The sequence below is a fragment of the Zoogloea sp. LCSB751 genome (assembly GCF_002028455.1).
GTDB lineage: Bacteria > Pseudomonadota > Gammaproteobacteria > Burkholderiales > Rhodocyclaceae > Zoogloea.
The window spans coordinates 1-57,671 of the sequence record NZ_MWUM01000004.1; the positions used below are offsets into that span (position 1 = coordinate 1).

Annotated in this window: 51 protein-coding genes and 2 pseudogenes (1 of these 53 running past the window's edge); 30 read left to right on the forward strand and 23 right to left on the reverse strand. The window is 58.7% G+C overall.

What is annotated here, in order from left to right; all coding sequences use genetic code 11:
* Positions 1-147 precede the first annotated feature (147 nt).
* Genes B4920_RS05900 through B4920_RS05915 form a run of 4 tightly spaced genes read right to left on the reverse strand, consistent with a single transcriptional unit; the run spans position 148 to position 3,282 of the window.
* Positions 148-612: a nuclear transport factor 2 family protein gene (locus tag B4920_RS05900; RefSeq protein ID WP_254050845.1), complete on the reverse strand. Its 465-nt coding sequence runs from the start codon at positions 610-612 to the stop codon at positions 148-150.
* A complete protein-coding gene (locus B4920_RS05905; protein ID WP_079433706.1) occupies positions 576-935 on the reverse strand; it encodes a hypothetical protein in 360 nt (119 codons plus the stop codon). Before B4920_RS05905 ends, B4920_RS05900 begins: the two co-directional genes overlap by 37 nt.
* 20 nt (positions 936-955) lie before the next feature.
* A complete protein-coding gene (locus tag B4920_RS05910) occupies positions 956-1,987 on the reverse strand; it encodes a hypothetical protein (protein WP_079433707.1) in 1,032 nt (343 codons plus the stop codon).
* 14 nt (positions 1,988-2,001) lie between these two features.
* Positions 2,002-3,282: a cytochrome P450 gene (locus tag B4920_RS05915; RefSeq protein ID WP_079433708.1), complete on the reverse strand. Its 1,281-nt coding sequence runs from the start codon at positions 3,280-3,282 to the stop codon at positions 2,002-2,004.
* A 196-nt stretch (positions 3,283-3,478) separates the two neighbouring features.
* Between B4920_RS05915 and B4920_RS05920 the strand changes: the two genes are divergently transcribed.
* On the forward strand, positions 3,479-4,213 hold the full coding sequence (locus B4920_RS05920; RefSeq protein WP_079433709.1) for a TetR/AcrR family transcriptional regulator: 735 nt from the start codon (positions 3,479-3,481) through the stop codon (positions 4,211-4,213).
* Between the two features lie 158 nt (positions 4,214-4,371).
* Here the strand turns inward: B4920_RS05920 and B4920_RS05925 are convergent, their stop codons facing one another.
* Positions 4,372-6,006: an ATP-dependent acyl-CoA ligase gene (locus B4920_RS05925; RefSeq protein ID WP_079433710.1), complete on the reverse strand. Its 1,635-nt coding sequence runs from the start codon at positions 6,004-6,006 to the stop codon at positions 4,372-4,374.
* A 182-nt stretch (positions 6,007-6,188) separates the two neighbouring features.
* Between B4920_RS05925 and B4920_RS05930 the strand changes: the two genes are divergently transcribed.
* On the forward strand, positions 6,189-6,854 hold the full coding sequence (locus B4920_RS05930) for a TetR/AcrR family transcriptional regulator (protein ID WP_254050846.1): 666 nt from the start codon (positions 6,189-6,191) through the stop codon (positions 6,852-6,854).
* A 239-nt stretch (positions 6,855-7,093) separates the two neighbouring features.
* On the opposite strand, the gene B4920_RS05935 is transcribed toward B4920_RS05930, so the two are convergent.
* Positions 7,094-7,471, reverse strand: coding sequence for a VOC family protein (locus B4920_RS05935; RefSeq protein ID WP_079433712.1), 378 nt, complete (start codon positions 7,469-7,471; stop codon positions 7,094-7,096).
* 238 nt (positions 7,472-7,709) lie between these two features.
* Between B4920_RS05935 and B4920_RS05940 the strand changes: the two genes are divergently transcribed.
* The 12 genes and pseudogenes from B4920_RS05940 to B4920_RS28675 all read left to right on the forward strand — a co-directional run bounded on the left by B4920_RS05940 (position 7,710) and on the right by B4920_RS28675 (position 21,520).
* Positions 7,710-9,290: an NAD(P)/FAD-dependent oxidoreductase gene (locus tag B4920_RS05940; RefSeq protein WP_079433713.1), complete on the forward strand. Its 1,581-nt coding sequence runs from the start codon at positions 7,710-7,712 to the stop codon at positions 9,288-9,290.
* Between the two features lie 242 nt (positions 9,291-9,532).
* Positions 9,533-9,790: a hypothetical protein gene (locus B4920_RS05945; RefSeq protein WP_079433714.1), complete on the forward strand. Its 258-nt coding sequence runs from the start codon at positions 9,533-9,535 to the stop codon at positions 9,788-9,790.
* Positions 9,791-10,162: 372 nt separating this feature from the next.
* Positions 10,163-11,605, forward strand: coding sequence for an efflux transporter outer membrane subunit (locus B4920_RS05950; RefSeq protein ID WP_079433715.1), 1,443 nt, complete (start codon positions 10,163-10,165; stop codon positions 11,603-11,605).
* Positions 11,606-11,630: 25 nt separating this feature from the next.
* On the forward strand, positions 11,631-12,695 hold the full coding sequence (locus tag B4920_RS05955) for an HlyD family secretion protein (protein ID WP_079433930.1): 1,065 nt from the start codon (positions 11,631-11,633) through the stop codon (positions 12,693-12,695).
* A complete protein-coding gene (gene rbbA / locus B4920_RS05960; protein WP_079433716.1) occupies positions 12,692-15,436 on the forward strand; it encodes a ribosome-associated ATPase/putative transporter RbbA in 2,745 nt (914 codons plus the stop codon). The genes B4920_RS05955 and rbbA overlap by 4 nt, the downstream gene beginning before the upstream one ends.
* Positions 15,437-16,564 (forward strand): ABC transporter permease, encoded by a 1,128-nt coding sequence (locus B4920_RS05965; RefSeq protein ID WP_079433717.1) that lies wholly within the window; start codon positions 15,437-15,439, stop codon positions 16,562-16,564. It abuts the gene before it with no gap.
* 129 nt (positions 16,565-16,693) lie between these two features.
* Positions 16,694-17,789: pseudogene (locus B4920_RS05970) on the forward strand (IS5 family transposase).
* Positions 17,790-17,965: 176 nt separating this feature from the next.
* On the forward strand, positions 17,966-18,139 hold the full coding sequence (locus tag B4920_RS29450; RefSeq protein WP_161493243.1) for a hypothetical protein: 174 nt from the start codon (positions 17,966-17,968) through the stop codon (positions 18,137-18,139).
* Between the two features lie 70 nt (positions 18,140-18,209).
* Positions 18,210-18,728, forward strand: a pseudogene (locus tag B4920_RS05975) (IS5 family transposase); the annotation flags it as partial.
* A gap of 520 nt (positions 18,729-19,248) precedes the next feature.
* Positions 19,249-20,502, forward strand: coding sequence for a group II intron reverse transcriptase/maturase (gene ltrA, locus B4920_RS05985; protein WP_254050847.1), 1,254 nt, complete (start codon positions 19,249-19,251; stop codon positions 20,500-20,502).
* A gap of 10 nt (positions 20,503-20,512) precedes the next feature.
* The gene (locus tag B4920_RS05990; RefSeq protein WP_256376081.1) at positions 20,513-21,007 is read left to right on the forward strand and encodes an IS5 family transposase; all 495 of its coding nucleotides are present in this window, start codon (positions 20,513-20,515) and stop codon (positions 21,005-21,007) included.
* A 276-nt stretch (positions 21,008-21,283) separates the two neighbouring features.
* Positions 21,284-21,520 (forward strand): hypothetical protein, encoded by a 237-nt coding sequence (locus tag B4920_RS28675; protein ID WP_139379434.1) that lies wholly within the window; start codon positions 21,284-21,286, stop codon positions 21,518-21,520.
* Positions 21,521-21,588: 68 nt separating this feature from the next.
* On the opposite strand, the gene B4920_RS28680 is transcribed toward B4920_RS28675, so the two are convergent.
* The 4 genes from B4920_RS28680 to B4920_RS28690 are packed head-to-tail and all read right to left on the reverse strand — an operon-like array spanning position 21,589 to position 26,776.
* On the reverse strand, positions 21,589-23,103 hold the full coding sequence (locus tag B4920_RS28680) for a hypothetical protein (protein ID WP_139379435.1): 1,515 nt from the start codon (positions 23,101-23,103) through the stop codon (positions 21,589-21,591).
* Positions 23,087-24,088 (reverse strand): ATP-binding protein, encoded by a 1,002-nt coding sequence (locus B4920_RS05995; protein ID WP_079433718.1) that lies wholly within the window; start codon positions 24,086-24,088, stop codon positions 23,087-23,089. The genes B4920_RS28680 and B4920_RS05995 overlap by 17 nt, the downstream gene beginning before the upstream one ends.
* Complete coding sequence (locus tag B4920_RS28685) at positions 24,085-26,088, reverse strand: hypothetical protein (RefSeq protein ID WP_139379436.1); 2,004 nt, start codon at positions 26,086-26,088, stop codon at positions 24,085-24,087. Before B4920_RS28685 ends, B4920_RS05995 begins: the two co-directional genes overlap by 4 nt.
* Positions 26,081-26,776 (reverse strand): hypothetical protein, encoded by a 696-nt coding sequence (locus tag B4920_RS28690; protein ID WP_139379437.1) that lies wholly within the window; start codon positions 26,774-26,776, stop codon positions 26,081-26,083. The genes B4920_RS28685 and B4920_RS28690 overlap by 8 nt, the downstream gene beginning before the upstream one ends.
* Positions 26,777-27,833: 1,057 nt before the next feature.
* Here B4920_RS28690 and B4920_RS06000 point away from each other — a divergent pair.
* Positions 27,834-28,202 (forward strand): transposase, encoded by a 369-nt coding sequence (locus B4920_RS06000; protein WP_161493245.1) that lies wholly within the window; start codon positions 27,834-27,836, stop codon positions 28,200-28,202.
* 151 nt (positions 28,203-28,353) lie between these two features.
* Here the strand turns inward: B4920_RS06000 and B4920_RS06005 are convergent, their stop codons facing one another.
* The 3 genes from B4920_RS06005 to B4920_RS06015 all read right to left on the reverse strand — a co-directional run bounded on the left by B4920_RS06005 (position 28,354) and on the right by B4920_RS06015 (position 30,586).
* Positions 28,354-29,682, reverse strand: a complete 1,329-nt coding sequence (locus B4920_RS06005) for a site-specific integrase (protein WP_139379438.1) — start codon at positions 29,680-29,682, stop codon at positions 28,354-28,356.
* A gap of 278 nt (positions 29,683-29,960) precedes the next feature.
* Entirely contained in the window at positions 29,961-30,170 is a 210-nt protein-coding gene (locus B4920_RS28695; RefSeq protein WP_139379439.1) for a hypothetical protein, read from the reverse strand.
* 182 nt (positions 30,171-30,352) lie between these two features.
* A complete protein-coding gene (locus B4920_RS06015) occupies positions 30,353-30,586 on the reverse strand; it encodes a helix-turn-helix domain-containing protein (protein WP_079433722.1) in 234 nt (77 codons plus the stop codon).
* Positions 30,587-30,737: 151 nt separating this feature from the next.
* Between B4920_RS06015 and B4920_RS06020 the strand changes: the two genes are divergently transcribed.
* Positions 30,738-31,187 (forward strand): hypothetical protein, encoded by a 450-nt coding sequence (locus B4920_RS06020; protein ID WP_079433723.1) that lies wholly within the window; start codon positions 30,738-30,740, stop codon positions 31,185-31,187.
* A 47-nt stretch (positions 31,188-31,234) separates the two neighbouring features.
* On the opposite strand, the gene B4920_RS06025 is transcribed toward B4920_RS06020, so the two are convergent.
* Positions 31,235-32,368, reverse strand: a complete 1,134-nt coding sequence (locus B4920_RS06025) for a hypothetical protein (protein ID WP_079433724.1) — start codon at positions 32,366-32,368, stop codon at positions 31,235-31,237.
* 134 nt (positions 32,369-32,502) lie between these two features.
* A complete protein-coding gene (locus tag B4920_RS06030) occupies positions 32,503-32,946 on the reverse strand; it encodes an antitoxin Xre/MbcA/ParS toxin-binding domain-containing protein (RefSeq protein ID WP_161493246.1) in 444 nt (147 codons plus the stop codon).
* Positions 32,947-33,109: 163 nt separating this feature from the next.
* On the opposite strand from B4920_RS06030, the gene B4920_RS06035 reads away from it, so the two are divergent.
* The 7 genes from B4920_RS06035 to B4920_RS06065 are packed head-to-tail and all read left to right on the forward strand — an operon-like array spanning position 33,110 to position 38,095.
* Positions 33,110-33,472 carry a helix-turn-helix transcriptional regulator gene (locus B4920_RS06035; protein WP_079433726.1) on the forward strand — a complete coding sequence of 121 codons (363 nt, stop codon included), beginning with the start codon at positions 33,110-33,112 and terminating at the stop codon, positions 33,470-33,472.
* 11 nt (positions 33,473-33,483) lie between these two features.
* Entirely contained in the window at positions 33,484-33,993 is a 510-nt protein-coding gene (locus B4920_RS06040; protein ID WP_088179402.1) for an arsenate reductase ArsC, read from the forward strand.
* 24 nt (positions 33,994-34,017) lie between these two features.
* Positions 34,018-34,431, forward strand: coding sequence for an arsenate reductase ArsC (locus tag B4920_RS06045; RefSeq protein WP_079433727.1), 414 nt, complete (start codon positions 34,018-34,020; stop codon positions 34,429-34,431).
* Between the two features lie 2 nt (positions 34,432-34,433).
* Entirely contained in the window at positions 34,434-35,501 is a 1,068-nt protein-coding gene (arsB, locus tag B4920_RS06050; RefSeq protein WP_173862644.1) for an ACR3 family arsenite efflux transporter, read from the forward strand.
* An 18-nt stretch (positions 35,502-35,519) separates the two neighbouring features.
* Positions 35,520-35,897, forward strand: a complete 378-nt coding sequence (gene arsD / locus B4920_RS06055; RefSeq protein WP_079433728.1) for an arsenite efflux transporter metallochaperone ArsD — start codon at positions 35,520-35,522, stop codon at positions 35,895-35,897.
* 16 nt (positions 35,898-35,913) lie between these two features.
* Positions 35,914-37,662, forward strand: coding sequence for an arsenical pump-driving ATPase (gene arsA / locus B4920_RS06060; RefSeq protein ID WP_079433729.1), 1,749 nt, complete (start codon positions 35,914-35,916; stop codon positions 37,660-37,662).
* 34 nt (positions 37,663-37,696) lie between these two features.
* A complete protein-coding gene (locus B4920_RS06065; RefSeq protein WP_079433730.1) occupies positions 37,697-38,095 on the forward strand; it encodes a DUF2703 domain-containing protein in 399 nt (132 codons plus the stop codon).
* An 80-nt stretch (positions 38,096-38,175) separates the two neighbouring features.
* Here B4920_RS06065 and B4920_RS30345 read toward each other — a convergent pair whose 3' ends face one another.
* The 3 genes from B4920_RS30345 to B4920_RS06080 all read right to left on the reverse strand — a co-directional run bounded on the left by B4920_RS30345 (position 38,176) and on the right by B4920_RS06080 (position 40,642).
* On the reverse strand, positions 38,176-38,790 hold the full coding sequence (locus B4920_RS30345; RefSeq protein ID WP_079433731.1) for an NYN domain-containing protein: 615 nt from the start codon (positions 38,788-38,790) through the stop codon (positions 38,176-38,178).
* A 392-nt stretch (positions 38,791-39,182) separates the two neighbouring features.
* Positions 39,183-39,986 (reverse strand): sulfite exporter TauE/SafE family protein, encoded by an 804-nt coding sequence (locus B4920_RS06075; RefSeq protein WP_173862645.1) that lies wholly within the window; start codon positions 39,984-39,986, stop codon positions 39,183-39,185.
* Between the two features lie 299 nt (positions 39,987-40,285).
* The gene (locus tag B4920_RS06080; RefSeq protein WP_079433732.1) at positions 40,286-40,642 is read right to left on the reverse strand and encodes a winged helix-turn-helix domain-containing protein; all 357 of its coding nucleotides are present in this window, start codon (positions 40,640-40,642) and stop codon (positions 40,286-40,288) included.
* A 168-nt stretch (positions 40,643-40,810) separates the two neighbouring features.
* Here B4920_RS06080 and B4920_RS06085 point away from each other — a divergent pair.
* Positions 40,811-41,631 (forward strand): IS5 family transposase gene (locus tag B4920_RS06085; protein WP_216819766.1). Its coding sequence is split into 2 segments (ribosomal slippage): positions 40,811-41,153 and positions 41,153-41,631, totalling 822 coding nucleotides; the frame shifts between segments, so codons are not numbered across the junction.
* A 354-nt stretch (positions 41,632-41,985) separates the two neighbouring features.
* Here B4920_RS06085 and B4920_RS06090 read toward each other — a convergent pair.
* The 4 genes from B4920_RS06090 to mgtA all read right to left on the reverse strand — a co-directional run bounded on the left by B4920_RS06090 (position 41,986) and on the right by mgtA (position 50,476).
* Entirely contained in the window at positions 41,986-43,287 is a 1,302-nt protein-coding gene (locus B4920_RS06090) for a TolC family protein (RefSeq protein WP_079433733.1), read from the reverse strand.
* Entirely contained in the window at positions 43,284-46,391 is a 3,108-nt protein-coding gene (locus B4920_RS06095) for an efflux RND transporter permease subunit (protein WP_079433734.1), read from the reverse strand. The genes B4920_RS06090 and B4920_RS06095 overlap by 4 nt, the downstream gene beginning before the upstream one ends.
* Positions 46,384-47,463 carry an efflux RND transporter periplasmic adaptor subunit gene (locus B4920_RS06100; RefSeq protein ID WP_254050861.1) on the reverse strand — a complete coding sequence of 360 codons (1,080 nt, stop codon included), beginning with the start codon at positions 47,461-47,463 and terminating at the stop codon, positions 46,384-46,386. Before B4920_RS06100 ends, B4920_RS06095 begins: the two co-directional genes overlap by 8 nt.
* Positions 47,464-47,710: 247 nt before the next feature.
* The gene (gene mgtA, locus B4920_RS06105; RefSeq protein WP_079433736.1) at positions 47,711-50,476 is read right to left on the reverse strand and encodes a magnesium-translocating P-type ATPase; all 2,766 of its coding nucleotides are present in this window, start codon (positions 50,474-50,476) and stop codon (positions 47,711-47,713) included.
* A gap of 320 nt (positions 50,477-50,796) precedes the next feature.
* Between mgtA and B4920_RS06110 the strand changes: the two genes are divergently transcribed.
* The 3 genes from B4920_RS06110 to B4920_RS06120 are packed head-to-tail and all read left to right on the forward strand — an operon-like array spanning position 50,797 to position 53,139.
* Entirely contained in the window at positions 50,797-51,066 is a 270-nt protein-coding gene (locus tag B4920_RS06110; RefSeq protein WP_079433737.1) for a metal-sensing transcriptional repressor, read from the forward strand.
* A gap of 14 nt (positions 51,067-51,080) precedes the next feature.
* The gene (locus B4920_RS06115; RefSeq protein ID WP_079433738.1) at positions 51,081-52,199 is read left to right on the forward strand and encodes a nickel/cobalt efflux transporter; all 1,119 of its coding nucleotides are present in this window, start codon (positions 51,081-51,083) and stop codon (positions 52,197-52,199) included.
* A 22-nt stretch (positions 52,200-52,221) separates the two neighbouring features.
* Positions 52,222-53,139: a cation diffusion facilitator family transporter gene (locus B4920_RS06120; protein WP_079433739.1), complete on the forward strand. Its 918-nt coding sequence runs from the start codon at positions 52,222-52,224 to the stop codon at positions 53,137-53,139.
* 135 nt (positions 53,140-53,274) lie between these two features.
* On the opposite strand, the gene B4920_RS06125 is transcribed toward B4920_RS06120, so the two are convergent.
* Complete coding sequence (locus tag B4920_RS06125) at positions 53,275-53,988, reverse strand: hypothetical protein (RefSeq protein ID WP_139379440.1); 714 nt, start codon at positions 53,986-53,988, stop codon at positions 53,275-53,277.
* A gap of 800 nt (positions 53,989-54,788) precedes the next feature.
* Between B4920_RS06125 and istA the strand changes: the two genes are divergently transcribed.
* From istA to B4920_RS06145, 3 genes are all read left to right on the forward strand, one after another.
* Entirely contained in the window at positions 54,789-56,294 is a 1,506-nt protein-coding gene (istA, locus tag B4920_RS06135; protein WP_254050849.1) for an IS21 family transposase, read from the forward strand.
* Positions 56,291-57,046 (forward strand): IS21-like element helper ATPase IstB, encoded by a 756-nt coding sequence (istB, locus tag B4920_RS06140; RefSeq protein ID WP_079433742.1) that lies wholly within the window; start codon positions 56,291-56,293, stop codon positions 57,044-57,046. Before istA ends, istB begins: the two co-directional genes overlap by 4 nt.
* 132 nt (positions 57,047-57,178) lie before the next feature.
* Positions 57,179-57,671: the 5' portion of a DNA-binding protein gene (locus B4920_RS06145; RefSeq protein WP_079433743.1), read on the forward strand. Its footprint extends 530 nt past the window's final position; only the first 493 of its 1,023 coding nucleotides appear in the window; the start codon lies at positions 57,179-57,181; its stop codon lies off the right edge, out of view.

The following is a 57,671-nucleotide window of genomic DNA, read 5'->3' on the forward strand; positions in this document are numbered from 1 at the left end:
CTGCCGCCGGGCACTCGTCGTTGCCTCGATTTCTTGGAAACATCATGCACAATTTAAACAGAAAATACAACTCTGTTCATATTTAAATTTTGTTTTAAAAAAGGCGGCGCTAAAGCGCCGCCCATTTTTGCCTAGAGCCCTAATCCATCACAGCTCACCAGAAAATCCTCGAAACTGTCTCAGGTTCAACGTTACGGAGGGCGGTTTCAGGAAGTAACGGATGGCCAGACGGCCTGGAGCGAAGGTATAGGTTTCGATGCTCTCGATGATCTGATCAGTGCCGGCGATACAGTTGTGATGATGTACAGCGGCCACATTCCCGTTGATGATGGTCGTCACCACCTCGAGTTGGATCTGGCCGTTGTGCTTGTCCCACATCTCCTCGATGACAAACCAGCCGTCCCTCTGCTTGGACTGACCGACGTATTCGACGTCGAGGCCGTCCGATGCCACTTTCCGATAAAGCCCCATAAAGGTGGCTTTGTCCCTAGCGTTCCAGGCGGCCACCTGGCCATGCGTGAAATGCTCAATGTATGATCTGTCGATCTGCACCACCGTCGTCCTTTCCGCCATGATCAAGGCTGGCGAATGAAATAGCGAACGGTTACGCATCCATCATCATCAAAGCGGTAAAGCTCGATGGTGTCGATAGCCAGGGCGCTACCCTTGATCATGTTGCGGTTGTGGCATGCGACCTCATTGCCATTGATGATAACGGCCACTTCCTCGATCTCGATCTTCGCGTTTTGCTGCTCCCACATGGTTTCCAGCACTGGCCAGCCATTGCTTGGAAGATGGCCGACATATTCGATGGTGAGGCCACCTGGGGCGACGGCACGGTAATGGGCCAGAAAGCCATCCTTGTCACCGCCATTCCAGGCAGTCACCTGACCATGGAGGAAGACCTCGATGGCCTCACGGGTAATTGAGCTCATGATGCTTTGTCCTTTTCGAGCTAAAGATCGACGCCACGCACATTGCGGGCAGTGCCGTTACGGCGGTCGGATTCGCCCCAGCCGAACCAACGGTCCGGCTCGCGGGTATCGCCGATACGGCGCCAGCGTCCTTCCTGCTGGGCCGTAATAGGGAAGCCGCCGACAAAGTCACGCATTTCCCCCTTCGGATCAGGCAGAAACTCCCAGACCTCATCGCCTTCCAGCACAATTTGGGCGCTTTTCACGAAGTAGCTGCCAGGGTTATGCACGACCTCACCCTCAATGGCAGTGGTGCTGCGCACCTCGCCCTTCTCATTCTGGAAAATGGCGTAGCCTAGGTTGTCGTGGCCAACCATGAAAGAGCCAGCATCCCAGGTGCCGTCTTTGTAGATCGTCGCGAAGGACCACCAGATGACATGCATATTGTTTTCCACCACGAGATCCTTGTGGAAGTGGATGGCACCGCCTTCAGCCAGCCAGGCCTGATCAAGAGCGATGACGCCCTTTACCGCCCTGCCCTCGCAGGTGCCGGCAACGTCGTAGAGCTGTGACACATAGAAAGTGCCCCAATCAAGCCCTGGCAGGTACCACTGCATGCCGCAGCCAATCAGCGTGCCCTTTAGCTCGAACAGACCTTCCTCCTTCCATGTCAAGCCTTTTTCCGAAGCGGTGATCATCCATGGATTGCCCGGCTCGCCTTTCAGGCTGGACCAGACAGCAGTGCCATCTTTCAGTGCCCGGTCTGGAAACAGGGTCATGGCCTGAGCGGCCATGCGCGCCCGATCAATGCGAATGCTCTCGCCGTCGATACGTGACGATTGGTAGATGAACTTAGTCGGGTTGGGGCTGCTGCCCGGCGCATTCACCGCCCGCACGACCGCGTAGATGTGACCCTCGCCATCACGCACGCAACCGAACGGCATATGCTTTGTGAGTTTTAGACCGAAGTGATCCCGCAGGTCAGCCAGGCTCTCGCCGCTGACTCGCTGTGGGCCTACCAGGCACTGCCAGACAAAGTCACCCCGTTCAGGGATCGTATTGAAGGTTCTCATAGCGTATTAATCGCTCAGTCCCAGATTACCGGGATCGACGATGCACCACGCAACTGCCCCCCCTGGATCTCGGGGGCGGGCCGCTCTGGGTCTAGGCGGACATTGGGAAAAAGATCAAGGATGGCATTGACCGCGGCCACCAGTTCCAGCTTGGCAACAAACTGCCCAATGCACATATGCGGACCGTAACCGAAAGTGAAAGACGGTTTGAGCTTGCGATCGATATCAAACACATCCGCGTTCTCAAAAACGTCTTCGTCCCGATTGGCGGATGCGATGACACACTGTACCAGCGCTCCCTTGGGAATCATGACGCCGCCTACTTCAACATCACGGGCCGCCTGACGGACCTTGACGGTTGACGTGGGTTCATAACGGATAGCTTCGTCGATCAACTTGGGGACAAGACTACGATCTGCACGGACGCGCTCCACCAGTTCGGGGCGCTGTAGCAACAGGGTCATGATCGAGCTAAATGTGCGGGTCGTCGTTTCCCCACCAGCGGCAACCAACGAGCGCACGAAGGTGGTGATCTCATTGTCATCAAGGCGGCGACCCTCAAACTCGGCCCGAATCAGGCGACTGATGAGATCATCGCCGGCGGCACCTTCCGCGCGCCGATGAGCCACCAATTGAATTACGGCATCGTACAGCCCCTGGCTGGCAGCCACCGCACTCCTCCGGGCGGCCTCCTCCTCGTCCGGGTCGTTCTTGGGGCCGGCAAGGATGGTCAGGCCCATAGCTGCATATTCGTAAAAATCGCCAATGCTTTCCTGTGGAAAACCGATCAAGGCGTAGATAACCCGGATCGGAAAATACAGGGCAAAGTCCATCAAGTCAGCGCGCTTGTTAGGCACAAGCGGCGCAATGAATTCCTCTCGGATCGAACGCTCGATCTCCGCACGCCAGGGGTTGACGCTCTGAGGGGTAAAGACTGGCTGCAACAAGCCTCGGGCATGCCGGTGCTGATCACCATCCATGGCAATGATGATAAGGCCGTCACCGCCAAAGAAGGTACCCAAGCCCTTGGCAATGAAGCCACTCGTGAAGGTGGCCGCGTCCTGAAGGATCGCCTTGATATCGTTGTACTTGAAGACCGCATAGGTTGGATTTCCGTGACGCTGACCGGCATGGGTGGGTACCGACAAACTGGCCATGAAGTCACCCTCCATGACAGGTGCGATCTTGCGCTTCTGCCGGCACAAGGCGTAGATGTCCACGTCCAAGCCACGGTAATTCCTGGATAGGGCTGCAAACGCAGCCTCAAGCTTTTCGGAACGGTGCTGGGTTGCCATTTCTTGTCTCCTTATCGAGTGATGTCGATGCCACCGACTCTTCGGCCTTGCAGCAGGCCGATCGTGGCTTTTAAGTACACAAAAATATAAAGTGTGCACATAAGGAGATGGTAGCTCTTGCACAGAAATTGGATCTCGGCCTCGTTTGACCGTGAGTCAAGCGACGGGAATCCCTCACCTCACGGGAAGGAAGACGATGAAACAGGATCACGCCGTCGTTGTGCAGTCAGCAAGGACAGCCCCGGACAAGCGCGTGACTATCCGGCGTATTGTTAGTGCCGCACGGCAGGAGTTCGCCATCAAGGGGCTTGCCAATGCCCGCATCGAAGTGATCGCCCAAAACGCAGGCGTGACCAAGCAACTCGTCTATCACTACTTCAAGGGCAAGACGGAGTTGTTCGCGTGCGTGCTCGACGAATCGTCTGACGACACGATGTCGCGACTCGTAGCCCTAGACCTGGATCACTTGCCCCCAATTGAAGCCGTGCGCGCGTTTTTGGGCCACATGTTCGACCAGTTTCACGTAAATCCCAGCCTCGGCGCCCTTGCTCAGGAAGGCATCCGCTTTCATGCCAGCCACGCCACACCACACGCCAGGTTCCCCGACCTAGCCCCTTTGCTTGAACGAAAGCTGAAAGCAATCCTGGCGCGTGGAGCGAAGAACGGCGATTTCAAACCCGGCGTGGATGCAAGCCTGCTTTTCACGGCAGCGGGCTTGCTGACTACCGGCGTATTTACTAGCCCTTATCTCGTGTCAGTACTTTCCGGCCTAAACCCGGACGTAGCTGACGATGTGAGAACCTGGCGAAACTACGCTGTGGACTTCGTAATCTCGGCAATCAGCACCTGTGCCGCCAGCCACACAAGTCAATGTCAGTTGCCCACAAAACAGATGCATCTGACTGGTGGAGAGTCCCGCTTGCAGTACTAACTCGCCTGACCCTGAAAATTGGGTCGCCTACAGCGCGCACGACTAGTCCCTTATGAGCTTTACGTCGAACGCCATAGAATCCTCTTCCATATACATCTACTGATAAAGTGAAACCGCCGCCTTTCGGCGGCGGCAGACTATATGAAAAAGCTGGGAAATCAGCGCTTGGCGACCTTGATATCGGTTTCTTCCCAGTCCCAGGTATCAGGGGTGCGGCCCTCATCTCGTAGCTGATACTTAAGCACCCGTCCTTGAGGATTCTTTGGCATGCTGGTACGAAACTCGATGTAACGTGGCAGTGCGTAATAAGGTACTACGTCGGTAGCCCAGAGGAACAGGTCTTCGGCCTTGAGAGTTACACCCTCTCGCAGAATGGCTGTCACCTTCACATCGTCCTCGCCTTTGTCAGATGGCACTGCATGGACTGCAACCTCAAGGATGGCAGGGTGTTTGGCAAAGGCTGACTCCATCTCGAAGCTGGAGATGTTTTCCCCGCGGCGGCGCAAATAGTCCTTCTTCCGATCGACGAAGTAGAAGAAACCCTCATCGTCGAATTTGCCAATGTCACCGGTGTGGAACCACATGTTTCGCATCACCTTAAGGGTGTCTTCAGGGCGGCGCCAGTACCCCTGGAACATGATGTCCGGGCGCAGGGGCCGGACCACCACCTCCCCAGGGGTATTCGCGGGAAGTTCCCGATCCATATCATCCACGATTCGCACATCAAAATCAGGAACACGCTTACCGGACGATCCGGGGGCTGCATATTCGCCCGCAGGCAGGGACGTCACGACGCAGGCTTCGGTCAGTCCATAGCCGTTGCCACCCACCTGACGAGCACCGAAGCGCTCACGCCAAATGGCCTTGATAGGCTCAGTGAAGGGGTTGCCACGAACGGTGTGGATCTGCCCGAAGCAGCGCTTCATGGCATCACTGTCTGGAGCCTGAGCCAATAGCCCGCCCATACTGCCGAGGATAGACGCAATGGTGGCACCCGACCGCTCCACTTCAGGCCAGAAATTCGATACAGAAAAGCGCTCGACGATCGCCACGCGGGCTCCCACCATGATGTTGGAGATAATACCTACACAAAGCGCGTTCATATGAAACAGGGGCAGCGGCGTGATGGTCACATCATCTCCCGTCGCCGGCCCGGCGCGTAATTGAAGGCGGGCCAGATTACACATAAAGTTGTAGCTCAGCATGCAACCCTTGGACGGACCAGTGGTTCCAGACGTGTAGACCAGGCAGGCCAGATCCGCGGGATCTGGCTTGGTCAGGATCGGGGTGTCGTCGTGACCGCGAAACTCATCCAGCGGCGCTACGGGTACGGCGCATTCAACAGTACCGAAAGGAGCTCCCCCTCGGTACAGCACACGCTTCATTTCAGGCAACTCGGCCGAGACAGCCGCGATGCGCGGCAAGAAATCAGCTTCGCAAATCACTAAGGCAGCACCGGCGTCGGCGATCTGGTGACGGAGGAATTCCCCCCTCAACGCGGTATTGACCGGCACACTGACAGCACGCAACTTATTGATGGCCAGCCAGCACACCACAGCGTCGATGTTGTTGCCCAGCATCGTGAGTACCGTTGCGCCGTGGCGTACCCCCAGACTCTCCAAAGAGTGGGCTAGACGTGTGGACAGTCGGTCTACATCGGCATATGTGTAGAGATCACCCGCAAAATCAAGCAGAATCCTGTCCGGATGTGACGCAACTGCCCGATCCAGGGCAGCAATGACAGTATCGCGCTCGCCAATGGTCCAAGTCTCCGGATTTCCCATACCCGCCATGCCCATGTCTCCTTGTCGTGGTCAGCGCCAGAGCCGACGCCGAGTCAGTATTTGTATGTTGCTGCACGAATAAAATATAAACAGAAAACAGAAAAGTGTCAAAATTTAGCAGTGCGGTTTCGCACGCCCCCTGTCGTGGCGTGTGCATGCATAGAAACAGGAAAATGACTGGGGAGGACCCGATGAAACACCCGGAGAAGGATGGCGTCCCAGCCGTCGACGAAGAAAATCAGGCTGACCACGCCAGCACGCCGGTTCGCAAAACGCGTCGCAATCGGCGCTCGGAAGAAACGATTCAGACCATCCTAGAAGTGACAGAGGCTATCATTCTGGAGTCAGGTGCCGATCGCATTTCGATCCTAGATGTATGCAAAGCTGCCGACATAGCACGGGGGACCTTCTATCGCTATTTCTCCTCTCAGGACGAACTACTGGATGCCTTTTCGCGACACAAGCGCGACCGCTTCTATGCTGCACTGATCGAGACCACTGCGCCTCACAAGGATCCGGATGCTCGCCTCGCCGCAATGATCCAGTTCATCAGCGACTACATAAGCAACAACCGCGCCCGACGCCTGCTGATCGTTGCACCAGAATACGCAATGAACTGGTTTCAACGTATATTCCAAGACTCCATCGTCCGCTTTCAAGACGTGCTGTGCATCGTCTTCGATGCGTGGGACGAGCGCCTCGGAGTAAAGCTGGACCGCGAGTTAATCTGCGAGTTGATCATCCGTTATGTGCTAAGCGAGCAACTAGTCCCCGCCGGACCCGATCAGCACAACCTTCCGCGACGCATCGAGCGCTTGGTTAGCGCCCTCGTCACCGGCAAGACGGCCCGCCGCTAGAACACATCAGCAGACCTTATCCTTGATAGGCATGCACCGCCGAAGCACACGGCGCAAGCGAATAAGGCAACCGGTGGAGCTTCCGTCCCAGCCTGATCCATATTGAACAGGGAAAGATCCTGCGATCTAAGCCAGAACCCCTTGCCTCGACAACTGGAACAGCCGGATCGATGCAGGGGTGCTGAAGCCCCGGTCTGCGACTGCGACGACGTCGCCCCCCTCCGAACTCATAGATAGGCTCACCCTGGCGTGCGGCACGATGCAACGATCTTGTGCCCATCCAGATCGCGCACGTAGGCTGCATAAGCGTCGGGGGCAAAAGGACGCGGCCCCGGCATCCCCTCATCGACGGCGCCAAGCGACAAGGCACGACGGTGAAATTCTGCGACCGCAGCCCAGTTAGGCGCGGCAAGCCCCACAGTCAAACCGTTACCCACAGTCGCCATTCCACCATTGCGGGGGTAAAGGACCATGAACTGAGGTGTGTCAGCCCCCCAGCCCAGCACCTTTTCCAGCGTCAGTAGCCGCTTTAACCCAAGGGGCTCCAGTACTGAATCGTAGAAATCCCTGGCTCGTTCAAGGTTGGTCGTACCCAGGGTGATGTGGGTCAGCATCATTCTTTCTCCTCGAGAAGTATCCGTCGTACAGACAAATACATTTTAGTTGAACACTAATTTTATATGTGTACATCAACTTGATCGTCGCTCCTGAGCTCACGTCCGCACCTGGGCAGACTACTTCCTTTCACTAGAGGTAAAACCAAGTTTATGGACAAAAAAAAAGATTGTGATCAAATAACCGCTGGCTGATGCCAGCGGTTACCTGACAAGAGAGACACCAAGAAAAGGAGAGGGAGTGAACGTGCGCAATGAATACGATGTGGTGATCGTCGGCGGTGGCCATAACGGCTTGACCGCTGCCTGCTATCTGGCAGAAGCTGGCAGGACCGTGCTAGTCATCGAAGGACGGGAGAAAATCGGTGGCATGGCCTCGTCGGGCTACCTGATTCCGGAAGCTCCTCGGCACCTGATCCACCCGTGTGCTCTGGACCTAATGTCCCTGCGGGTGCATCCCATGATGCCCCAGGAGTTACAGCTGGAACGCCACGGCTTCCGACAGATAGAAATGGCCCCGGGCTATGTTTACCTCCATCCGAACGGCCACTCCCTTGTCTTCTGGCGCGACCCGGCCAAGACAGCTGCAGAGATCCGGCGATTCTCCGAACAAGATGCAAAGGAATTTCTCGCCCTCATGAAGCTGATCGACGCTTTCATGGATATGGCCATCCCAATGATGCGGGTTGATCCTTCTCAGCGGAACCTAGGTGCCAAGTGGGAGGCTCTCAAAGCTGTGCTGCGCAATCGCCACCTTAAACCGGAGATCATGGCGCTGATCGGCAGCCCAGCCTTCGTGTCGATCATGGAGCGCTTCGAACATCCGATCACCCAGTCTGCCATGTGCGCCCTGCTTGGTGCTGCTGGACCAATCACTAACGAAGCAACCGGAATTTACTTCGCCTTGCTGGGCTTCATCCACCGCTTCGGGCTTGGTCGAGCCGTAGGCGGGATGCAGACGCTTTCAAATGCCCTCACTGCCCGCCTTACAGAGCTTGGCGGAGAAATCCGCCTTGCCACTCCCGTAAAAGAAATCGTTGCTGAAGGGGGGCGGACAACGGGCGTCCGTCTGCGCGACGGCAGCCTAATCAAGGCAAAAGCAGTGGTCGCATCTATCCACCCCAAAATGGCCCTCGAAATGGTTACTCCAGGAGCGCTGGAGCGTCGTGTATTGACACGCATTGCCTTGGCGCCAGCGAACGGGCACGGTGCATCTCCCCTCAAAGTAGATGTGGCATTACGTGGTCAGGTGCAGTACCGGCGCCACGAGGCATTGCGCCCCGACGGGCTGAGTCTGCGCAAGTGCGTACACCTGATAGGTACAGTCGAGGCTGTACTTGAGAACTTTCGCAGTTCCGCCCGGGGCGAAGTGCCCAAACTGCCGTATATGTGGATCACCGCGCCCAGCGCCGTCGATCCTGGTCAAGCGCCGGAAGGACAGGATGTGGCCTACCTCTATCCGGTTGCGATGCCGGTAGAGCCACGTGATGGCTGGGATGCGATCCGCAGCCAAGTGGGGCAGCAGGTCATCGAACAGGCAAGCCAGTACATGGAAGGCTTGACGGAGTTCGAGATCGGCCGCCGAGTCGAGGCAGCCCCCGACTTGGCCGCGAGGCTCAATGTACATCGAGGTTGCGTAGTGCATGTGGACACCTGCACGACGCGATCGGCGCTGATGCGCCCAGCCCCCGGACTCGGTGGGGACACGCTACCGGTCGCAGGTCTTTTCCTTGGTGGTGCAGGCATTCATCCAGGCGGAGGCATAAACGGCCTCCCCGGACGCATCGCTGCGGGGCGTGTGAATCGATATCTCGGAAAATAACATTGTCCTAGCTGTCTGCTCAATGCACGTTCCCGACAATCGATGCTCGTAACTTCCCGTGGGTGGGGAGCACTACCTGTCTCTGACCAGTCAAGGAAGCTGGTCAGAGACAAAACACTGTTTTCGATCGAGGCACGCCAGATACGCCTTACAGCGATGTGAATCCCGCTAAACTTGTCGATCTGCAACTCGGCCATAACACAAATGAGTTGCTGAGACAGGTCGAACATCTGGAGCCGATCATGCTGCGCATCAAGCAGAACAATGGGATTCGAGACGACATCCTGCGTCTCCAACGTACGGCCCACACTGTGATCAACGGGGCGCCGCTCAGCAAGCCATACGAGGAGGATTTGTGGGAGGCGCAAGCAACACAGGTAGAAGCGTTTCAGTTGATGGCCAGGATGTGCATCACATTGCTATCGCGAATCAGCCCCTCAAGGGGCCTGAACCGCTCCTGGATGATTGATCGGCATGGGTCCTCACCTATCTGCGCATGATGCTTCCGTGAGATCCCACCCAGTTTCTGCAGATATCCAGTCCCACGGCATCGAACTCGGTTTATAGCGATGTAATGAGGTGTAGACCGTCACAGTAATGAGCATCGTTAGATGCTGATGAAAAAGGCAGTTGATGCGCCAGAGTCCTGTCGATTTTTTCGGGCTATACGCAGGGCAAATTCAGTAATGACACAATCTGGCAAGCAAAGATTTTCCCTGCTTAGCAGGTACACACCCTTTTAACGAGCGCATGCCCGCGCGTCGGACATCTTCGTCGGATGTCGGGAGTTCTTGGGCGGCATTGATCAGGTCTCGCGCAGAGCTTACGCAATCCGCGATCCATTGGCCGCTTCATGAGTCAAAGGTTAAAAAATGACATACTCATGGGTAGTCTTGCGCTTCCTAGCCCTGCCGCTGGTGACCGCCGCGCTGGCTGGATGCGCAGACCTGGCACCGCCACACCAGCGCGGCCCGTTTCCCGTTCCCGCCACCTATGCCGAGGTTCCTGCCGCCGAGGCCGAAAGCCCGGCGATGGAAATCTGCTGGCGGGACTACTTTGCCGATGGCCGCCTGCGCCAGCTGCTCGCCCAGGCACTGGCGACCAACCGGGACGTGAAGGTCGCGCTGCTACGCGTCGAGGAGGCCCGTGCCACCTATGGCATCCAGCGCGCCGACCGATTGCCGACCCTCGCCGCTGGCGTAGACATGGCGCGTTCGCGGGTGCCGGGCGACCTGAGCGTCAGCGGACAACCGGTCGTCGGTGGGCAATACCAGGTTGGCGTCGGCTTCACCAGTTGGGAACTGGATTTCTGGGGCCGCGTACGCAGTCTTGAAGCGGCTGCTCTGGAGAATTACCTGGCCACCGAGGCGGCCCATCGGGCTGCCGTGCTGAGCCTGGTGACCCAGGTGGCCAACGGCTATCTGGGCCTTGGCGAACTGGATGAACGCCTGGCCCTGGCCCGGCGCAGTGCGTCCAGTCGGGCGGAGACCCTGCGAATCTTCCGGCGCCGGGTGGAACTGGGCGCAACGTCCAAACTGGAGCTGACCCAGGTTGAAGTACTGTGGCAGCAGGCAAGCACCCTGGTGGCCCAGCTGGAGCAGGCCCGGGCGGCCCAGGCCCAGGCGCTGGCCCTGCTGGCCGGCCAGGAGGCCGGCAGCCTGCGCACCGCTGACCGGCTCGACGGCTTGGCGGTGTTCCGCGAGCTGCAGCCCGGCCTGCCGTCCGAACTGCTGACTTCCCGGCCCGACATCGTTGCCGCCGAGCATGCCCTGAAAGCAGCCAACGCCAATATCGGCGCGGCCCGTGCAGCGTTCTTCCCGCGCATTGCGCTGACCGCCTCGGCCGGCACCGCCAGCGCCGAGCTGGACGGCCTGTTCCAGGGCGGTAGCCGTGCATGGACCGTGGCGCCGAGCGTTTCCCTGCCGATTTTCGACAGCGGGCGCCGGGAGGCCGCCCTCGAAGTCACCCGGCTACGTCGTGAGCAGGCCCTGGCGCGCTACCAGCAGACCATCCAGGCTGCGTTCCGCGATGTGTCCGATGCCTTGTCGGCGCGCCACTGGCTCGACGAGCAAGTGCATACCCTCAGAGCTTCCCAGACCGTGCAGAGCGAACGCGCCCGCCTGGCCAAGCTGCGCTACGACAGCGGCGCGGCCCGCTACCTGGAGGTGCTCGACGCCGAGCGCGAACTGCTGGTTGTCGAGCAGCAATTGGTACAGACCCGGCGGGCCCTGCTCAGTGCCCAGGTCGCCCTGTATGCCGCGCTGGGTGGTGGCTCGCAAGCGGGGGGCAATGCGGCCGAAGGCTGCGCCGAATGACCAAAACGAGAATGTGGGCTACGCCATGAACACCACTGTTAGGAAAATCATCCCCGTCATCCTGCTCGCGGCGGCCGGGGCCTATTTCGCCTGGAATGCCTGGCTTGGGGACGGCCACACGGAAGGGCTGAGCAGCGGCAACGGCCGCATCGAGGCCACGGAAGTGGATGTCGCCACCAAGCTGGCCGGCCGCATCGACGACATCCTCGTGCGCGAAGGCGATTTTGTTACCGCCGGCCAGCCGCTGGCGCACATGCAGGTACGGAGCCTGCAGGCCCAGCGGGATGAGGCTGAGGCGCGTTACCAGCAGGCTCTGCAGGCGGTGGCCGGCGCTGAGGCGGCGGTGGCCGCGCGGGACAGTGACCAGCAGGCGGCCCAGGCGCTGGTGGTCCAGCGGGAGAGCGAGCTTGACGCTGCCAGGCGCCGTCTGGCCCGTTCCGAAACCCTGGCTGGCGAGGGCGCCTCGTCGGGCCAGGAGCTCGATGACGATCGCGCCCGTTTTCGCAGTGCCCAGGCTGCCGTAGTGGCCACCAAGGCCCAGGTAGATGCAGCCCGCGCAGCCACCGCGGCGGCCCGCAGCCAGGTGACCGGGGCCAGGTCCACCGTCGCTGCGGTCAAGGCGACCGTTGCGCGCATTGATGCGGACCTCGCCGACAACGTGCTTACGGCTCCCCGCGACGGCCGCGTGCAATACCGGGTCGCCCAGCCCGGCGAGGTGTTGGGGCCGGGGGGTAAGGTCCTCAACCTGGTGGATCTGTCGGATGTGTATATGAGTTTCTTCCTGCCCGAAACGGTTGCCGGCAAGGTGGCTCTGGGCAGCGAGGTACGCATCGTGCTGGATGTGGCGCCCGATTTCGTGATTCCGGCCAAGGTCTCCTTCGTGGCCAGCACGGCGCAGTTCACGCCGAAGACGGTGGAAACCGCCAGCGAGCGCCAGAAGCTGATGTTCCGCGTGAAGGCGCACATCGATCGTGAACTGCTCGACAAGTACAAGGATCAGGTGAAGACCGGCCTGCCCGGCGTGGCGTGGGTCAAGACCGATCCGCAGGCGCCATGGTCTGCTCAGCTGGAGAAGAAAGCCACGCCATGAATTCACTGCCCCCGGTGGTCCGCTTGGCCGCCGTCACGCTGAGCTATCGTGGCGCCCTTGCGCTTGATGCGGTGACGCTGGACGTGCCGGCCGGCTGCATGGTCGGCCTGATCGGTCCCGACGGGGTCGGCAAGTCCAGCCTGCTGTCCCTTGTGGCCGGCGCCCGTGCCGTGCAACAGGGGCGGGTCGAGGCATTGGGCGGAGACATGGGCGGCAAGGGCCACCGGGACGTGGTGTGCCCGCGCATCGCCTACATGCCCCAGGGCCTAGGCAAGAACCTCTACCCGACCCTGTCGGTCGAGGAGAACCTGCAGTTCTTCGCCCGCCTGTTCGGCCACGGCCACGCCGAGCGGCGGCGGCGCATCGACGAGTTGACCCGCAGCACCGGGCTGTATTCCTTTCTGGATCGTCCGGCCGGCAAGTTGTCCGGCGGCATGAAGCAGAAGCTTGGCCTGTGTTGTGCGCTGATCCACGACCCGGATCTGCTGATCCTCGACGAGCCCACCACCGGCGTCGATCCGCTGGCCCGCGCCCAGTTCTGGGCTTTGATCGCGCGTATCCGCCAGAGCCGGCCCGCCATGAGCGTGATGGTCGCTACCGCCTACATGGACGAAGCCCAGCGCTTCGACTGGTTGGTGGCGATGGATGCCGGCCGGGTGCTGGCCACCGGTACGCCGGTGGAGTTGATGGCCAAGAGCGGCGTCGCGACCCTGGAGGACGCCTTCATCGGCCTGCTGCCCGAGGGAAAGCGGCGCGGCCACAAGGCGGTGGAGATTCCTCCGCTGGAAGACGGCGGTGAAGGGGACATCGCCATCGAGGCTCGCGGCCTGACCATGCGCTTCAACGATTTCGTGGCGGTGGACCATGTCAGTTTCCGCATCCGGCGCGGCGAGATCTTCGGCTTTCTGGGCTCCAACGGCTGTGGCAAGTCCACCACCATGAAGATGCTCACCGGCCTGCTGGCGGCCAGCAAGGGTGAGGCTTGGTTGTTCGGTCAGCCGGTGGATCCGAAGGACGTCGCAACCCGCCGCCGGGTCGGCTACATGTCCCAGGCCTTTTCCCTTTACGGGGAACTGACGGTACGCCAGAACCTGGTGCTGCATGCCCGCCTGTTCCACGTGCCGGCGGTTGAGGTGCCGGCCCGGGTAGACGAGATGGTGGCGCGCTTCGGCCTTGCAGAGGTGCTCGACACCCTGCCCGAGAACCTGCCGCTGGGCATCCGCCAGCGCCTGTCCTTGGCGGTGGCGATGGTGCACAAGCCGGAACTGCTGATCCTCGACGAACCCACTTCTGGGGTTGACCCGATCGCCCGCGACAACTTCTGGCGCCTGATGATCGAACTGGCCCGCCGTGACAGGGTGACGATCTTCATCTCCACTCATTTCATGAATGAGGCCGAGCGCTGCGACCGCATGTCGATGATGCACGCCGGGCGGGTGCTCGACAGTGATGCACCGGCCGCGCTGATCGCCAAGCGCGGCAAGGCGACGCTGGAAGAGGCCTTCATCGACTACCTCGTCGAGGCTGGCGGCGGCAGCGAAGCCGAGGGTGCCACGGTCGCAGCGGTAGCGGCCCCGCCGGTGCCTGTCGCCGGTTCGAGTCTCGCCGCGCGGGTGCGCCGCAGTCTGGGACGCATCTACAGCTACGTATGGCGCGAAAGCCTGGAGCTGCAGCGCGACCCACTGCGCGCCGCGCTGGCCTTGGTCGGGTCGCTGGTACTGATGTTCGTGATGGGCTTCGGCATCAGCATGGACGTAGAGAACCTGCGCTACGCGGTGCTCGACCGGGACCAGACTCAGCTGAGCCGCAACTACGTGCTCAATCTGGCCGGTTCGCGCTATTTCAGCGAGCGAACGCCGCTGGCCGACTACGCCGCGCTCGACCGGCGCATGCGGAGTGGGGAATTGTCGCTGGCCATCGAGATTCCGCCGGGCTTCGCCCGCGACGTGGCCCGCGGTAAGCCGGTGCAGATCGGTGCTTGGATCGACGGGGCGATGCCCCAGCGCGCCGAGACGGTCGGCGGCTACGTGCAGGGCATGCACCAGCAATGGCTGCTCGATCAGGCGCGGGAGCAGGACGGGGGCAGCGATGCCAGCCTGGCCCGCGTTGAGACGCGCTACCGCTACAACCCGGATGTGAAGAGCCTGCCGGCGATGGTGCCGGCGGTGATACCGCTATTGCTGCTGATGCTGCCGGCCATGCTGACGGCGCTGGCGGTGGTGCGCGAGAAGGAGCTGGGCTCGATCATCAACCTGTACGTCACGCCGGTGACCCGCAGCGAATTCCTGCTCGGCAAGCAGGCACCCTACGTGATGCTGGCGATGCTGAACTTTGTGCTGATGTGCCTCATGGCCGTCACCGTTTTCGACGTGCCGGTAAGCGGCAGCTTCCCGACCCTGCTGGCAGCGGCCTTCCTGTTCTGCCTTTGCGCGACTGGCATGGGTCTGCTGGCGTCCACCGTGACCCGCAGCCAGACCGCGGCGATGTTCCTGGCGGCCATTGGCACCATGATCCCGGCGATCCAGTTTGCCGGGCTGATCAATCCGGTGGCTGCGCTGGAGGGTGGGGGGCGCGTGTTGGGCGAGATATACCCGGCGTCCCACATGTTCACGATCAGCCGCGGGGTGTTCAGCAAGGCACTGGGTTTTGCCGACCTGCACGGCGAGTTCTGGCCGCTGCTGATTGCCGTCCCGGTGATCATTGGCGTGGCCATCGCATTGCTCAAGAAGCAGGAGAGCTGAATGCGCAATCATCTGATGAACATTTACCGTCTTGGCGTGAAGGAGCTGTGGAGCCTGCGCCGTGACCCGATGATGCTGTTCCTGATCGGCTGGACCTTCACGGTGGCCATCTACATGGCGGCCACGACCGTGCCGGAGACGCTCCACAAGGCCCCCATCGCCATCGTGGACGAAGACCAGTCGGCCCTGTCGCAACGCATCGCCGCCGCCTTCTATCTGCCGCGCTTCACGCCGCCTGCCCAAATTGCGGTGAACGAGGTGGACCCGGCGCTGGATGCCGGGCGCTTCACCTTCGTGCTGGACATCCCACCCAACTTCCAGCGCGACGTGCTGGCCGGCCGCTCGCCAGGCTTACAGCTCAACGTGGACGCCACCCGCATGAGCCAAGCCTTCAGCGGCAACGCCTACGTGCAGCAGATCGTCATGGGCGAGGTGGGCGAGTTCGTGCAGCGTTACCGGGGCAGCGCCACGCCGCCAGTGGACCTGGCCCTGCGGGCACGCTTCAACCCGTCCCTCGAACAGTCCTGGTTCGGTGGGCTGATGGAGGTGGTCAACAACGTGACCATGCTGTCGATCATCCTCACCGGTGCAGCCCTGATCCGTGAGCGGGAGCACGGCACCATCGAGCACCTGCTGGTGATGCCGGTGACCCCGACGGAAATCATGTTCGCCAAGGTGTGGGCCTGCGCCCTGGTGGTGGTGGTCGCGGCCACGATATCCCTGAATCTGGTGATCCGCGGCGCTCTGCATGTGCCGATCGAGGGTTCGCTGGCGTTGTTCCTGGTTGGGACGACGCTGCATCTGTTCGCTACCACCTCGATGGGCATCTTCATGGCGACGATCGCCCGCAGCATGCCTCAGTTCGGGCTGCTGCTGATGCTGACCCTGATGCCGCTGCAGATCCTGTCCGGCAGCCTGACCCCGCGGGAGAGCATGCCGGTGCTGGTGCAGAATCTGATGCTGCTGGCGCCGACCACCCACTTTACCGAGCTCAGTCAGGCCATCTTGTTCCGCGGGGCGGGCCTCGACATCGTCTGGGAACCCTTCCTGTGGCTTGTGGTGATCGGCGCGGTGCTTTTTTCCCTGTCGCTGGCCCGCTTCCGCAAGGCCATCGCACAAATAGCTTGAACTGATTCGTAGCCAGAAGATTCGGCGGAGGTATTTTCACTTCGGCTAACAGGCTGATGCAGAACCCAGTGAACGATCCGGCCACCCACCTGTCCTAGCCGTACCCCTCGAACCCCAGGCACAGCACCGATGCGCGGCGAAGTCGATCCCCAGTCCTCGATGTTCCACTATTTCTCGGTCGAGTCCCGGATTCCGGCCGATCATCCGCTGCGTCCGGTGAAGAAACTGGCCGACTCGGCACTCTCGGCGATTTCCGCGGAACTCGATGGGCTTTACGCCAAGGGCGGCCGACCGTCGATTCCGCCGGAGCGGTTGCTCAAGGCTCAGTTGCTGATCGCGTTTTACTCGGTGCGCTCGGATCGGCAGTTCTGTGAGCAACTCGATTACAACCTGCTGTTTCGCTGGTTTCTCGATCTGGACCTGGAGTCGGGTGGATTGGATCAATCCAATTTCAGCCGCCTGCGCGAGCGATTGGTGGAAACGGACATCGCCCGTCGTTTCTTTGACGAAGTGGTGCGTCTGGCCCACAAGGACAAGCTGCTGTCGTCCGATCACTTCACCGTGGATGGCACCTTGATCGACGCTTGGGCATCCTTCAAGAGCTTCAAGCGCAAGGACGACGACGAGCCCCCCCAAGCCCGGCGGTGACGGTACCGGCATGGTGGACTTCAAAGGCGAGAAGCGTTCCAACGCCACCCACCGGAGCACGACCGATCCCGACGCGAAGCTCATGAGGAAAGGCAACGGCCAACCGGCCAAGCTCAGTTACGGCGGCCATGCGCTCATGGAGAACCGCAGCGGCCTGTGTATCGATCTGCTCATCACCGACGCCACCCTGGCTGAGCACAAAGCCGCCCGCCAACTGCTCACCCGCGCCCGGCGCCGCAGGATTCATCCCAAGACGCTGGGGGCCGACAAGGGCTACCACGTGAAGGACTTCGTCCAGCACCTGCGCGAGCACCGGATCAAGCCGCACATCGCGCGCATTGACGGACGCAATACGCCGGGCCTCGATGGGCGGACGACCTGCACCGAGGGCTACAAGGTGAGCCAGCGCAAGAGAAAGCGGATTGAAGAGATCTTCGGCTGGCTGAAGACGGTGGGTGGAATGAGAAAGACCCATTTCATCGGAGAAGCCCGAACCCAGATCGCCGCCTATTTGTCGGCAGCGGCGTACAACCTGCTGCGGATTGCGAAATTGCAGACGATGGGGAGTGCGGCCTGAAGCGGCACTTGGAATCGGGTGAAAACCCATTTCCCTGCCCAGTCTATGGGCATAAAAATGGGATTGAGAATCCAATTTCGGGAATGAAGTCATGAGAGATCAAACAACGGGCATCAGGCTGGACGTGGGGCCTGAGCTTTTTGCATCGGCCTGTTAAGGAACAGGAGAACGCCTCCATGTTCGGCGATAGATCACTGCTTGTCTTCGAACGAGATGGCTCAGGCGGGCTACCCGCTTCTGGGGTGACCATGCTGATTGAAGGCGAGAAAGCGGAAGTCATCAACATCGTTCCGCTCGAAAAAAGTCAGTTGTCTGCCCAGGAGTACAACGCAGTCCTAGGGAATCCCTGATTAATTCATTAGCATAGCCCGGGCTTGGTAAAATTGCCGGCATTGCCGACAGACGAATTCACTGACACCCATGAAGCAAATCTCCTTTGCCAGGCTGGCCGAAGCCGGGAAGAAGCGGAAGACGAAACGCGAACGCTTCCTGGAAGAGATGGAAACGGTGGTGCCGTGGCCGGCGCTGGTGGCGCTGATCGAGCCGCACTACCCGAAGGCGGGCAAGGGGCGCCGACCGAGGGGCCTGGAGACCATGCTGCGCATCTACTTCATGCAGCAGTGGTTCAACCTCTCCGATCCCGGCATGGAAGACGCCCTCTACGACGTCGCCTGCATGCGGGCCTTCGCCCGGCTCGAGCTGTTCGACGAGTCGATGCCGGACGAGACGACGATTCTGAAGTTCCGCCGGCTGCTGGAGAAGCATCAATTGACGGCGGCGATCATGAACGCCATCAACGACACCCTGGAACAGAAGGGCTTGCTGCTCAAGGGCGGCACCATGGTCGACGCCACCATCATCCATGCTCCGCCCTCGACCAAGAACGAGGCGAAGCAGCGCGATCCGGAAATGCGCCAGACCAAGAAGGGCAACCAGTGGTGTGTGTCACGAACACAGGCGGCAGACCTGTGGTGCTGTACTGAAGATGGGAGTAGGCCTCCCGAAGCCGGCTTGCAGGAGCAGGCTTCAAACCACCCGGTGCTGCTGCGTTCAAAAGACGTGGTGGTGAGCGACCGGGCGAAAGTCATCCCCTGAGGGGTGGCAGGTGTGTATTGAGAAGATGAGCGAAAGCAAACCGTTCGACGACGCATCGTTATGCCTAAAGCGCTGTCAAAACTGAGGTGGACCATTGGCTTCAGGACGAATCGGGGCGCTACCTGCTTACGGACCCGATGGCAGCCGGTGTATAGGCGGCATGATCTCAATACAGGCTTTGGTACGGAACGTGAGAACCTCTTTCCAGATGCGAAGGGAAATGACAAGTGGTCAAAACCATGAGGAAGAATACCGATGCTGGAATGAGGGGCGGAGCCTCCCGTAGTAGCGATGAAGCCTCTGTAATGGGGGTGGAGCGAAGGGGCGGCGTTATCCTGCCGACAAATGTTGCCAACCTCCGGGGATGAGCGGCGTGACCTCGGCGAAACCTTATGGCATAGCGAAGCGCACGGTATGGGAGGCATACCAGCAGGTCAAGGCCAACCGCGGTGCTGCGGGTATCGACGATGAAACCATCGCCGACTTCGAGCAGGACCTGTCGAAGAATCTGTACAAGCTGTGGAACCGGATGTCGTCGGGGTCATACTTCCCGCCGCCGGTCAAGCAGGTGGAGATTCCCAAGGCGTCGGGAGGCACGCGCAAGCTGGGAGTGCCCACGGTCTCGGACCGTGTTGCGCAAACCGTAGTCAAGCTTCTCATCGAGCCTGAGCTGGATTCGATCTTCCATCCGGACTCCTATGGGTATCGGCCAGGACGGTCGGCGAAGCAAGCCGTGGCGATCACTCGTGAACGCTGTTGGCGATATGGCTGGGTCGTGGAGTTTGATATCAAGGCGGCCTTCGATCAAATCGATCACGAGCTGCTGATGAAGGCGGTGCGCGCCCACATCAAGGGAGACTGGATTCTTCTGTACATCGAACGGTGGCTGGTTGCGCCGTTCGAAACGGAGTGTCGCGTTCGCGTACCACGTGAACGCGGCACTCCGCAGGGCGGAGTGGTCAGTCCCATCCTGATGAACCTGTTCATGCACTACGCCTTCGACACGTGGATGCAACGCACCAGCCCGAACTGTCCGTTTGCTCGGTATGCAGATGACGCGGTGGTTCACTGCCGCAGTCAGAAGCAGGCGGAGTATGTGATGCGATCCATCGCGTCACGCTTGGCGGACTGCGGGTTGACGATGCATCCTGACAAATCGAAGGTCGTGTACTGCAAGGACAGCAACCGCACTGAACAGCATCCGCATGTGAGCTTCACCTTCCTGGGCTTTACGTTTAGGCCAAGGAAGGCTCACAGCAAGCAAGACCAGCTCTTCACGAGCTTCCTGCCGGGAGCCAGTGACGATGCCTTGCGGCGGATGCGGCAGGCGGTGCGCCGCTGGCGACTCAATCGCCAGACCCACGTGACGCTGGCCGACGTGGCTCGGCTCTATAACTCGGTGATACAGGGGTGGTGGCAATACTATGGCGCGTTCTACAGGACCGCCATGCTCGGCATCTTCCAGCACATCGATCGAGCGCTTGAACGTTGGGCCCGACGAAAGTACAAGGCCCTTCACCGCCGCAAGCGGGCGAGCGTCGGATGGCTGGAGAAGATGCGGGCAGCAGCACCATCGCTGTTCTATCACTGGCGCGTGACCGGGCCACAGGTTGGATAACGGGAGCCGTATGACGCGAGAGTGTCACGTACGGTTCTGCGAGCGGCTGCGGGGGAAGTTCCCGCGGCCGACTTACCATTTCGGCATGAAGGTTCATGTCGGCGCCCATGTGAACAGCGGCCTGGTCCATACCGTAGCGGTCACGGCTGCCAATGAAGCCGATGTGAGCCTGTTGCCGAACCTGCTGCGCGAAGATGACCGAGCCGTGTTCGGGGACAAGGGCTACGTCGACAACAGCCTGAAGCGGGCGGCCCGGAAGGCGGGTGTCTTCTGGGGCGTGGCGCTGAAATCCACCACCAAGCACCCGCTGACCGAAGCGAATAAGCGGTTCAACCACAAGATGTCCTCGGTCCGCAGCCGCGTGGAGCATCTCTTTCGGGTGATCAAGCGGCAATTCGGTTATACCAAGGTGCGCTACAAGGGCCTGGCGAAGAATGCGGCCCAGGTCTTCACCCTGGTTGGGCTGACCAATCTTTATCTGGCGAGGCGAGCCATGCTGACGTAAGCGGGAGAGGTGCACCCGCCGCGCTCCCAAAGGGCGCCACCGGGAATCGAAACCCCGGCAATCGGCGGGAAATTGGCATTTTCGTTGTCGCATCATGAAAAATCTGGCTTCGGCCGGACAAGTCGCCTCGTTTATTGAGGCTTGTCTAGAGATTCCCTAGTTGAACTGACCAAGAGCGCGATACAACCTGCAGCTATTGCACTGGGAATCAAATGCGAGCTCACCGATGACCAGAAGCCTTTTACTGCATTGGTCAGCCCTGCTGCGAGTGAGGCCTTGCAGCGATTCAGCATTCTGGCCAACCATGGGACGGGTTCAGCCCACCCGTTAGACAGGGAGCGCTGGTTTGCTTTTCTTCTGCAATGCCATCAAGACCGTTGTGAGCTGGACACAGACATGCTCCAGCGATGGCTGATGGAGCACGGCGGCTGGACCTTTGAGCGCGCAAGCGATTTGGTCATCGAATATGAATTCGGGCGAAGCCCGCTGAAGTTCGCCGAGCGGAACGTATGAGTGCCTGCGACGAGAGCATTGGTCCGTCTGGCGTCTCCATTCTCGATGCCTGTCTGCTACGCATTCGTCTATGCGCCAACAGCTGTCACAATACCATGCACCCTCGTCACTTCATGACCAGGCCATAGTCGAGCCATTATTTCAGGCGCCGGAGCATACGCCCAACTTGAAACACTCCAGCCCCCCGCCAAACTAAATAGATTTTCATCCTTTCTTTGTAAAATACAATTTTTACTCTCTTTTCTACTTAACTCCTCGGGAATTGGCATCAAGGCGTAGGTGATCTTACATTCACTTTCTGCGGGGTCGTCAAATTGAAAAATCTGAGTATTTTTCCTGCTTTTTATTCTGATTATACTTCTATAATAGTCTCGATCTACAAAGCCCTTCGCAAGAACAATGCTTACCTTTCTATGTGGCGAATTCGAATAGAGCTGCCACCATAGCATAAAAAAAGCCATATATACACTGTACGCTTTTTGTTTGAGAGAATCCTCCTCCGGGAACCTGTCAGCAAACTCAACGCTATTTTTATTATTATGCCACGGACCGACTTTCGAAAAGCCCTCAAATTCCATTCTCCACAAAATAAATGAAAGCGCACAAAAGCAGACGCTTTTTCCATTCAATGCATGTGATGCAAGCGTGGATAGCTTTGCCAGGCGCCCATAACATCCTCTGTGACGTCTAACGTAACGACGAAAGATATGTCGTCGAATGGACTTCATAACAGTACGCCAATCCCCGCTTGAGTGACGTATCTCGCCACAATCCTCCCAAACACAAGACCGAAATCCTATATCGCTGTCAGTGATTGGCCATGGGCAGGGGCCGCCTAGATGTTTCGCATGGCCTAGAGTCATCAACTTCAGATCGACGTCTCTCAAATATCCTCCATCGATTGATATCACTATCAGGCCAAGCGATAAGTTTGGATGGCCCTCGTTATTCAGAACACGCCTCCACCACTTAAGAAATGTTTTTGACGTATTTAGTACAAGATCTCGAAATTCTGGAGTTGGTGAAAGTACGAATGGAACCTCAACAGGCTCTATGACAACATGCCCGCATTTCAGGGAAAAAGACCATTCCTCAGCACTACAACTCTTTCCACCTTGAGATTTGAACCCTTGCCCTAGTGCTGAACTGCAACACGAACACAGAACAAGTTCATGTCCGTGCCAAGGGCAGCGCTCAAGAGAATTGATCTGAAAAAATACTGAGTGATACCCATTTCCAATACACTCAGGGCAGTGTCGAATTGCAAACCTATACTGCAATGGAAATGCAAGTTCGCTTAGAAAAGCTGCTCTCAAGGAACGCTCCGAAACCCCTCCAAGCGCTCTTGAGAATTTTTGAAAATCAACCCATTTTGAATCAAAAACACTAACAACTTTCAATGGATTTTCGATATCCTGACGGCAATATGTATCCGCGCACAAATATTTGAAAACATGATTAAATGTGCAATTATTTAGAGCCATCATCTTCAAAAAAATCAACCAAGAAGACTCAAACGGGGTTGGAGCTCCCTGACCCCACACAAATCTTGAAAATGGTGGATTGCTAATCGTTAGTTCCATTTATAAAAAGCCTCGTAAATTCCTCTAAGCCAGAATCAATTACGCACCTAGTAACGAATTCACCTTCGAGTTGATATGATTCGGAATCTAGATTGTGGCTTCTTATTAAAATTGATTCTATGGTTCTTGTTAAATGCTCCATGGGTATATCGCGCCGAGCTGGTCTCAAGACAGTTTCAAAGATGCCCCATAGCAGTTCGACGAATTTTTCAAGACGAAATCCTGAATCAAAGGCAGTCGGCACAAAGTATTTCGTATAGGAACACTTAGTATCAACTGGATAAACAAGATCATTGTCGTAACAACGAAGTATATCCCTCAGCGTATCTGGCCCGTCGCACCCAATAAATGCAATTGGCTCAGCCAGAAACCTGGCAATAAGTTGATGGGAGTTTGTCGCAAAAAGCCCCGTGCGTTGATCGTTAATTTCTGGCTGAGCAAAACCGACAGTTGTCATCGAAATTCCGAGACGATCAAGCCTATTATGGAGTGAAAGGAGCTGAATGTACTCATTTTCCGACAAGAACTGCATTTCATCGATAATCATCAAAAACTGATCACCGCAACGTTCCGCAATCTGGGTCACAATATGAGCCAAGATTAAATTCATGCTTTCTGAAACAGTTGATCTTTTTGGGTGGATCAATCCAAACGAATCAAGCATTCTTGAAACAAAAACACTCTTTGTGGAACATCTATCGGCATCAAAAGAGAGAATGAATAGTTTCGGAAAGCTCTTTTGCAGCAGGACTTCCATTGCATTTGCACAACGTGTCTTTCCAGTTCTTGGTGTCCCGTATAAGTAGCACCCTGTCCTTCGATATTTCACTCGCTCTATGAGAATCATGAAAACACGCCTCACAACTGGCGTGGAAATAATGTAACGCCTTCGAAATAATGGGTGAGAATCAAACCTTTCAAAATCGGAATTCTGGTTAGATTGTGGAAATGAGAAAATCTCAACCCCTTCCCCAAGTGAGCTCATGATTTCGCCTTGTTTAATATGCTCTGAATATCAATTGGATCCTGTGGCTCAAAATGCGTCTTGACAGAATAGATATTCTTCAACTTATTGCCTTCAGGTATGTCCATACTATTGATGTTTGATTTTTCAGAGACTAAACCAACACCAGTCGACTTCGAAACTCGCTGCATCTCCGAAACCGCTTGCCTGTTGCTTCTTTTATGTTTCGCAGCGCCTCTTCGCTCAGTAGCCAAGCTCGACAAATAGCTCATGTAGACATCAACCGGATCAGCTGTGGATGTCAGGGTTATCAATCTCTTAGAAATCAATCTATTAATTGCTTGACGTGTCCGCCTGTCGTGCTTGACTCTATTCCAGGGAGGCAATGCCCGAAGGTAACCGATACATCCCCCGTCGCTCTCTAGAAAGGCCCTGACCTGACGCATATCCTCTTCATTTACCTCTATTCTAATTCTCTTTCCAATCAATCCACTGGCGTGCGAAAGAACATCGTTTGTGTATCTACCTCGATCTAGTTGTATATATGGTCGACGACCATTCTTGATTGAACCTCTAACGGTGACGATAAGATATAGTGGTATAGGGTTGACCTTATCCGAGCTATCCAGAAGTCCTTTTCTGAGCAACATATGACCATCTTCTTTTTCGATTCTCATTATTGCAAATTGTATTGGACTTAAATAATTAAGACCTTCCGTCTCCAAAATATTATGCCTTGCAACATGATAAGAAATTAGCTGCTCAGCATGGTCTGAACGTAGTCTTAATGTCCTGGCGACCTCTTCTCCTTTCGGAACCCGTCCTGACTGAGGATTGCTTCCAGTACTAGAAGGGTATCTGCCAAATAGGCAGTCATGGACTGTCCGAAATGTCCGCTCTACATTTGCACGCCTCTCAAAATGCCCGACTGGCCCCCAGTTAACAGAAAAGCCCGTCGCCTTCCTAGCCCTCTCACGGATACTCTCTGCTAAATGAGCTAAAGCGCCATCAAGCATTAGCACTCCCCACCTTACCCCTGCGAAGCGGGGATCGATCTCTTTGGGCAGACCAGAGTTAGGTGGATATTCAAGTCCCGGTATCGTTAATGGGAGCCTTTCGACACTCGGGTCCAATACTCTTCTTAATAGCCTTAGTACATCGTCGCTAGATACCTCGCTGCTATAAACAAGAAGATGACCCAAGATCAAGGTACTTCGGCGCTCAATCGCAATCAGCAGCCATAATCTCTCGAGCAGAAGCTCAATCTCATCGCCTGAAGAAGAAATCAGTTGTAATGTCGTATGTGCATCAATATGGTGCGCATCTACTTCCACTGCTGCGTAGATTTCCTCAAAACTAATCAACGGTTCGATACCTGTCCCTACAGGCAAATGACAATTCGCCGTTTCAGATTCTCGAGCAGCCACTGAACCATCTAAGCTCTCATCAAGAACAGTATGAAAAAATCGATTAATCGATCGTAGCCCTCTATACGTTGAATTAAATGGCCATTCCGATTTCTCTACTCCATTACGTTCCAACTCAGAAATAAAGCGCGCATGAACATCAATCACTCTTATTCTTTTCTCATATACAGCTCCACTCCCTTTCTTCTTTAAGATGAGATCAGTTAGTTTCTTTTCAACATCAGGAAAACGCTTAAATATATTACCTAAAGCGCCAGCAAGCCCCCCCTTATCCTGCGGCAACTTACAACCAACAGATCTATTTCGCTCATAACTCTTGATGCGACGATTGGGGGCCAAGGCCCTAAAGCCCCATATCACCCCATCCGGCGCAATCTGCAGACACCTCTTCACAAAGTAGGAGAGATTCGTTATCCCTGTCACTTCTGTGATTTCTCTGACGCGCCCGTCTCCGCGGAAGAACATTGTTACCGCTTGCACTCTTGCCAAGTAAAGCATCGAATCACACTCTGGCAATGCATCAGCATTAAGTGTCGGCCATTCATCTAATGACGGCGCCTCACTAATGACATCCCTCCTGCTTAGTCTAGCCATTTAAGATCCATTCCGTATGGTTTCCAAAGCAGCGTTTTTCTAGAGCCAACACCACCTTTCCTTTACATGCAAATTTGACAATCAAGCCCAAGATCAGCATCTCATCGAACATGTGAAGATCGTTAAGCAATGATCGTATGGTCCCATGTCTAATTGCTGTCACCGCTGACATTGTTGCGGATTCGTGAGCCGCTAGCTTTGGTGATCCAACTAGGTTTCTCAATTCAGCTCCGAAGCTGAGAATATTGAGCCAGCGAACTGCTAGGGTTGCTTTAGACTTTAAATCAGCTGTTGTAATGAAATTGCACTTCGGCCTAGAGGGATGTTCCATCGACGCATCCGCTGTCTCTGTAATGACCGCATCACCTACAGAGTCGGACATGACGAAATACCATTCGACCTCTCCAGCGTATGTTCTCGCTGATGCAGTTACGGCACGGGGAATTCGATATGACCGATCCTTGCTAATCTCAGGGTTGATTTCATAGTGCTCTATGTTCGGATTGCTCTCAAGATAGCCGAGGCAAAGCACCAGCTCGCGATCTGATGTTAAGAGCCAGTCCCTATCAGTCTTAAGACTGTAGATTAGCCAAATATTCTCATTCTTGTGAGCTCGCTGCTTGTAGAGATCTCTCACCGAATTTCGGATACCAGCAGACAAAGTTGTCCTATGACCCATGTCTGTCATGAAATCACCTCAGCCTAAGACTATTCCAATCTGTTTTTAGGCCATAAACACCATCGCGGCAAGGGGGTGGTTTTAAACACAAACATAAAGTCAAATTTTTCTTTAAATACAACAAGTTGCATTTATTGACGCGCAATGTAATTTTATTTTTTTGCGAATTAATTTATTTGCTAATGATTATTTCAACAATTAATTAATACTAAAGGCAATGGATCAAATGGAAAAATTATAATGAAAATCAATTAACATTTGAATGCTAATGAGATATGGTGAAATGTGAAAAATCAGCTCTGGATCCGTTTTTGCAACAAAAAAATAACCCTTGAAATTAAATCCATTCGACAATTCAAACAACTGCGGATCTCAATTCAGAACAGGCATTTTTGCCGTTTTTCAATCTCCTGTACCAGGATAATCATTGTGACAACTTCCAACGATGACCTTAAAATGAGTAAGTTATGCATTCAATGTGAAGATGAACCAACGCCTCTCAAACTGGATTTCTGGAAGATGAAATGAGATAACTTTGCAATCAGAAGCGTTGGGCTCTTGGCCGCAATGTTGGGGAAATTTCGAGACTGAACCTGTTTAAAATTTGAATGACTTGAACTTGCCTATGGACGACTGAGAGTCGCACTGGATCGAACGGATCAGCCATGAACGTCAAAATCAACTGCTTGGCGTTTGACTGTTGGGTTCATTGAACTTAACGTCCACGGGCCAAGAGCCTCTGAGAGGCTCAATGATTCTCCGAAGAAACAATTTCTCCAAAGCTGAACTCAAACTCTCCTTGTCTCAATAGAGTCTGACGTTTGAACCACGACCATTCATGGAATCGATTGCACGTTGCGCGCCTCGGATAATCTCCATAGCTTTCGGATTACTGAGAAGGTAAGGCACTGAAGAAGGTAATGAATTGCTTTTCCGGAAGCGACCGGGTCGTCTGATCACTGCAGTGAATTAACGTTGCTATCAACTGCAGACCGATCATTCGCTACGTCCCGTAACGAAGCTGGCTGACTCGGCGCCGCCGGCTTTTTCGTCAGAACTCGATGGTTTGTACGCGAGATACGGTCGACCGGCGATTCCCCTGGAGCGGCTGCTCAAGGCCAAATTGCTGATCGTGTTCTACTCAGCAAACTCGGATCGACAGTTCAGCGAACAACTCGATTGCAACCTGCTGTTTCACTGGTTACTCGATCAGGGCCTGGAGTCGGGCGGGCCGAATCAATCCGTTTTCAGCCGCTTTCGCGATTGCCTGGTGAAAACCGCGACATCGCCTGGCGCTTCCTCACCGAGGTCGCGCGCCTCGCTGGCAGGTGGCAAGCTGCTCGCTATGGATGAAGAATTGAAGGTGCGCGGCCTGATGCGGCCCTCAAAATCGGGGGCAAACTCATTAGCTATCGCACTGGAGCTTAGCCTTTAGTTCCGGTCGCAACTGGATATAATAATTACTTCCAAAACGTGGAAGAAATTATTAATTTTCTTGGAGCTGAGCTTGATGCTGTTCGTTGAAAAATCAAGCAGTTAAGAAATTCAATACAGCTTAGAGATTAGTTCGGAGGGCTCTGACTGCCTTACTTCAGGAGTTGCGAAATAGCATCGACCGCCTCACCCCGTTCCTCATCTTTCATGTGAACGTAGTAACGGCTGGTGGTTCTGGGGTCTTTGTGGCGCAACTGTTCCGCGGTGCGGGCCAGGGATACATGGCCGAGCGCAAAGTGGCTGCCGCGGGTGTGGCGCAGCCAGTGGGATGCGGCTTGGCGCAAACTGAGCGCCCAGCCCGGGTTGACCCTTGCAGCAAAGACGGCGGCGAAATCGAAGAAGCGGCGTAGTTCCAGGTTCAGATAGCCTGCAGTGACGTTTGCACCGGTTTTCAGTTCAGTCCGACGGCGGCGTCTAGGGGTCAGTTTTGCGATCACGGGCACTTCGAACTCGCCCGGATCGGGCCAGGCGCCTAAGCCGCGCGTCAATCGATACTGCTGCAGCGCATTCATGGCATCCTCATCCAACGTGACGCGGTCAGGGCCGTCCGCCGCATTACGCCCCTTGCCGACGACTTTCCAGACCCAGCGTGTGCCGCTTCGTACGATGGCGTTCATCATCGCTTCGGAGAGTTCCGAGCGCCGGCTGGCGGCAGCGTAGCCGAACAGCAGGATGCAACGCAGACGGGCCCTACGCTCTGCCGACCACGGTTCGACCTTGCGGTCGGCCGGCTCTTCCTCATCTTCGGTGCTCTTACCTGCGATCTGCCAAGTGTTTTCCGGTGCATCCAGAAAGCCCCGGAGCCAGCGCCACAGCTCGAACGAGAACGCTTTGTCCTGCCCCAGGTTGTCGTCTCGAATGGCCTGCTGGCGTAGTTGGCGCGCGTATTCCCGAGCGGTCAGGCCCCGCCGTGCGAGTTCGTCGAGAGAGATTTCCTCACCAGTGAGTTTTCCGAGCTGCAGGAAGGGATTGGCTCGCAGGTAGCCGCCCGCGTGCAGAAAGCCGTACAGCCCACGAATGGTTGTGTCTGCCCTGCGTCGACTACCCAGCGACAAGCCCTGCCATCGCCCGTCCGCGCCGACACGAAATGGCACGAAGGCGGTCGGCCAGCCCTGGTCTGGCCGAGAAGGTGAGGAAAGCCAGCTGCGGAACGCTTCCAGGTCGGCAACCGTCGCGCCCGCCAGGATCGTGCCGCGCACATGGACCATGAAGGCGGCGAAGCGCCGCACCTCCTGCAGATAGGCCTTGCGCGTGTGGGGATTCTTGGCGTGCGTGTTCAGCCAGATCAGGACGGCCTCCTGATCGTTGTACGCACCGAGGGAGTTGCCGATGACGACACTGCTGGACGTAGTGCCGAGGCCGTCTTTCTGGCCGTCCGGAAAAATGGCCAGAGGGATGATGGACATGGTGGGGTCGCTCATTCTTGCGCTGATGTCGGCACAGCTCATCGGGGACGTGGATGGATAAATTGTAACGATAATTGCAGAACTCGATATTATTTGTTTTTGCTCTCCATTAATATTGCGCTATTGCGCAATATATGAAACGATCTTTGCCGCAGATGTATCCTGCCGACCTTGCATTACCCCTAAGAGAAAGAGACAGTCCGATGGCGAGTGCTGTGAGCTATGAGATGGTCGAAGCAGTCTGCAACGACCTGGCTGCGGCAGGAGTGGAGATTTCGACTCTCTTGAGCAGGTCATCCGGCGAGATGCGCATCCCGTCCGGGTTTCGTGCGCAGGTGATCCGGCAACGTGATCATCCCTTGCAAAGCAAGCGCTGCCGTCCACTGAGTCTGGCTGTCCAGGGGGCGACCGGGATGAAGGGAAAATCTATACACATCCCCTAGAAGCTTCTGTTTTAAAAAGATAAAAAATAAGGTGCTTTTGATGCTGCGGACATTTTGCATTAATGGCTAGATCCACCCGCCTCACGTGCTCCACGTCGACTGCGGCGTGCACAGCTCCTGCGAAGGCAGGATCATCAGGCATCAGTAAGTTGATGGTCCGTCGTAATGGGCTTTGCTACGCCCGCAATGCCTGGCAGTCCATAAGTACGAGAATGGGGAAATCTAGTGTCTTAACCGACAGGTCACGTATTGCCCGTTCGACTCAGGCTGACCGACAAGTCCACGCCCAGCACGACAGAAATCCGATGAAGGATCAGCAACGAGGGATTGGCGACCCCGCGCTCCAGTTGCGAGACGTAGGTCCGATCTACCTCGGCCTGCAAGGCCAATGCCTCTTGAGATAGCCCAAGCCGCTTTCGAGATTGCTTGATCTCGGCGGCAAGGTCGGCACGAAGTTCGTCGAAAGATTTGACCACCGACGAACGATGCCGGTGGCGAGATTATCAATCCACGGAATATAATCTACATTCCATTCGATGGATTCCCCTCGTCTGTTCCAATCCCATCACCTGACCAGTCGAACCGTTTCAACGGTGCACTGGTTATTTGTTGCTATGAGAGAGTCTGATGTTCCTCACCGATAATGCCGCACGTCACCCATTTGCCAGCCAGTTTTATGGTGATGGAATGAATGTCTGGAGGGCAGCCACTTTGGCTACGTTCGATGAATGGTTCTACCTGAATTGCTTGGTCAAATCGCCGGAAGGCGAATTCCCGGAGATCATTTTGATCTCCCATCCCTCGCATGATCTGCTGTCGTTTCTCGATCAGCGACAAGATGACGTCACGGTTATCGACCTTCAACTCGTCAGCCCGCCGCACATGAATGGCACGCGGCGCTGGAAGATGGAGCCGCTGGTTCGGATCTGGAGAGATCCGTCGAATGCCTGGTCTCACCGATACGAAGTTGCAAATGGCAACCTGTACCACTCCGTCCAAAACGATCGGGACAACACCGAATTCGAGCTTTGTCGGGAATTCGCTTTCAAAGATATGGCTGAACCCGCTGCTGCTTAGGTGAGATAGGTTCTGGCAGATTCTCCCGGGACTGCAATCCAACAAGGTCAGACGGGCATCGGCGGTGCTCCAAACTGCTTACGCAACGCTGCTTCCATGGCCATACGTTCAGCCTTGATGTCGATGTTCTCAGGCACTGCAATGTTCAGACCCTGCAGCTGCTTCAGGATCCTCCAGGCTTCGTAGTCATGGAATGGGTTGAGCCCCATGACGTTGCCCAAGTCCTGATTCGCGCGTCCTACCGCGGCAACGATCTTCACGAAATCGGAGATTGCCTGGCCGATGTCCCAGTCCCGAATGAACAGCAGCAGTGCGGCAAACGCCAGCACACTCTCGGTGCCGGAGTTACCCCTTGCTGCTTTCAACGGCGCGTAGTTGCGGCCGATAAAATCGGCCAAGGCGCAGGTCTTGCGATACTCGTCGGACAGCACCGTCGGATCGAACACGGAACGTCCCTGGAAGCGTTGCGTCAAGGCTTCGGCACGCCTTCCGGCAGGGCTGAACATACCAATGATACGTTGATCAGTGATTGCCTTCATGTTCGCTTCATGCTGTGGGTAGCGCTCCATGACCCGTCGAGCAGCCTCTGCGCGCCAATCAAACTGCGGCAAAGCGGCAATTTCTGGAGTCAGGGCTACCCCTGCCGGTAGCCCCAGAGACGACAAGAAAGTGTTCTCCCGCAGCACGGAGATCCAAGCGTATAGCTGTGGATCGAGCGTAACCACGAAAAGCGACTCAACCTTCGTGTTGAAGAACCACTCGCGCATGTTGCGGATCGAGACTTGGCTGAAGATACCCTGTTCGATGCCTGTGCAGACCAACTCCCTGACCGCCCGGGTCAGCTTCGACTTCGACTCCGTCAGCGAAACCAAATTTTCGGGAATGGCATTCGCTGTCTCCGGACTACCGAAGTCGCAGTGAGGCTTGTGACCCGGCGTCGTGAATCTGAAGAAGGACTGGCGGCTGGCTTTCCCCGTTTTTTTTGTCGTCGATCGGACAACCTCAGCCCCGGTCACAAAGCAGCTTGGGCACTGCAAATCGATCCGAAGGTAGTCGCGCCAAACCTCGGGGATGGAGTCCACCGAGGTGTAAGGCACCCCGAATTGAGCGGAGAGTTGGTGTAACGTCTGTTCGACGTCAAGCTCACCGGAATGAGAGATCGAATACGCGGTCAGCGGCATGGCTCGGGTCGCTTAAGAAAACAGAATCAGCGAATGATCTTAAGCCATTGCAATGAAGAATTTCATTTGAATACTCAGAACCCCGTTTTCCGGCTCCGTTGAACGTTGCGTGGGTGAAGCGGCATCGGCCTGCTTTACGTAAAAACCCCGGCCTGCACCTGTACGAGCAGACTGGAAACAAGAGTCTGTCCCGTCATCGTGTCCATGAAATCGGCCGGCTTCGCCCCTCCCAGGGCGGCGAGCGGCCGTTCAAGCCATTCACCGACCCACCCAGCCGCATCAAACTCCTTGGGATCGCCCGAGTCTTCCACCATGATCACAATCTGGCCAATCAGTCGTTCCAAGCCGACGACACGCTCGGCCTGCTCGGTTGCGAGCATCGCACCTTGACGGATCTTCAGTCTGATTGATGTGCTCGGCAGATTGAGCATGCCCAGCAAGTGTTCTCGCGAGACATGCATCGCCTCCACGAGATTTACGATACGGGAAGCTGGCACGCCGTTACGGATGAGACTCACACGCTCCGCCGGCGATGCTTGATACAGGCTCTTTGCGAGCACCATTGAGTCGGGTTTCAAGAGCATCTCCTCTGAAGTGCATTCAGTTGCCCGGATGATGCCGCAGTCACACCTTCCATCCCTATTTTTCTGTTCACCACCCGGCGCTTGGGGGCGAGACGCCTCCTCGCCTTGCAACAAAAACTTCACAACAAACCTTTTATATTTCTATAATACTTGAACTATGGAAACACTAAACGCCGCCGAACTTCTTGCCGCCTTGGGCCACGAGTCCCGTCTGAGCATCTTCCGCCTGCTGGTGGAAGCGGGCACAGAGGGGCTTTTCCCCAGCGTGATTGGAGAAAAACTGGGCCTTCCGGCGCCGACCCTGTCCTTCCACCTGTCCCACCTCACCCGTGTGGGGCTTATCCGGGGACAGAAGGAAAGCCGCTTCATCCGCTACTCCGCGGAGTACGCGACGATGGACGAGCTCATCGCCTTCCTGACCAGCAACTGCTGCCAGGGCGAGGCCTGCCTGCCCAAAACCTCCGCCTGCGACACCGTCGCAAAGCGCAGGAAGCTCGGCGACGACACCTCTTCTTGCTGAAAGGAACCATCGTGACCGAACACGTCCTGAATCTCCTCTTCCTCTGCACCGGCAACTCCGCGCGCAGTATCCTGGCGGAATCGATTCTCAACCATGTCGGGAAGGGCCGTTTCCGGGCCTACAGCGCCGGCAGCCATCCGAATGGCGCAGTGAATCCCTTCGTGCTCGACTTGCTCAAGCAGCAGGGGCTACCGACCGAAGGTCTGCGCAGCAAGAGCTGGGACGAGTTTGCCGCGCCCGATGCGCCGAAGCTCGATTTCGTCTTCACGGTCTGCGACAACGCGGCCGGTGAAGTCTGCCCGGTGTGGCCGGGGCAGCCGATGACGGCACATTGGGGGATCGAGGACCCTGCCGCTGCCGAAGGGGACGAAAGCACCAAGCGCCACGCGGTATCGATGGCCTTCCGCTTGCTCAATCGTCGTATTGCTCTGTTCTCGAGCCTGCCCATCGGCAAGCTCGATGCCCTGTCCCTACAGAACGAACTGAACACCATCGGCGACCTTCGCAAGACCGGCGACTAAGCCCGACCACCACGAGAAACGACCATGTCCGAACTGAAGACCGTGCTGGTGCTGTGCACCGGTAACTCCTGCCGCTCCCAGATGGCTGAGGCCATCCTCAATCACGAACTGGCTGGTCAAGTCCGCGCCTTGTCGGCCGGCACCGTCCCGCAGCCGAAGGTCGCCGACGGCGCCATCGCCGCCTTGAAAGAGGCGGGCCTGCCCACCGACGGCCTTTACCCCAAGACCATCGATGCGGTGATGGACGAGCGCATCGACCTGGTGGTGACCGTTTGCGACAACGCCAAGGAGAGCTGCCCGATCTTCCCGCGCCCGGTACCGCGTATGCACATGCCTTTCCATGATCCCCATGGCGAAGCGCTGGAGAGCTTCATACTGGTCCGCGACGAGATCCGCGCCACCCTGGTGCCGGTCGTTCGTACCGCGTTGGAGCTGTAGGCATGTCGGCCCAATGTGAGATGACCGCCAAGGTCGCCGCTGGCGCGCCAATGGGCTTCTTCGAGCGCTACCTGACGGTGTGGGTCTTCCTGTGCATCGTCGCCGGCATTGCGCTCGGCCAGTTTGCGCCGGGGCTTTTCCAGGGGATCGGCCGCCTCGAAGTCGCCCAGGTGAATCTGCCGGTGGGCCTGCTGATCTGGGTGATGATCATCCCGATGCTGGTGAAGGTGGATTTCGGCGCACTGCACGAAGTGAAGCAGCACGTGCGTGGCATCGGCGTGACGCTGTTCGTGAACTGGCTGGTCAAACCCTTCTCGATGGCGCTGCTGGGCTGGCTGTTCGTGCGCAACCTGTTTGCGCCGATGCTGCCGGCGGACCAGCTCGACAGCTACGTGGCCGGCCTCATCCTGCTGGCTGCGGCGCCATGTACCGCCATGGTCTTCGTATGGAGCAAGCTGTCGGATGGCGACCCATTGTTCACCCTGTCCCAGGTCGCGCTGAACGACGCCATCATGGTGTTCGCCTTCGCACCGCTGGTGGGCCTGCTGCTTGGCATCTCGGCCATCACGGTGCCGTGGGCGACGCTGCTGACTTCGGTGGTGCTCTACATCGTGATTCCGGTGGTGCTGGCTCAGCTATGGCGCAAGGCCTTGCTGGCCAAGGGGCGGGCTGCCTTCGATGCAGCGATGGCGAAGATCGGGCCGTGGTCCATCTCGGCGCTGCTCGCCACGCTGGTGTTGCTGTTCGCCTTCCAGGGCAAGGCCATCCTGGAGCAGCCGTTGGTCATCGCGCTGCTGGCGGTGCCCATCCTCATTCAGGTGTTCTTCAATTCCGCGCTCGCCTATTGGCTCAACCGTACCGTCGGCGAGAAGCATAATGTGGCCTGTCCGTCGGCGCTGATCGGGGCATCCAACTTCTTCGAACTCGCCGTTGCTGCGGCCATCAGCCTGTTCGGTTTCGAATCCGGCGCGGCGCTGGCCACCGTCGTCGGCGTCCTCATCGAGGTGCCGGTCATGCTGCTGGTGGTGAAGGTCGTCAATGCGTCCAAGGGCTGGTATGAGGCCCGCTGATTTTCCGAGGAGATCATCATGAAAAAACTCGAAGTGTTCGATCCGGCCATGTGCTGTTCGACCGGCGTGTGCGGCGTGGATGTGGATCCGGTGCTGGCCCAGTTCGCCGCCGACCTGAAGTGGGTGGAGGAACATGGCGTGGAAGTCGCCCGCCACAACCTCGGCCAGGAACCCCAGGCCTTCGCCGCCAATCCGGCCGTGATCAAGGAAATGGAAGCCGGCATGGACCGCCTGCCCATCGTCACGGTGGACGGTCATATCGTGTCCACCGGCATGTATCCGTCGCGCCAGCAGCTGGTGCAGAAGCTCGGCATCGTGCTGAAGACGGAAGAGAAGCCGCGAATCAAGATCAGCGCGGCCGGTGGCTGCTGCGATCCCAAGTCCGGCTGTTGCTGACCGGAGGAGTCGAGTCATGGCACTCCCACGCACCGAAACGCGTTACCTGTTCTTCACCGGCAAGGGCGGCGTCGGCAAGACGTCCCTGTCCTGCGCCACCGGCCTGGCGCTGGCCGAAGCCGGCAAGCGGGTATTGATCGTGAGCACCGACCCGGCGTCCAACCTGGACGAGGTGCTGGGGGTGGCATTGGGCCAGGCACCGACCGCCATTCCCGGCGCGCCGGGCCTGTGCGCCCTCAACATCGACCCGGAAGCGGCGGCCTATGCCTACCGAGAGCGGATGGTTGCACCGTACCGCGGCATCCTGCCGGCGGCGGCCATCCAGAGCATGGAGGAGCAGTTCTCGGGGGCATGTACGGTGGAGATCGCCGCCTTCGACGAATTCTCCAAGCTGCTCGGCGACCCGGCGGCGACTGCCGACTTCGAGCACGTCATCTTCGACACCGCGCCCACCGGCCACACGCTGCGCTTGCTGACGCTCCCTTCGGCGTGGGACGAGTTCATCTCGTCGTCCACCGGCGGCGCATCCTGCCTCGGTCCGCTGGCCGGCCTGGAGAAGCAGAAGGCCTTGTATGCAGCCACGGTGGCGCGTCTGTCCAATCCGGCAGAAACCACAGTCGTCCTGGTCAGCCGGCCCGAAACCGCGTCGCTGCGGGAGGCCGAGCGCACCCGGGGCGAACTGGCGGAGCTGGGCATCCGCAACCAGATGCTGGCCATCAATGGGTTGTTCGCGGTGGACCAATCAGATGATGTCATTGCGACGGCCATGTCGCGACGGGCTGCCGAAGCCCTGGCCCGGATGCCGGCCAAGCTCTCCAGATTGCCGGGCTGCACGATTCCCTTCCTGCCCAAAGGCACGGTTGGCCTGGATGCGCTGCGTGTGATGGCGCATCCGGAAACCGCAGCGCCCGCCACATCGAGCAACATGCCGGCCACCACACTTCCTCCTGGGCTGGCCGGCCTGGTGGACGAGATGGCCTGTTCCGGCCACGGCGTGGTGATGACGATGGGCAAGGGCGGCGTCGGCAAGACCTCGGTCGCCGCGGCGATTGCGGTGGCCCTCGCACAGCGGGGCGGCAAGGTCGTGCTGTCCACCACCGACCCGGCGGCCCACGTGGCGGCGACGCTGGACGGGGCCATCCCCGGCCTGTCCGTCACGCGTATCGACCCACGCCGGGAAGTGGCCGACTACACCGCGGAAGTCCTCACCAAGGCCGGCAAGAGTCTCGATGCCGGTGGCCTGGCGATGCTGGAGGAAGACCTGCGCTCGCCCTGTACCGAGGAGATTGCGGTCTTCCGCGCCTTCGCCCGCACCGTGGATGAAGGCAAGAACGGCTTCGTGGTGCTCGACACCGCGCCGACTGGCCACACCATCCTGCTGCTCGACGCCGCCGAGGCCTACCATCGGGAAGTCATGCGTACCCAGGGCGACATGCCGGAGTCGGTGCGCCAGCTGCTGCCGCGGCTGCGCGACCCGGCCTACACCCATGTGCTGATCGTGACGCTGCCCGAAGCCACGCCCGTGCACGAGGCCGAGCGCCTGCAGGGTGACCTGGCCCGGGCTGGCATCACGCCCTACGCCTGGGTCATCAACCAGTCCCTGCTGGCCAGTGGAACCGCCGACCCGCTGCTGTGCCAGCGTGGCACCTATGAAGTGCCCTTTGTGCGGCGGGTGGCTGACGAACTGGCAAGTCGCTGCGCGCTGATTCCGTGGCTGGCTGAGGCGCCGGTGGGCAAGGCAGGATTAGAGCACCTGGTTGGCTGACCACACCTCTGACGAATCCACACGGGAGTCGACGATGAAGCGCCTTCCTATCGTATGGCAGCGCCTCGTGACAAACGGGGAAACATGCCCACGCTGCGCCGACACGGGCGATGCCATCCACAAGGCCACTCAAGCCCTGACAGCGGCCCTGGCGCCCTTGGGCATGGTTCCGGAACTGGAAATGCGAGAACTGGACGAGGCCCACTTCAAGGCTGAGCCCTCGGCGTCGAACCGCATCTGGATTGCCGGCAAGCCGATGGAGGACTGGCTGCAGGCATCGGTCGGCAGCAGCCCGTGCTGTTCGGTGTGTGGGGATTCGGAGTGCCGGACCATGGCGGTGGACGGGCAGACTTTTGAGGCGATTCCGCAGGAGCTTCTGGTTAAGGCAGCGCTGATTGCCGCCCTGACATTGCATTCACAGCCGGACCGCTGACGACGTATCCGTAGCCGTTACGGCTGCTTTGGCGCATCAGGCGAGGGACATGCCTTGGTGTGCCACAATCCCGGAAGGCTTCAAGTGATCTCCAGCACCAGATCCGCATGCTCGCGCATCGGTTCCTTGATCCCATGTCCCAATGGCGCGAGGAACAGTTGCGCCCCTTCGCGCCGGGCAAACTTCATGGCGGGCACGAAGTCGCTGTCGCCGGCAACCAGCACGATGACCTTGACCTGATCCTTCAGCGTCAGCGCTGCGATGTCCAGGCCCAAGCGCATGTCGACACCCTTTTGTTGAATCACAGGAACAAGATCTGCTGCTGTAATTTCAACGGTGTCTTGCTCTTCCGGAAGAGGCATGGTCTTGAGTTGCCAACCACGGAAACCCAGCTCCCCCATCCGCAGAGCCACGTAGGGCACCCGGACCAGATCCACGTGCAGACGCTTGCTCCGGGCGACAATCGGTGACGCGCCGAAATTCACTTTGCCCCCGTTGAGCGGCTTCTTCGCTTCGCCCTCGAACGGGAGTGCATCGTAGAAGTAGATCCGATGCAAACGCAGGCCCTGCAAGCACGGCTCCGCTTTGAGCCTGTCGATGAACGCTTCGAAATTCTCCGCGGTCATCGGCGCTCTCGCCGACCCGAGCTTGCGCTTGATGAAGCCGCCGTCGACAAGGATCGCGTAGGAACTCACAAATCGGGAACGTCAAAAGATAGTGGGTGGCTTCGGGCGGGCGGGGACAAGCCCACTTGGATGGTAGCCCGCCGTCAGCCGATCTTCTATGAAGGCGCATTGCGCACCTGAATTTTAAAACACCCCACTTTTAACGACAACAAAAATGACCGCGCAAAACTGTTACGAAATTCGTGGGTACTCGCCTGCACTGTACGTTTGCGCTCTCGGCTTCCCCGCGCTCAACTTCTCTCAGCCTATCTCCCGCTTGGGCTCCACGCGTGCGTTCCCCACCGAAGGTGGAAGTACCAGTGTGCGACGCATACAGCCGTTTCCAGGCTGGCAAGCTTGATGGTCAGCCAGAGGGGCCTGCAGATCGCGTTCGGTGAGCAGCATGAAGGCAAGGCCTCCTTTCAATGAGCATGCTTGAACGTCTTGAGGGCGGAGATCAGCAGGATGACACCCAGACCGGTGACGAGGATTTCAGGCGGCACCAGCCCCAGCAACAGTCCACCCACGCCGGCGCCGAGGATCGACCCAGCCACCATCCAGCGGAACAACGGGCGTTCCGACTTCAGCACGGCGAAGGCTTCGGAACCACTGTAGCGGGCAAAGCCGACGATCATGGTCGGCAGGCTGACCGTCAAGGACAAGCTTCCAGCCAACTTGATGTCGATTCCGTAGAGCAGCACGATGGTCGGGATCAGCAGCTCACCGCCAGCCACACCGAGTAGGGCCGCTACCGTACCAATCCCAAACCCGGCTACCAACCCCGCAAAGATGCGTACCGGCCCGGGCTCGAACCAGAGCGTACCGCCGTCGTGCAGTCCCAGCCACGACTCCGACAGCATCAGCAAGGCGAGCCCGAGCAGCAGCACCATGATGACCACATTGAGTTGCTTGCGATGCATCGTCATGGCGTGGCCCGCTGCCCACCAGGCGCCGACGAGACTGCCGGCGAGCAGGTTGAGGATGACATCCCAGTGCTCGAACAGTTGATCGACGGGGATCGTTCTCAACCGGAAGAGCAGCGCTGAAGCCACCACGACCAGGCTCATGGCCTTGTTGAGAATGACGGCCTCCAGCGTGGAAAGCCGAAACAGCCCGACCAGGACCGGCAAGCGGAATTCCGCGCCACCCAGACCGATCAGCCCACCCAGGGTGCCAATCAGTGAGCCCGCGACAAAGCCCTGACCTGCGCGCTTTTGCGTGCTCATGATTGCTCCCGGCCCATATCGGCGGTGACATCGCCGGGCAGGAGAAGACAGCACGGCGCCTTCACGGCACGGGCCGTCTTCTCCATGAAATTCGCCGCCACAGGTACATCGGCAGCTTGAGCCCCAAGCCCAAGCGCTAGTGTGGCCCGTAGGCCTCTCGAAAACACAGTTTGCATTGCATCGCTCCACAGGCAGTCATCACATGAGCTTGTCGATATTCTGACAGCGTTAGGTCAAAAACGACATAACGATCCACGTGACGCAAGTGACATGCCATGCGAAGGATCAAGTAGGGAAAATCAGTCCGCGAGCGCGAGCAAAGCCTGTAACTCGCGCTCCGAAGCCGCGTTGATGCGTTGTTCTAGCGCGACATAACGGCAAACTAGTTCCTGGCCGAGCGGTGTCAGGTGGGCACCGCCACCTCCTTTTCCGCCTGTCGCAGTGTCGACAACCGGACGGCCAAAGCCCTGATTGAGGGAGTCGATGAGTAACCATGCCCTCTTATAGGGAATGCCCAGTGCCCGCGCGGCGGCAGCGATGGAGTGCATCTGGCCGACTTTCTCCAGCAGGTCGATCTTGCCGGGGCCAAGTGCGATGTCCTTCCCGATGTAGATGCGAGGGCGGATGCGGATGGATGAAGGGACGGTGGCAGTCATGGGTAGAGCTTACCTTGCCGGACAACCCGCCTCTATCCCATGCTGGCCCCAGCCCCCTTGCCTCCATACTGGCGAACGTTATTCTCACTGCCTAAGAAGCTCTAATTCCCCCCTGTTCACGATGGTCGAATTTCGTTAACCTCGGCCTTGTTTCTTTGAATAGAGGACATGGCCAAAGCACTTCTCGACGACGATCTGTGGGCCTTGATCGAACCGTTGCTCCCTCCCGCCAAGCCCCGTCGGAACAAATATCCGGGGCGCAAGCCGCTCGATGATCGAGCGGTTCTGACCGGCATCCTGTTCGTCCTGCAAAGCGGCATCCCTTGGGAGATGCTGCCCCAGGAAATGGGCTGCGGCTCGGGCATGAGTTGCTGGCGGCGCCTGCGCGCCTGGCAGGAGGCCGGTGTCTGGGACAGGCTGCATGAGGTGCTGTTGGCCCGCTTGCGCACGGCCGACAAGATCGATTGGTCCCGTTGCATCGTCGATTCTTCCTCCATTCGTGCTGTGGGTGCGGGTCAAAAACAGGACCCAATCCCACCGATCGCGCACGCCCCGGCTCCAAGCACCACCTGATCACCGAAGCACAGGGCATTCCGTTGGCGGTCATCCTGACCGGCGCCAATCGCAACGACGTCACCCAACTTTTGCCCTTGGTCGAAGCCATTCCACCTATTCGTGGCAAGCGGGGGCGCCCACTCTCCAAGCCTCGAATCATCCAGGCCGACCGTGGCTACGATCACGACAAGTACCGCCGGCCCCTTCACGCTCAAGGCATCAAAACCGAGATCGCCCGGCGCAACACGCCGCACGGCAGCGGCTTGGGCAAAACCCGCTGGGTGGTCGAGCGAACCATCGGTTGGCTCCACAACTACCGACGCCTGCGGGTTCGATTTGAGCGATTGGCCGTCATTCACGAAGCCTTTATCAAGATCGCCTGCAGCCTCATTTGCTGGCGAAAACTGAACTGCGCGAAAAACTCATTTTGTTAGAGCTTCTAACTCATCACAAGCTCAGCATCAGATAGGGCTATTCCTGCTTCCGACTTCTGTCGCCTTTGGCTGACTCTATCAAGCGCTTCTTTCCTCGTTGGCAGTGTTCGAGGGTACGTTTTGCGTGTGAAGGAGGCCTTCCTGCCCACCGCATCAGAGACCGTGCGCCACTGCTGCATCCACAGATTAAGCCTTACCCGCTCGATCACCGAAGCCCACTAGAGATATTTCACGAATATCATGAGCGCGACCGGCATCTCGGACATCGATGATTGGTTACATCCTCGTCCAAGGCGTCCGCTGTTCTGCTGGCGATTGCCACAACTCACTCTTTATTCGGACCCATGGAACACCTTAAAATCCAGCCTCCAGATCCGGACGTTCCCCCACGCTGATCTGGATCTGCGCCTTGGCACGAGCGTAGGTGGCCAGCGCGTCGAGGTAGTCCAGGTAGGTGTCGTCGGCCGTGCGCTGGGCGTTCAGCAGTTCCAGCAGGGAGGCCGCGCCCTTCTGGTAGCTGATCCGGAAACCTTCCAGCACACGCTTGTTCTCGGCCAGGGTGGTGCTGCGGTAGGTCTGCACGACGTTGAGGGCCGAGCGGTACTGGGCGACGGCCGTCTCCACGTCGGCCTTCACGCGATTCAGCGTGGACGACAGGCCCAGTTCCGCCTGGGTCACCGCGGCACTGGCCTGGACGATGTCCCCCTGCTGCAGGCGCGACAGCGGGATCGGCACAGACACGGACAGGCCGAGGATGCGCGAGCGTTCCGAGACGTTCTCCACCGGCGCAGTGCTGGTCATGGAGACGCCCACATCCACGTCCACCCAGCGGTTGGCCTTGGTCAGGTCGAGCTTGCTGCGCGCCGACTCCAGGGCGCTCTTCGCCAGCACGACGTCGGAGCGTTTCTGGCTGGCGCGTTCGATCAGCGTTTCGGCGGGCGGCAGCTCGGTCAGCTCGGCCAGCTCGGCATCCGGGCGGCGCCCGGCGAAACGCTCGGCGAAGCGGGCGCCGAGCGGCACGGACAGGCGCGCCTCGGCGCCGGCCAGGTCGGCCCGCGCCTTTTCCACGTCCTTGCCGTAACGCTGCGCCTCGAGGATGGACTGGGAGAGCTCCAGGCGGCCGATGGCGCCGGCCTTGAGGCGGGTTTCGTTGGCGGCGACGACGTCCAGCAGGGCCTTGTGGGAGAGCTCCTTCCGCGCATAGGTCTCGCGCGCCTGGATCAGGGTGACGAAGGCGTCGAGGGCATCCGACGACAGGCCGTAGAAATAGTCGCTGAGGCCCGTTTCGGCGAGCCGCAGGTCGGCCTTTGCCGCGTCGATGCGGCGGCCGCGCTTGCCGGCGGTTTCGATGGTCTGGGACAGCCCCAGGGTGTTGGGGCGCGTGGCGGTGGGCTTGCTCTCGCGGGCCAGCTCGCGGGAGGTGCCGAAGCTGAGCTGCGGATCGGGGCGCACGCCGGCGAGGTCGATGCCGGCCCGCGCGGCCACGACGTTCTGCCGCTGGGCCGCGTAGTCGATGCTGGACTGCTCGACGGCCGACAGGTACTCGGCGAAATGCAGGGGCACTGCGTTCTGCGCCTGGGCGATGCCGTACAGGCCGGTCAGGGCCAGGCCCAGCAGCGTGCGGCGACAGCCGCTGCGGATGAATGCGATGTTCATTGGGTTACCCCCTGCTCCCCACGGCCGTCGTTGGGGTAAAGCCGGGCAAAGCGTTCTTCAACAAGGTAATAAAGGCTGGGCAAGAGAAGTAGCGTCAGCAGCGTGGCGCTCACCAGGCCACCGACGACAACGGTGGCCAGCGGGCGCTGTACGTCCGATCCCAGCCCGACTGCCAGCATGGCCGGCGTCAGGCCGAGGGCGGCAACCGTCGCGGTCATCAGCACCGGACGCAGGCGCTCGGTGGCGCCCCTGACGACGGCATCGGCCAGCGTTATGCCCGGCGTGTCACGCAGGCGGTTGAGATTGGAGAGCATGATGATGCCGTTCAGCACGGCCACCCCGAACACGGCGATGAAGCCGACTGCGCTGGAGAGGTTGAAGGTCATGCCGCGCAGATGCAGGGCCGTTAGGCCGCCGATGGTGGCAAGCGGCACGACAGCGAGGATCAGCGCCGGCTGGCGGAAGTTGCCGAACTCGCCGTAGAGCAGGACGAACATCAGGATCAGGGCCAGCGGCACGATAACCACCAGTCGCCCCATGGCGCGCTCCTGGTTCTCGAACTGCCCCCCCCACACGAGTTCGATCTTGCGGGGATCGCGCTCGACCTTCTCGTCGAGGGCCGCACGGGCTTCCGTGAGGAAGGACGCCAGGTCGCGGTCGCGCAGGTTGAGGCGGACGGTGAGGTGGCGCCGCATCATCTCGCGGGTGACAGTGGATTCCCCTTCTTGCAGTTGTATATCTGCCACCTGTGCCAAGGGCACGTAGGCGCCGGTGCTGGTGGTCAGAAGCAGGTTGGCGAGGGATTCCGGATCGCTGCGGGAGGCACTGGAGAACTTGACGCCCACATCGTAGCGCTTCTCGCCAGCGAACATCTGGGTAATCGGGGCGCCCCCGAGGCCAGTCTCGATCAGCTGGGCCACGTCCGCCGCGTTGATCCCGAAGCGGGCAGCGGCGGTTCGGTCGAGGGTGATCTTGACCTGGGGCAGCGGCGGTTCCTGGTCGATGGTGACATCCACCGCGCCGGGGATGGCGTGCAGGACATCGACAATCTGCGTAGCAACCCGGCGCAGATCCCCGAAATCATCGCCGTAGATCTTCACCACCAGTTCCGAGTGGGCGCCCGCGAGCTTGTCCATCACACCGTCGATCATCGGCTGCGTGAAAGCGACCTGGGTCCCCGGTAGCTGGGCAAAGCGCTTCGACATCTGGTCGATGAGTTCGAGCTTGCTGATGTGCTCCGGCCACGAATCATACGGCTTGAGACCGACGCTGACCTCGATGTGCGACGGCGTCCACGGGTCGGTGCCGTCGTCGTTGCGGCCGAGCTGGGTGACGATAGTGGACACCTGGGGGAATTCCAGCGTGGTGTTGCGCAGTTCGGTGGCCATCTGGCTGGCCTTGTCGAGGGAGATACCTGGCGGCAGCTGAACCTGCAGCCAGATGGAGCCCTCGTCCAGGTAGGGAAGAAAGTCGCGCCCGATGGTGCCGGCCAGGCCGAGCATGGTGACGAGGGCCAGTACGAACACCACGACCATCCGCCGCCGGGCATGCAACAGGCGCGGCAGCAGGTCTTGGTAGCCGCGCACGATGCGTTCCAGCAGCGGGTTGTGGAAGGCCTTGCGGGGCTTGCGATAGGCCAGGTAGGCGAGACCCGGCACCAGCAACAGGGCGGCGAGGATCGCTCCGACCAGTGCGAAGCCGACCGCGAAGGCCATCGGCGTGAACAGCTTGTATTCCACCCGCTGGAAGGTGAACAGCGGAAGGTAGGCGGTCATGATGATCATCATGCCGAAGAAGATCGGCTTGCCGATCTGCAGGCAGGCGCTCAGGGCTTCGGCGGCGGTCAGCTCCCGGTCCTGATTCTCCTCACGCAGGCGCAGGATGTTCTCGACGACGACGATGGCGCCGTCCACGATGATGCCGAAGTCGATGGCACCGAGGGACAGCAGGTTGGCCGGCACCTTGAAGTGGTGCATCAGGATGAAGGTGGTCACCAGCGACACCGGGATGGCGACCGCGGCAATCAGCGCGGCACGGGGGCTACCCAAGAACAACAGCAGGACCAGCACGACCAGGATGATGCCTTCGCTGACCGTCTTGCCGACGGTGTGCATGGTGGCGCCGATGAGGTTGCTGCGGTCGAGGTAGGGAACCAGCTTGACGTCACCGGGCAGCAGGTGGTGGTTGAGATCGTTTACCGCGGCATGCACGCCGTCGAGCACCTTGGACGGATTCTCGCCCTTCAGCAGCAGGACGATACCGGACAGGGTGTCGGGATTGCGGTCCTTACCGAGGATGCCGCGACGCTCGATGTTGCCGATGGTGACCTCGCCCAAGTCCTTGATCAGGACAGGCACGCCGTTCTTCTGCTTGACCACCACGTTGGCCAGATCGTTGAGGTTCTCGATCAGGCCGACGCCGCGGATCACGTAGGCTTGTTCGCCACGCACGATGAGACTGCCGCCCGCATTGGCGCTGTTGTTGGTGATGGCGTCCTTGACCTGCTGCAGGGAGACACCGAACTGCATCAGCTTGTTGGGCTCGAAGACCAGCATGAACTGGGTGGTCAGGCCACCGAAGTTGGTCACGTCGGCGACACCGGGAATCTGCTTGAGACGCGGAATGACCTTCCAGAACTGGATGTCGGACAATTCGCGCAGATCGCGAGTCGGCGATTCCAGGGTATAGCGGTAGATCTCGCCAATCGGTGAGGTCAGTGGGTCGAGACCCGGCTGCGCGCCGTAGGGCAACTGGACTTCGTTCATGCGCTCCTGCAAGCGCTGGCGCGACCAGTAGTTCTCGATGCCGTCCTCGAAGACCACGGTGATCATCGACAGGCCAAAGGTGCTCTTCGAGCGCATCACGTGCATGCCGGGCGTGCCCATGATGGCGCGCTCCAGCGGAATGGTGATCTGCTGTTCAATCTCCTCCGCAGCCAGGCCGTTTACCTGGGTGATGACCTGGGAGGTGACGTCGGCGATATCCGGGTAGGCTTCGATGGGCAGCTGGGTCCAGGTGAAGGCACCGTAGATCCCGGCGAAGAGGAACACCAGCCAGACGACGACCCGTCGCTGAAAGCACAGGGTGACGATCTTCTCAATCATTCAGCGTCACCCCTTCCTGGGTGACGACACGGTCGCCGGCCTTGAGCCCCGAGACGATCTGAGCGAGCTCACCTGCCTGCACCCCCGTTTTGACGACACGGGGTTCGAACTTCCAGGGGCCGACCTCCACGTACACCCGCGTATCGAACGCATTTTGCAGCAAGGCGGTCTTGGGAATGACCAGCGCCTGCGGGTGCTGGGTCAGGAAGGTCACCCGACCGAACATCGCAGGCCGATAGTGGGCCTGCGAGTTCTGCAAGGCAATGCGCGCTGTGCTCGTACGGGTATCCGGATTGAGAATTTCACCGAGCGAGAACACCTTGCCACTGATCGGCTCCTCTGGGTATGCATTCAGCACGATGTCTCCCGCGGCACCGATCTCGATGCGGCTGAGGTCCTTCTCCTGGACGTTGGCGGAAAACCAGACCTGGCTGAGGTCAGCGACGGTCAGGATCGGCTGGCTGGGATCGTTCCAGTAACCGCCCGCCGCGGCGGTCATGTCCACCACACGGCCAGAGATGGGCGACCGGACGACGACATTGCGACCAGCCGCCGCCGCGGGCTTGTCGGGATCGAAGCCGAGCTGGGAGAGGCGCGCCCGGGCAAATGCCACATCGTTCTTGGCATTGGCAAAGGCTTGTTCGGAAGCCTCCACATCGCGCCGGGCAGCAATCTCGGCCTGGGACAGCTCCTTTTGACGACGATATTCCAGTTCCGCGGTGCGCAAGGCGGATACCGCCTTGCTGTGGTCAGAAAAGGCCGATGCAACGTCGGCTGAGTCGATGGAGAGCAGCGGATCACCCGCCTTGACCGCGTCGCCCAGCCGCTTGTAAATGGCCACGATGCGCCCAGCGACCGGGGAGCTGATCTTGACCAGCTTGCCGGGGTCGGCCTCGATCTGGCCGGGGATCGTCAAGGGTTCCGAAATCGAACGCTGCTCGACGACACCGATCTTGAGCTTAGTACGCAATGGAGAATGCTCTGGAACCACGATGAAGGCCCCGTCCCGATTGAAGAGCGTCGGCTCTGGTGCGGCAGTGGGTTTCTCAGAACAGGCGCCCAAGAGCAACACCAAGATCGGAGCACATCTCCACAATGTCTTCACTACACTCTCCCAAATACAAAGTACCGCAACGATCACAATGCCCCTCACCACCCACTCAGGAGGGGGCTGTTCTATGCAAGGCCGTTTTTCGCCGAGCCCGACGACATGAACACCCCAAAATAGGGGGCGTGTAATGATAGGTCTGGGCTGCGACTGTAATATTACGGTCGTAATTTCCAGGGTCGCTGCTGCCGCCGCGTCCCCCCTCTGTGGACTACTGCCAGCCGAAGCGCCGGCTGTAGAAGGCCTTCATGGCCTGGGTCAGCACCATGTAGCCGGCCAGGATCGCCGCCAGGATGGGGAAGTAGGACCACGGCAGCGCCTGCAGCTTGAAGTAGTGGGCGACCGGCCCCATCGGGATGAAGACACCCAAGGCCATGATCAAGCCGGTGGCGATCATCAGCAGGCCCCCCGGACGGCTCTGCACGAAGGGGATCTTGCGGGTGCGGATCATGTGCACCACCAGGGTCTGGGTCATCAAGCCCTCGACGAACCAGCCGGACTGGAACAGGGTCTGGTGTTCCGGTGTGTTGGCGCCGAAGACGAACCACATGACCAGGTAGGTGGTGATGTCGAACACCGAGCTGACCGGCCCGAAGAACAGCATGAAGCGGCCGATGTCGGCCGGGTTCCAGCGCTGGGGATCGCGCACCAGCTCCTCATCCACGTTGTCGAAGGGAATCGCCACCTGCGAGAAGTCGTAGAGCAGGTTCTGCACCAGCAGGTGCATCGGCAGCATCGGCAGGAAGGGGATGAAGGCGCTCGCCACGAGCACCGAGAAGACGTTGCCGAAGTTGGAGCTGGCGGTCATCTTGATGTACTTGAGCATGTTGGCGAAGGTCTTGCGCCCCTCGACGACGCCTTCCTCCAGCACCATCAGGCTCTTTTCGAGCAGGATGATGTCGGCGGCTTCCTTGGCGATGTCCACCGCCGTGTCCACCGAGATGCCGATGTCGGCAGTGCGCAGGGCCGGCGCATCGTTGATGCCGTCGCCCATGAAGCCGACCACGTGGCCGTTGCCCTTGAGCGCGCGGACCACCCGTTCCTTATGAGCGGGCGTCAGCTTGGCGAAGATGTCGTGGGTCTCCACGGCTTCGGCGAGCTGGGCGTCGTCCATGCGCTCCAGGTCGGAGCCGAGCAGCACCTGCTGGGTCGGCAGGCCGACCTCGCGGCAGATCTTGGCGGTGACCAGCTCGTTGTCCCCGGTCAGCACCTTGACCTTCACGCCGTGGGCGAACAGGGCGTTGAGGGCCGGCTCGGTGGATTCCTTGGGCGGATCGAGGAAGGCCACGTAGCCGATCAGGGTCAGGCCGGCCTCGTCGGCGACACCGTAGGATTCCTTATTGGGCGGCAGCTCCCGCGCGGCGACGGCCACCACCCGCAGGCCGTCCTCATTGAGGTCGGCGGTCACCTCGCGCACGCGGGCCAGCAGCTCGGGCGTCAGCGCCTCGTCGGCCTCGCCGTGGCGGACCCGGGCGCACACCGCCAGGATCTCCTCGACGGCGCCCTTGCAGATCAAGAGGTGGTGGGATTCGTGCTCGGCAACGACCACCGACATGCGACGGCGCTGGAAGTCGAAGGGGATCTCGTCCACCTTGCGGAAGTTGCTGGCCGGGTTGAGTTCCCGGTGCACCTCGGTGTGCTCCAGCACCGCCACGTCGAGGAGGTTCTTGAGGCCGGTCTGGTAGTAGCTGTTGAGATAGGCCGCTTCCAGCACGTCGTCCGACTCCTCGCCCCACACGTCGGTGTGGCGGGCCAGGAAGATCTTGTCCTGGGTCAGCGTGCCGGTCTTGTCGGTGCACAGCACGTCCATCGCGCCGAAGTTCTGGATCGCGTCCAGGCGTTTGACGATGACCTTCTGGCGGGACAGGATCACCGCGCCCTTGGCGAGGGTCGAGGTGACGATCATCGGCAACATCTCGGGGGTCAGGCCGACTGCGATGGACATGGCGAACAGGAAGGCTTCGGTCCAGTCGCCCTTGGTGAAGCCGTTGATGAACAGCACCAGCGGCGACATCACGAACATGAAGCGGATCAGCAGCCAGGCCACCTTGTTGACGCCGGCCTGGAACTGGGTCGGCGCGCGGTCGGTGGCCGTCACCCGCTGGGCGAGGGCGCCGAAGTAGGTGCGCGCGCCGGTACCGACGACGACGGCAGTCGCCGAGCCGGAAACCACGTTGGTGCCCATGAAGACGATGTTGTCCAGCTCCAGCGGATTGGTTGCCGACAGGTCGCGCAGGCGTGCGAACTTCTCCACCGGCAGGGATTCGCCGGTCATCGCGGCCTGGCTGACGAACAGGTCCTTGGCCGCCAGTACGCGGCAGTCGCCGGGAATCATGTCGCCGGCCGACAGGGCCACCAGGTCGCCGGGCACCAGCTGGGCGATCGGCACTTCCTCCCGGTGGGCCGGATGGACGTGCAGCTGGACGTCGAAGTAGCGGCGGGCGTCTTCGGCCGCGTCCTCGCTGAGGTCGCGGCGGATCACCGTGGCGGTGTTGCTGACCATCGCCTTCAGCTTGTCGGCGGCGATGTTCGACTTGCGCTCCTGCCAGAAGCGGATCGCCACCGACAGCACGACCATGGTGCCGATCACCAGGGTGGCCTTCATGTCCTCGGTGACGTAGGAAATGACTGCCAGCAATGTGAGGAGCAGGTCGAAGGGGGTCTTGTAGCAGTGCCACAGGTGCAGCCACCAGGGCAGCGGCTTTTCCTGCTCGACCTCGTTGAGGCCGACCTGTTCGCGGATCAGCTCGGCCTGGGCGGCGCTGAGGCCGTCGGGATGGCTGTCGAGCTGCTTGAGCAGCACGTCGGGCGTGCTGCGGGCCGCCGCCGCCAGGGTCTGGGCGAGAGACGGCGGGACTTCGCGGCTGACCGTGGTGCGCGACAGGCTGTCGAGCAGCGCGAGACGGCGGAAATGACGGCCGAAGCCGCGGCTGCGGACGAAGGCCGCAAAGAGTTCCTTGAGAAACGTGAGACGCATGGAAACCTCCCCCCGTGTTCCTTCCTTCCTGGAACGCGGAATGGCAGCACGCCTGCCGGCGATGGGCAAGGCGTGGTACTGACGACTGGGAAGCGGTGGGGGAAGGCCGAGAACCGGCTTTCCGGCGCCACTACCCGCCTTGTTCAGGCAAAGGTAGTGGCAGGGCGTGACGCTGCGGTTACCTTGCCAAAGTGTGTTCGATCATGGATCGACTACCAGGACAGTCCACAAGGACACCCCCACAAAATTTGACAGGCGAAATTTAACAGTTCCAATGAACGCTGGCAATATCCTATCCAGGGGGATAGGATATGGGCACTATGTCGCTACACACATCCCACCCTGAAGTCCTCACCCGCCTGAAGCGCGCCCACGGTCACTTGAAGAGCATCATCCAGATGCTCGAAGAAGGCCGAGGCTGCCTGGAGGTCGCCCAACAACTGCAGGCCGTTGAAAAAGCCGTTGCCAACGCGAAACGAACACTCGTGCATGACCACATCGACCACTGCCTGGAACATGCGGTCAGCGAGGGCACGCAGAGCGCGGACGACACCATCCGCGAGTTCAAGGCCATCACCAAATATCTCTAAGGCACAGTCCTCTCATGACGGAGTTTTCTACGCTTCTGCAAACGGGGGCCGCAAACGCATGGCTGTTCATCCCCAGCGCGATCTTTCTTGGGGCCTTACATGGTCTTGAGCCGGGCCACTCTAAGACCATGATGGCCGCGTTCATCATCGCGGTGCGCGGCACGGTAACTCAGGCCGTTCTACTGGGTTTGGCTGCAACACTTTCCCACACGGCAGTTGTGTGGGTCATTGCCCTTGGCGGCATGTACTTCGGGCAGCAATGGAATGCGGAAGCCAGCGAACCCTACCTGCAGATTGCCTCCGCGGTGCTGATTGTCGGTACTGCGTCATGGATGATCTGGCGTACCGTACGACAAGAGCGCAGTTGTTTTCACGATCATGACCATGAGCACGGCCATTCCCATGACGAGGTAAAGCGCATCGATACCGGCCATGGCGTTGTCCGCCTGGAAGTTTTCGAGGACGGGGTGCCGCCACGCTTCCGCTTGCGTCACGACGGCAAACGCGGACACGCCTGGGCGGCCGACCAGATCAGGATTGAAACTGAGCGCCCGGATGGTCACCGTCAAACTTTCAGCTTCGTACAGCGGGATGACTTCCTGGAGTCGGAGCAGGAGATCCCCGAGCCCCATGAGTTCATCGCACGCCTGCACTTGGGGCACGGGCATCACAGCCACGACTACGACGTCGAGTTTGCCGAACACAACCATCACGCCATCCAGGACTACGCAGGGTTGGATGTTTCGGCCCCCGGCTACCAGGATCCGCATGAACTGGCTCACGCGAACGACATCCGCCACCGCTTCGCCAACCGGGATGTGACGACCGGACAGATCATCGTGTTTGGCCTGACTGGCGGACTGATTCCCTGCCCAGCATCGATCACCGTTCTCCTGCTCTGCCTGCAACTCAAGCAAATAGCACTCGGTGCGACTCTCGTGCTGGGTTTCAGCATTGGGTTGGCGCTCACCATGGTGGCCTCTGGCGTCCTAGCGGCCATGAGTGTCAAGCACATATCGAAACGGTGGAATGGTTTTGGTGGGTTCGCGCGCAGGGCACCGGTCATGTCCGGTGCATTGATTCTGATGGTCGGCGTCTATGTCGGGTTTCAGGGGATCCAGGCACTGGCTTGATCCCCAACCCAAGGAATTCTGAATGAACGATTTGAGAGAAGTTGCTGAGCTTGATGAAGAGAGCTCTCCCGAAAGGGAGGCGGCAACCAAGCGTTGCACCTGGATCAGCGTAATCGTCAATATTGCGCTGACAGTAGTGCAGGTGCTTGCCGGCTTCCTCTCTGGCTCTCAAGGCCTGATTGCCGACGGCGTGCACTCCCTGTCCGACCTCATTGCTGATTTCGTCGTCCTCCTGGCCGTGCATCACAGCAAGAAGGAGCCTGATGCTGACCACCACTACGGGCATCAGCGTTATGAGAATGCGGCCTCCTTGGTACTGGGTGGCCTGCTATCCGCAGTCGGTGTCGGAATGGTGCTGTCGGCAGTGCATAAACTGCAGACACCCGAGTCCATTCCCACCGTGCATTTGCTTGCGCTCTGGGTGGCACTCGCTGCCCTGATCGCCAAGGAGGTGCTGTTCCGTTACATGCTGAAAGTGGCCAAGCGCGTGCGCTCCAGCATGCTTGTCGCGAACGCTTGGCATGCCCGTTCCGACGCAGCCTCATCCCTGGTGGTAGGGATCGGCATCGCCGGCAATCTGCTGGGTTTTGCGCTGCTTGATCCGATTGCCGCCCTGGTAGTTGGATGCATGGTCAGCAAGATGGGATGGAGCTTCATGTGGGATGCCCTGCATGACCTCACGGACCGGGCTGCCGACGAAGAGCAGATCGCTGGGATCTCAACAACGCTGCTAGCCACGCCCGGCGTGCTGGGGTTTCATGAACTGAGAACACGCAAGACCGGCGACATGATCCTGGCAGACGTTCATCTGGAAATCGATGGAAGCCTGACCGTTACCGAGGGGCATGACATCGCCAAGCTAGCCCGCGTCAACGTGATGGTCAAACATCCTGTGCTGTACCTGCTCGTCCATGTCGATCCGGTGATACCGCACGAATGACCACGTGCCAACAACGCTAAGTCGGGAAGCAGGTCGGTCGATGTATGAGGCCAAACGGGCCGGTGACGGCTGAACGCAGTCGCCTCATCCGGAAGAACGCGGCATCGGCTTCATACGCGCCGATGCCGCTGCAGGTCAGCTCTCGCCCTCTGGGCTTGACGATGGATCACCCGTCTCCGGCGAGGCAGTCAGATCGCTGGGCGCGGCCGCTGACTCCGAAATCTCCTTCTCTCTCAGTCTCCTTACCCGATCTTCCTGGATCCCTTGCCAGAAGATCACCACCTCCATGCGCTGATTCGACGCCAAGTACGCCCAATACTTGAACCGTAGATCGATGAGTGTGAAAAGCTCTTCGTAGAAGGGTGCCAGTTCCCGCGTCGTCATGAGGCCCGCCTGCAAGTCCCAGTAGAGCTGCAAGCCCCTCTCATGTAGTTCGCGGGAGGATATCTCTTCAGATTGCGCCACCAGCAGCAGCGTGGTCACCAACGCCTCGAAGTTACACATTTCCAAAAGTGTGTTTTCGTCTGCCTCTTCGAAGGCTTTGAAACGTGGTTCCTGTTCCTCCCCACGAAGCTCTGCTTCAAAGAGCAAAGCGCGGACCTGGGGAGACAGTGCTCGCATCTCCGCCTCGATGGCGCGTCGGTCAAGTCTTTCTCTCTTGAGCAAGGCCCAAATCGGACTACGAAACCAGGCCGCGGTACCCGGGTAGTGAGTCTCGGCTTGATCAATCACATTCCTGGGGCCCGGTTTGTCTTTTGGGACCTTGGCCCCTCGTTCGTAGCCGTCCCACTTCCGCGGGCGTGCGACATCAGACGCACGCTTGCGCACACGCTCGCCGTCGAGAGCCATCTCGATCGCGTAGGCAGACGGTAAGCCCGACCGTAGTTTGACTGCGTGAAACCACATGCGTGTTCTCAGCTGATCAATGGGATCAGTGGGTGGGCGGCCGCGGCCCCGGGAATCGATTAGCGGCGTCGTCATATGCCATTGTCTCTGGAGTACCAAAAACTGGATTATGAGAGCGGGTGGAGAAAATTGCGACAAGTGGGAACACTGCGTGACATCGCGCTTCCGTACACGCTTTCTCTCATGCCATGACGACGACTATCGAAAATGAATCGCCCGAGGCTTGTGACCCCCTCCGCCAACAGTTGCGAGAGTCCCTGCTGCGTTTGCATGGACCTTTGATGGGGGGGCAGGAGTTGATGGCCGCACTAGGACATAAGTCCGCGGCCTCCATGCGACAAGCGAAGCGGCGCGGGCAGATCAGCGTTGTCTTGTTTTCTGTCCCGAACCGACGAGGCCTCTTTGCACTTACGCAGGACGTAGCTGATTGGCTAACGCAAATACGCTGCAAGCCCACCAAAGGAGACCTCGCTATTTAGCAGCGCAATTTTTTCATCCTGAAACGCAAACGCCCGGGGAGGCTGCCCCGGGCGTTGCGCACGCTACTTACTGCTGTGAGTCTTGGCGGACTACTGCAGTAGTATCGGCGGCGCTCGCCCCATCGTCAAGGTCGAATGTGGTCTTGGCGATTGGGGAGGCGTGCGGGATGGCCACGCCCTCACCCGACCAGCTCTGTCGGGTGTTTCCGAGAAAGGAAATCCGCCATGCGGCTCCCGGTACACCAGCAGCGAGACATCGCGCGCATGCATTTCTACGATCCAACGCAGTCCAATCGAGCCATTGCGCGTGGGCTTCATCTGTCACCCAATACCGTCGGCACACTCCGCGGCAAGATTGTCGAATCCGGGCTCACCTGGAATGAACTTCGAGACTTGGACGACGACCAATGGACCTCAGCACTCGACACCAAGAATCATTCGATCGCACAACGCAAGTTGGCGCCGGACTGGGAATGGGTCGATCAGCAAATGCAAGCCGAAGATGCCACTTTGAATCAAGTTTGGCTTGAGTGGCGAGCGCAAAGTCCGGATGGCATTGGATTTACTCAGTTTTGTACGCAATACAAGACTTGGAAGCGTGCGCAGCATATCGTGATGCGCCAAGTGCATGAGCCGGGAAACAGTTTGTTTGTCGATTTTGCCGGGCGAACGGTTGAGATTCGTGACCCTAACGGGGGGCCATCTTCGTATGCCCAGATATTCGTGGCGGCCCTAGGGTATTCCAGTTTGACTTACATCCAGGCTGTTTTCTCTCAAAGAATAGAGGACTGGATTCAATGTCACATTGATTGTTTTGCGTACTTGGGCGGGGTGCCGGAATGGGTTGTACCAGACAACCTCAAGGCTGCTGTACTGCGAAGAATGCGCGATGAGATCATCATCAATCCAGCTTACCGTAGCTGTCTTGACTACTATTCGACAGCGCCAAGACCAACCGGCGTGCGTAAGCCCAAGCACAAATCCAAGGCGGAAGTGGCGGTTAAGATTATCCAAAGGGGAATCATATTCCGTCTTCGTAATCACGTCTTTTTCAGTTTGGAAGAACTGAATGCTGAACTTTGGAAAGGTATGGAGGCGCTTAACCGGCATCCGTTCAAGAACATGCCGGGTTCTCGAATGGAGCGCTTCACAGAAGTCGAAAAGAACAAACTCAAACCTCTTCCCGACTTCCCATACGAGCTCTGCAATTGGCGTTATCGCGTTCGGGTGGGAGATGACTATCATGTCGCACACGGTCGAAGCCACTATTCAGTTCCGCACACCTTGCGCGGCGAATACGTAGATCTGAGGTATACCTCGACGATGTTGGAAGTCATGCATCGCAATCGAAGAGTTGCATTGCACGAATTGCTCAAGGAGCCCGGCGGTGTGTCAACAAAGGATGAACACAGGCCAATCGCTCACATTCGCGTTCTTGAGGGAGAGCCGAAAGCGTTGTTGACCTGGGCGGTGTCGGTTGGTGGAAAAACGGAAGAGATGATTCGCTATCATCTTGAATCCCGGAAAGACATGACCAATGGCCTCAAGGCCGCTCGACGGATTCGCAGTCTTGCCCATTTACACGGTGATTCGCGAATTCAGGAAGTGTGCGCTTACGCGCTCGCTTTGAATCTGACGGCGCTCCGGAGTATCGAATCGATTATCAAGCAATCCGCAGACAAGCAAGAGCTCGTTAAGGAAAATCTCACCAGCTCGCTTCCCAATCACGAAAATGTTCGTGGCGGTGATTATTTCGAGGTGCAATCATGACAGGCATTGTTAGCCGCACTATCGCCCAACTTCGTGCATTGAAAATGAATTCGATGGCTGGGGCCTATGAACTTCAACTCCAACAGCCCAAGTTACATGAAATTGGCTTTGACGAACGTTTTGCTTTGCTGGTCGATCAGGAGGCAAACGAACGTGAATCAAGGAAACTCACCCGTTTTGTGAGGGAGGCGGGATTTCCTGACAGGGCAAACCTCGAAGACATTGAGTATCGTCCTGAACGAGGCCTCGAAAAGCAGAGAATCGCATCGCTCGCAAATTGCGAATGGGTCAGCAAGCAACTTAACGTAATCATTCTTGGTTCGACGGGTGTTGGAAAGACTTGGCTCGCTTGTGCATTTGGAACGCAAGCGTGCCGCCTTGGATTCACTGTTGCGTTCTTTCGTGCAAGTGATTTGTATGAGCAAATATCCACCGCCATCCTAGATGGATCTTTAGCAAAGCTCAGGCAAAATTTGCATAAGCCATCATTGCTTATTATTGATGATTTCGGGCTAGGGCAGTTGACGTTACAGACAGCCCAAGTGCTGCTTGACGTTGTCGACCATCGCGCACGCAAAGGATCCCTGCTTATTACAAGCCAATTCCCCACTACGCAATGGCACGATCTCTTACCCGACAAAACACTTGCAGACGCCATTCTGGACCGGATCGTCCACCAGTCGCATTGTCTCACCTTGAAGGGCGAGTCCATGCGCAAGGTGAACGGGCGTAAGCGCCTGGAGGCAACATGATCATGGTGCCGTAGCGTATGCGCATGACGCCGTGACCGGTGCTCACGACGCCGGTCCGCTGTTCATGATCACCGTTGGGTGTGATCAGTTGCTATCAAGGCGGCTGATCACGTCCTACCGGACGGAGTGCGCATGACTGCCCGAAATCTGCAAGGAGAGAATCCGACGTATCTGAAAGTCCATGAACGCCTCGGCAAGGGCGCGACGCGCATCGTCTCGGCCTACATCCGCGAGTGGCGCGAGCGTCAGGCGCTGGGCGCAACGCTGAATCGCCACCCGCTCTTCGGCAACTGGCCGGAAGCCCTGCAGCTCAAGGCCAAGAGCCTGTTCGACGCCCTCCTCGCCCTGTCTGCCGAAGGTGCTGCCGCCGCAGAAGAAGCACTAAAGGTGCAGTTTGGGCAGCGCACCGCGGAGTTGCAGCAGATCACGGACGAGGCACGTCAGGAGTGCGCTGACGCTCAGGACAGACTGCGCAATGAGCGTGCCGAGACCGCGCGCCTGATAACCGAACTGGAAGCTCTCAGGGAGGCCGAACTGGCCCGCGAGGCCATGATCACGGATCTGCTTGCCCAGCGGGATCAGCACGTGGCGCAGATTGCCGAAAGCCAGCGGCAGGCCCAAAACC

Bases quoted from the DNA above. Each gene is read 5' to 3' on its own strand.
- B4920_RS05900 (WP_254050845.1), bottom strand. From the start codon at position 612: ATGCGTAACCGTTCGCTATTTCATTCGCCAGCCTTGATCATGGCGGAA.
- B4920_RS05905 (WP_079433706.1), bottom strand. From the start codon at position 935: ATGAGCTCAATTACCCGTGAGGCCATCGAGGTCTTCCTCCATGGTCAG.
- B4920_RS05910 (WP_079433707.1), bottom strand. From the start codon at position 1,987: ATGAGAACCTTCAATACGATCCCTGAACGGGGTGACTTTGTCTGGCAG.
- B4920_RS05915 (WP_079433708.1), bottom strand. From the start codon at position 3,282: ATGGCAACCCAGCACCGTTCCGAAAAGCTTGAGGCTGCGTTTGCAGCC.
- B4920_RS05920 (WP_079433709.1), top strand. From the start codon at position 3,479: ATGAAACAGGATCACGCCGTCGTTGTGCAGTCAGCAAGGACAGCCCCG.
- B4920_RS05925 (WP_079433710.1), bottom strand. From the start codon at position 6,006: ATGGCGGGTATGGGAAATCCGGAGACTTGGACCATTGGCGAGCGCGAT.
- B4920_RS05930 (WP_254050846.1), top strand. From the start codon at position 6,189: ATGAAACACCCGGAGAAGGATGGCGTCCCAGCCGTCGACGAAGAAAAT.
- B4920_RS05935 (WP_079433712.1), bottom strand. From the start codon at position 7,471: ATGATGCTGACCCACATCACCCTGGGTACGACCAACCTTGAACGAGCC.
- B4920_RS05945 (WP_079433714.1), top strand. From the start codon at position 9,533: ATGCTGCGCATCAAGCAGAACAATGGGATTCGAGACGACATCCTGCGT.
- B4920_RS05950 (WP_079433715.1), top strand. From the start codon at position 10,163: ATGACATACTCATGGGTAGTCTTGCGCTTCCTAGCCCTGCCGCTGGTG.
- B4920_RS05955 (WP_079433930.1), top strand. From the start codon at position 11,631: ATGAACACCACTGTTAGGAAAATCATCCCCGTCATCCTGCTCGCGGCG.
- rbbA (WP_079433716.1), top strand. From the start codon at position 12,692: ATGAATTCACTGCCCCCGGTGGTCCGCTTGGCCGCCGTCACGCTGAGC.
- B4920_RS05965 (WP_079433717.1), top strand. From the start codon at position 15,437: ATGCGCAATCATCTGATGAACATTTACCGTCTTGGCGTGAAGGAGCTG.
- B4920_RS29450 (WP_161493243.1), top strand. From the start codon at position 17,966: ATGTTCGGCGATAGATCACTGCTTGTCTTCGAACGAGATGGCTCAGGC.
- ltrA (WP_254050847.1), top strand. From the start codon at position 19,249: ATGAGCGGCGTGACCTCGGCGAAACCTTATGGCATAGCGAAGCGCACG.
- B4920_RS05990 (WP_256376081.1), top strand. From the start codon at position 20,513: ATGACGCGAGAGTGTCACGTACGGTTCTGCGAGCGGCTGCGGGGGAAG.
- B4920_RS28680 (WP_139379435.1), bottom strand. From the start codon at position 23,103: ATGGAACTAACGATTAGCAATCCACCATTTTCAAGATTTGTGTGGGGT.
- B4920_RS05995 (WP_079433718.1), bottom strand. From the start codon at position 24,088: ATGAGCTCACTTGGGGAAGGGGTTGAGATTTTCTCATTTCCACAATCT.
- B4920_RS28685 (WP_139379436.1), bottom strand. From the start codon at position 26,088: ATGGCTAGACTAAGCAGGAGGGATGTCATTAGTGAGGCGCCGTCATTA.
- B4920_RS28690 (WP_139379437.1), bottom strand. From the start codon at position 26,776: ATGACAGACATGGGTCATAGGACAACTTTGTCTGCTGGTATCCGAAAT.
- B4920_RS06005 (WP_139379438.1), bottom strand. From the start codon at position 29,682: ATGAGCGACCCCACCATGTCCATCATCCCTCTGGCCATTTTTCCGGAC.
- B4920_RS28695 (WP_139379439.1), bottom strand. From the start codon at position 30,170: ATGCAAAATGTCCGCAGCATCAAAAGCACCTTATTTTTTATCTTTTTA.
- B4920_RS06020 (WP_079433723.1), top strand. From the start codon at position 30,738: ATGTTCCTCACCGATAATGCCGCACGTCACCCATTTGCCAGCCAGTTT.
- B4920_RS06025 (WP_079433724.1), bottom strand. From the start codon at position 32,368: ATGCCGCTGACCGCGTATTCGATCTCTCATTCCGGTGAGCTTGACGTC.
- B4920_RS06035 (WP_079433726.1), top strand. From the start codon at position 33,110: ATGGAAACACTAAACGCCGCCGAACTTCTTGCCGCCTTGGGCCACGAG.
- B4920_RS06045 (WP_079433727.1), top strand. From the start codon at position 34,018: ATGTCCGAACTGAAGACCGTGCTGGTGCTGTGCACCGGTAACTCCTGC.
- arsB (WP_173862644.1), top strand. From the start codon at position 34,434: ATGTCGGCCCAATGTGAGATGACCGCCAAGGTCGCCGCTGGCGCGCCA.
- arsD (WP_079433728.1), top strand. From the start codon at position 35,520: ATGAAAAAACTCGAAGTGTTCGATCCGGCCATGTGCTGTTCGACCGGC.
- arsA (WP_079433729.1), top strand. From the start codon at position 35,914: ATGGCACTCCCACGCACCGAAACGCGTTACCTGTTCTTCACCGGCAAG.
- B4920_RS06065 (WP_079433730.1), top strand. From the start codon at position 37,697: ATGAAGCGCCTTCCTATCGTATGGCAGCGCCTCGTGACAAACGGGGAA.
- B4920_RS06075 (WP_173862645.1), bottom strand. From the start codon at position 39,986: ATGAGCACGCAAAAGCGCGCAGGTCAGGGCTTTGTCGCGGGCTCACTG.
- B4920_RS06080 (WP_079433732.1), bottom strand. From the start codon at position 40,642: ATGACTGCCACCGTCCCTTCATCCATCCGCATCCGCCCTCGCATCTAC.
- B4920_RS06090 (WP_079433733.1), bottom strand. From the start codon at position 43,287: ATGAACATCGCATTCATCCGCAGCGGCTGTCGCCGCACGCTGCTGGGC.
- B4920_RS06095 (WP_079433734.1), bottom strand. From the start codon at position 46,391: ATGATTGAGAAGATCGTCACCCTGTGCTTTCAGCGACGGGTCGTCGTC.
- mgtA (WP_079433736.1), bottom strand. From the start codon at position 50,476: ATGCGTCTCACGTTTCTCAAGGAACTCTTTGCGGCCTTCGTCCGCAGC.
- B4920_RS06110 (WP_079433737.1), top strand. From the start codon at position 50,797: ATGTCGCTACACACATCCCACCCTGAAGTCCTCACCCGCCTGAAGCGC.
- B4920_RS06115 (WP_079433738.1), top strand. From the start codon at position 51,081: ATGACGGAGTTTTCTACGCTTCTGCAAACGGGGGCCGCAAACGCATGG.
- B4920_RS06120 (WP_079433739.1), top strand. From the start codon at position 52,222: ATGAACGATTTGAGAGAAGTTGCTGAGCTTGATGAAGAGAGCTCTCCC.
- B4920_RS06125 (WP_139379440.1), bottom strand. From the start codon at position 53,988: ATGGCTCTCGACGGCGAGCGTGTGCGCAAGCGTGCGTCTGATGTCGCA.
- istA (WP_254050849.1), top strand. From the start codon at position 54,789: ATGCATTTCTACGATCCAACGCAGTCCAATCGAGCCATTGCGCGTGGG.
- istB (WP_079433742.1), top strand. From the start codon at position 56,291: ATGACAGGCATTGTTAGCCGCACTATCGCCCAACTTCGTGCATTGAAA.